We start from the raw sequence: 57,671 nt of genomic DNA on the forward strand, positions 1-57,671 counted from the left end.
CAGGCGACGCCAGAGAGGACTCACTGTTGGTGCTGACGCCGAACTGACCCAGTGGCCGATACCACGCTGACCCAACACCAATCGGCAAAGATCCAGCGCTGGTAATGATTCACAAGGTAGGAGCCTGGGTCAGTGAATATCGGTAACTGGGTCAATCCTGCGCTGGCGATAACAACGCTGTCCTCTTCCAAGGAGGAATTATAATGTCGAACTCAGACCTACTCCCTTCCCTACTCTTCAAGATCAATCAGAACCAGCTCGCCCTTGAAGCCGTGATCATGGAGCTAACGCTCTGGGTCGAGCAGCGCGGCTCAGCTGAGGTTGCCGGTAACGTACACGGTGCTTTGGACACAATCAGTAAAAACGAAGACTTCATCAATATGACGCTCGCGGTGCTGATGGCGCCGGAGTGATCAAACGATCTGGTAACAACGAACAACAGACTAGGGAGCTACGGCACCGACCTACATATCTACATCGGCAACCAACCCTTCCTCAAATATCGGCCTGGGAGCAGTCGTCGGAGGGTTGGTGATTCGTGAAGGTTTCGGATATAGCGGTGTCATTTGGGCCAGCGCTGCTGTATTCGCCATCCCGCTGGTGATTACCTTCTTGTCATCTGTGAGCCGCCGCCAACTTCTAAGCAGTCATTGAATCAGCGGGTACTTTTGCCGGCGCATATCGCGCCGGGTTTGATAACCCTTTTCGGGGTCGTTTCGACGAGTGTGGTTATTGAGAATAATTAAGTCACGCCGTTTGGAACCAGCGGCGTGACCATCATGTAACTTCACGAGTGAAGTCACTCTCAAGCTGCCAAGATTCGAACCTCGACGGCCGTCGGCCCAAAACCATTGATCGGGCCTGGATATGGGCAGCACGAAAGTGCCCAGATCACTGCCATCTCCGCCGTCATTTCCAGGTAGTCACCTGGCTCCGAGAGTGGCTCCAGAGGATGGAATTTACCGTCTGGACGGGTCAGTGGCGGCTGGAAGACATTCAAGGCTGCCATACGAGGAGCTCCCAGCTGAGGGAAACCGATCTTGGCGAAGCCCTCGCACATTGCTTCCGTGCAGCCTGGTTGATCAACGCCAGCAGCTTTGTTGATCTCGTGGGTGCACGCCCCACCGGTGTAGCCATGCACACCGACTTTATCATCAGTGATACGTAGCATCCGGTTGACGTAGTCGGAGTAGATGTAACCACCTTCCGAGATTTGCCAGCTGTCTTGCTCGAGGCAGGTAGTGACCATGTCACTGACTTCTTTGAGGTTGTCAGCGTTATAGGCGACAAAGTCGCATACCTGTTTTCCGTGCAGGTCGACGATCTGGATGCGTTGCCCAATTTCCAGTCGACCCGATGCGTGTCCGCCAGGCTGAACAATAACGCTAGAGATGAGTTTTTCGTGGGTTGTAGTCATAACGTTTCCTATCTTTGGCAGGGGTGGTTAAAAATCAATTACGGAGTGACTCGTGCCGAGCGTATTGAGGGGGGCAGCAGCGACTTTTTCCCGATACTCGGGCGTATTGAAACTGCGTGTAAAAATTAGATAGCTAATGCAGGAAACCGGAAGCCCCACTGCAAATGCGATATCTGCACCGCCGAGCATTTGCGCTATTGGGCCGGTGTATAGCGCAGTGCTGAAGAACGGAGTCATGGCCACGAAACCTAATGCGTAGCTGACGAGACCGTCCCACGCCCATCGACCATAAAAGCCGCCGTCCGGATGAAGGATGTCGGTAATTGAGTAAGCGCCTTTGCGTACGACGTAGAAGTCGACGAGATTTACGGCCGTCCAAGGGATGAGGAAATACCCAAGGATCGAAAGGAAGTTGCCGAATGCCCCCACAATGTTGTCGGGGAGCACTAGACCTGCTGCGATGATGATCAGGCCAAGCACCATGAGCACCACAGTGCGCAGTACCTTGGTTGTTTCGAAATGTCGGAATGCTTCCGCACCACTCAACAAACAGACGCCGCAGCTATAGATCCCGGTTGCTGCGGCTAATAGTGAAGCAGGTATCGCAACTATCATGGTGATGGTGCCTAGGCGGCCACCGAACTCGTTACCAATCTGACGAATGCTTTCGATTGCATCGACGCCAGGAAACGCATTAATGATCACCGCCCCGATAAAGGACAGCCACAGCGCAGAGATCATCGTTCCACCGAAGACCGCCTGAATGATCTTCAGGCCGCTGACATTGGTAGGTAGATAACGGGTGTAATCCGATACTAATGGCGCGATTCCAAGCTGTAGCATCGCGGACGCGCCTAGTTGTGCTAGCAACCCGGCAGAATTGAAAGACCATCCGTTAGCTCCCGCAGTTGACCACGGGACGATAACCACGACGGCGACAGTCAATATGAGGAAGTTCGCACACACGATGTAAGCGACGATCTTTTCCGATTTGATCAACAGCCGGTACCCATAAATCGCCACAAGAACTGCAGCGACACCAGCCACGATTACAGAGCCGCTCATACCGATTGGAGCAATCTGGTGAAGCGCGCTAGCCCCGGAAAGAATCCCGAACAGTGGAAAGCCACAGAGCACTAGCATCGCAGCAAGGAGAGGCACTAATGCCCCTCGCGCCCCGAACTGAACGCGTGACTGAATCATTTGAGGGATCCCCATCACGGGCCCTTGTGCCGCGTGGAGCGCCTGAAAAATGGTTCCCCCAAACGATCCCGCCGCGATAGCAATAAACGTCCAGAACAGCCCAAGGCCAAACTGATGTCCCACCGCACCTGAAAACAATGTCATCAATGATGCGTTCGCCATGAACCAAAATTTTTGCTGATCCTTGACTGTGCCATGTCGTTCATTGAGCGGAACAAATTCGAAGGAACGGGTTTCGACCTCCAGAGTCCTTTGCGTTGTACCTGGATGCACGTCAGCATGGATTACTGCGCTTGTTTTTGTGCTCATAGCCCCCCCGTTTACATGCTTAAGCGCCTAAAGACGCCAATCGGTTTCCAGCTTTTTTTGGGGTCAAGATCACCGTCCATTAGACGGTGCAGCCATCTTAATGACCCACAGCGAGCTAGGTATCACGCGGGCAATTTTTGATTAGCGTGTTAGTGATACGCGCCCCCCAGCAAAAGGGGTGAAAGATCAAAAACGCTTCCGCACAAGGGTATAAGCAAAAACAAAGCCATGTTTCACCATACCAAAACGACAATACCGCTTGCTAGGTGTGTTGCCGGTGAAAAAACCAAACCTTCGAGCTGCAAGTCAGTGTGGGCGTGTATCAGCGTCACGCCAGGCATGAGTTCCTTCATGCGAGGTTTCGTGACTTTTGCAGTCGATCAGTACGGCTTGGGAGTTTCAGCAGGAACTATTTAGGTGCAATCGAGGGGGGCATCGGGCAATTCTGGAGCGTTTTGATTCATGCTTCTCGGGAGGCTCGTGGTTGTCCTGGCTAACAGCATTCTGGTCAGGATGGCACCTATGCTTACGGGCAATCCGTTAAATTTGACTGTACGCGCCAACCGCTATGCTTCGCCTGCCAACGTCGCTCTGTATCCGTTTTCTGGAAAGCTGCTTGCTTATATAAATGTTCTCTGCCGCGAGTGAATCAAAAACAAAAGCACCGGAGCTCTCCTCAATGTTCACTGTTATTTATATCTTCAAACGCAAGCCAGAAATTACTAGAGATCACTTTTTAGAAGCCTACGAAGAACACCGACAGGTCATGATTGAATCTGCGCGTGGACTCATCAGCTATACGCAAAATCCAACGACCGCGCCGCAGTCAGTTGGTGGAATAGTAAGCAATACTGGGAATTCTGAATTTGATGCAGTTTCGATATACACATACAGAAACCAAGAGGACGCCGAATTTACAAGTGGTCTTGTGGCCGTCGAAATTGACAGCGCGAGGTTTATCGATTTTACAACAATCATCACATTGACCGTTACGCCCGTAATAGTCAGATGAGAAAGCAAGACACTGGAATGTGGTGAAATTCGCCTCACGTAACTGGACGCATCTCAGGAAGGAGGCGTGAATTTGGGAGCGCTTTGCCTGACGAAACCACCGCCTCACCAGAGGCGGCAACATCGAAACCTGCGGAGTAGAGAGAATCGATCAGTCAGCGCAATCCGAATCCCAAACGGGCCAACTGCGTTGCCAGATGCTCCCGCCCATGGAGACTATCAACTCTTAGTAATCTGTTGATCACCTGATCCGACCAACCTTTCGCCGTCAGCCCTTCACGCTTATAAAATTCACTCAGGCGTTCGTCGTACCGGTTTATCGACTCTTCTTCATGCTCAGTCGCGTAGGTTTCGTGGTGTAAAACTGCCGCTTGGGGCAAGCGTGGTTTTACCTGTGCTGGAGAGTCAGGATCAGGGTAACCAATGCATAAACCGAACACTGGAAATACCTGAGGTGGTAATTTCAATATTTGAGCTACGCCTTCAATGTCATTGCGTATAGCACCGATATAGACGCTGCCCAGCCCCAGTGACTCAAGTGCGATTACCGCATTTTGGGCAGCCAATGCGGCATCGATTGTCCCCAGCAGGAGGCTCTCGATGTATGGAACGGCTTCCAGCTCAACGCGCTCTCTTTGCGCGACACGCTCGACTCTGGAAAGGTCAGCCAACCAGACCAAAAATAATGGAGCCTGTCGAATATGCGATTGATTGCCAGAAAGCTCAGCAAGAAGCGCTTTACGCTCCGAGCTTTCAATCGCGACCACGCTCCACACCTGCAAATTGGACGAACTGGCAGCTGACTGTGCAGCCGCGATTAACGCTTCAAGAGTACCGCTGGGTAACGGTGTATCCGCAAACGAACGAACGCTTCGGTGCTCCAGCAGATGATCGATGACTGAACTCCAATTCCCCGGAGCCAGGATATCCGGCTGGCCATAACGTAAGGCCATCCGGCTCTGCGAATCGTTTGTCATGCAGGCTTTCCTCGAGTTCATTTGAGTCCCTTCTGATAGCTTGGAGCAGCCATTTCAAGGCTGTCTTGGGAGATAGCACCGCAGGTGGGAATATTCTTCATCAAACTGATCCTTCCATTGGATCAGAGGTGCCCTGCCCTCCTCCCATTTTCCGCTAAATCGAAGCTCCAGATAGCCCAGCGTGCAGCGCAACGCTACTTGTCCGATTGTTACCTTAGTGGACATTCGGGGCACTATGCTGCACAGCATATCCAACGAACGGGTCACTTTACCCCAGTATCGATCGAGTAGAGCTTCGCTGACATTCTCGGCTTCACGAGCGCGCCTTTCCATGACGTGTGCAAGCATGCAATCGCAAATGCCATCGGATAATGCCTCTAGCTTTTGTGAAGCAAAACGTTCGGTAAGCCCTTCGCCGTGGAGAGCTTTCTTACTCAGTGTGTCTAGGTAACCCGTGATGAGTCTGCTGTCAAAGATCGGCCCTTCGGCGCTCAGTAATACCGGGACTTTTCCGAGAGGGTTCATCTCCAAAAGTTCAGCTGGCTGACCGCTTGGGTCAACCATGATTTCCTCGAAGAAACACCCTCCAAATGCTGCTGTCATCCGTGCTTTAGCGGCATAGGGAGACGTGAGTGAGTAATAAATTTTTAACCGTTCCATCGATGAGATACCTATGTCATGCGTTGATTTACGATATCGGCAGTTGTATAGCGTTGAAGATGGCAATGGATCCGGTAGGAATCTATTACCAACTTCTCGTTAGTTACCCCATGCGTTCCTTGTTCGCCAAGGTGAGTCCCCCAGCGACAAGTGTCAGTACAACGACGACGCCGGCGATCACCACAATTGCCCCAGCCGTTCCCAGAACACGTACCAATGGCCAGGAGGCGGCAATGGAACCGCCGCTGACGGCATAGCCTACTGTGTTCAAAATTGCATAGGCCCCACGCAATTTCGATAGAGGAGTGATGCGACGTACAAGCGTCAAACCAACCAACTGACCTAATCCTTGGGAAGCTCCACTGAAGACCGCTGAAGCAAACAGAGCGCCCGATGAGTCCAGCTTGATGCCCAGCACAAGTATCACTGCCCCCAACCCGCCTGCGGCCAGAGCGATGACTGCTTGGGTAAGCGGAGTGAACCGAGCGGAGAGTAGCTGCGCCGTAAACGCTGAGCCAAAGACCAGAAATACCAGTAACCCTGCTAACACCGAGCTGTGAACCCCGAGCGAGTTCTGCAGATAGGAGGAGCCGATCGACATGTAGATGCCGCTCGCGATGTAGCAGGAGGTAAAGATAAACGTCACGACTAAGAAGAAGCCGCGACGGCCAATCCCTTCAGCTCCTGTGCTCACCGGTTCGCCACTCCCCCCGGTGCTGGCTCTACCAATTGTCTTTAGACTTCTATCGCGAAGCAGTGCGATGGCGCCTACTGCCAACAGCAAAGCCTCTACGATGAACACAAGCCGCGTGGGAGCCCGCGCGAAGTCCGCAAAGACCCCTGCTAACAGTGGGCCGCACGCAAGCCCACTTGAGATCGCCAGCGATGCAACCAGTGATGGACGAGCGTGACCCGACCGCTCGAACACCGCAGTAATGGCCGCTGGGCCGCAGGAAACGAACACGCCTGCAGCCATACCGCTAACCAGGCGCCCCACCATCAACTGCCATGCTGTATCGGCGCCTGCAAAGGCGACTGACGCAATGCAGCTCAAGATAGTCGCGCCAATAAGCGAGGTACGCCAACCGATTTTATCGACAAAGCGGCCGAGCCCAAGCAGCCCTATTAACACTCCCCCTTGATACAGAGAGAACAGTACTGTGATGGTTGCTGTTGGGAACCCGATCTCGTGCTGCCATAACGGATAAATCGGTGATGGCATGTTCGAAAGCAGGAACGCAGCGAACACAAGGGCTGCTGCAATCAATTGCTCAACTCCGACCCGTTGTTGCGTTGAGCATCGGTGTACCAGGTCGGGGCAACCCAAGCCTGTCGGCCAGTGTCATGACTTTGATCCGAGGGCTCTAGGGCTAGTAAATGACGTAGTGCTTCAGTCTCGACAACATCGATCGACAGAGTTTCCCAACGACTTCTATCGCCAATGATCACCACGCCATAGGTACGTCTAGCGCGTTCGACGCTAATGTATTCGTCAATTACATCCTCAAGCACAAGCTTTGGGTCACGTTTTAATGGCGAGCCGTAACCACCCGCGCCGCAACCCAGCGAGACAATCGTATCTCGGATATCTAAAGTTACTTCGGCGACAACATCGTTTACCTGGTGTGCCGAACCGTCCGCCTTGATGACCCACGCTTCTGGCCCAGAAGCCATACCACCACCATGAACACCCAGTGGACGGTTTTCGACGCCTTCCATGTAGTAGTACGAAGCTGCTGGAGCGGAAACTGGCCCGTATGAAGAGACGGTACCTGGAGCACCTCGGAAGTTACCCGCGCCTTCGGAGTCCATACGCACAGTTGCATGCTGCCAAATAACAAGTGGGTAACGCTGCTCGACAATTTCGGACGAGTCCAGGTGAGGGATACCTGCGCCCATGATGGTAGCGAACGAGAGCCATCCGTCACTGAATGCGGTAGCTGGGCCGCCGGAGGTACCAGCGAAGATTTGGAGAATGAACTCCTCTCCCCCTCGGCGCATATCACGACCGGATACAACGGCTTCATGTGGTGGGCAGCCATAAGGAGGTTCCGCCGCGCCAATGTCCGCGTCAGACATCGACGAGATTCCAGCCAGAATCATCCCCGTGACTCGGTCGGTGATGGTACGAGTTGCGGCAGAGCAGCAAGCAGGATGCCGAGGTATCCCTACGACACAGTTCTCGCGGACAAGAATCTCGATACGTCGGTGGCTGCCCGAAGTATTAGGTACGCTGAAGGCCCCGCCCTCAGGTGCGGTATTCAAAGCCATAAGGATGGCAGTGACCGCGTTGTTTTTAGAAGTGGCTTCAGTGAGGTTCAGGCCCGTCGGCGTGCAATCCGGGTTATCACGAAGATCAACAATGATTCGACCTTCAGCAGGTTTGATCTCGACAGTGGCACGAAGGTCAAGCCCATCTGGCAAACCCGGGAAAGCATCCATATGGGTCTTCAGTTCAACGCGGCCTTCAGGAAGTTTGGCGATGCCCGCTGTCGCCATGCGCTCGCCATAGTTCAGCCATTCACGAATGAACACTCTCAGATGTTCGATGCTTTCAAAACTGGCGCAGAAGGCCTTCAGACGCTTCTCGGCCAAACGCAGCGCCCCTAAGGATGCCAGATAGTCACCGTACCAAGTATCAAAGGCGCGGATCCGAACTCGCGCCATACCGATGATGTCGTTAACGTCTTGGTAATCGGACTGCACTTTCACGCATGGGAAAATCAGCGCACCTTCTTCGTATACGTCGCGAGCGCGAGGCATATAAGTGGTTGGCTGCGAGTTACCAATGTCGACCTGGTGTGCCTTAGCGATGGCGGTAAACACATGCTCACCTTCGAAAAACACAGGTACTACCAGCGTGTGGTCGGCCGCGTGAGTATTGCCATCGTAGGGATCGTTATGGAGAAAGGCATCGCCCTCCCGAAAATTCGGGTGCTTGCGCGCCATGGATTGCGCAATGAGGGTGGAACCGTAAACATGAACGGGGAAGCCGCCCGGCGCAGAGACGAGATCATGGTCACTGCTGGTAATTGAGCAGGAGAAATCGTGTGCTGCCATGGTCGTGGAGCGAGCTGTCCGAATCATGGTGTTGGTCATTTCACGCGTGATGCTATCCAACCGGTTAGCCATGATGCTGAGCGTGATTGGATCGATATGGTCGACTTTGGAGATAGTGGTGGTCATAGGTAATCCTTGGCTTTTGTCTCGAATGACAATTCGTAAGTGTTAGTCGAGCGAAATCAGGTAATGAGTCGGACGAGTCAATGCCGTGGAGCCTGGCGGCAGGACGATGGTGGTGGTCGGTTCTTCGATCACCGCCGGGCCTTTGATTGTCATGTCACTTGGCAACTTTTCGACGCGATAGACAGCCCCCTGTAGTTCGGCGCCGTCGAAGAACATGCTTCGGTAGGTCGGTTCGGGCATGGACTGATCAGCACCAAGCAGAGGCATCGCGAGGGATGGTTTTTCACGCTCCACCCGCCCGACTGCACGCCAACTGATGACCTCAACAGGCGCACCCGGCTGGTTAACCGAATAGAACTTCAGGTGAGCCTTGTCGAAAGCTGCCTGGAGCTTCTCAAGAGCATCGGGCGCCGTGAAATCTAGAAAGTCACCGAGTTCGACGTCGATTTCCCAAAGCTGCTGCTCATAACGAGCTTCTACGATAATGGTGCGTACCCGCTTGCCCGGATGCTTTACCTCAGAAAAGAATGCATCGAGCCTCATATTCAGTTCGGCGACCACTGAATTGGCTGCTTCGGGATTAAAGTCAGTGGTCGACATATAGCGACCGGCGGAGAAATTGGCGCTGATATCAGTGCACTGACCGCCAACAGCGCTCAAGCCAGAGGCCAAACGCGGAATGATCATGTGTGCAATGCCGAGATCTTTGGCGATGCGCACGATATTCATGCCAGCAGCACCACCACCGGCGACCATCACGCACTCACGTGGATCGATACCTTGGCTGATGGTCATGTCCGTAGTAAATCCGCGCATGTCCTCAGAGGTAATACGCAGCACCGCTTCAGCGCTTTCCTCAATGGTCATACCCAACGGCTCGGCCAGTCGATTACGAAACGCTTCGCGTGCTGCTTCCAGATCGAGCGTCATTCGCCCACCCAGAAAGTTATTTGGGTCGAGGTAGCCGAGGACGAGTGCCGAGTCCGTCACGGTGGGTTCTTTCCCGCCACGTCCATAACAAGCCGGCCCAGGGAATGCACCTGCACTGAGAGGCCCCACGCGCACGAGACCACCATTGTCGATATGCGCGATAGAACCACCGCCGGCACCTAGGGAGCGGGTATCGACAGCGGGTAAACCGGTCATGTGGCCGCTCCACTCCGGGCCAAGCCATTTTTCGCGACTGTAGGCGATCTGCCCTTCACGGGTGAGACTGACGTCGTAGGAAGTACCGCCAGTATCTACAACGATGATGTCTTTCCCGGCTGCGAGAGGCTCGTGTTTCCCGTACTGAGCGCCTGCGACAGGAGCAAGCGCCGGGCCGGAGTCGATAGTCTGAATCGGACGATCCGCCATTTGTTCCAGGCTCATGACCCCGCCACTGACATGGGTGACCATCAGAGGATCGCCAGAAAATCCGAGCTCGCGGAATCGACGCTCAAGATCCTGCAAATGCTCTCGCATCAGCGGCTTGATGGAGGCGTCGATTGCGGTCGAGGAAGCTCGACGGTATTCGCGAACAACGTTATTGACCTGGTGGCTCAGCGAATAGGCAACTCCTGGTAACTCAGTTTCAATTAACTCTCCAATGCGCACCTCGTGCGTCGGATTCACAACTGAAAATACGAGGCACACCGCAATCGCCTCGACTTCGAGCTCTCGAACGCGCGCCAGCACCTGCCGTACCGTCTCCTCGTTCAACTCGACTGCAATGGTGCCGTCAGCGAGTACACGTTCAGTGACTTCGAACGACAATCGACGAGGAATGTAGGGTTTAGGGAACGGTGTGGCCAGGTTCCAAGCGTCCTCCTTGCCGCCCTCACGGTACAGCAGAGTGTCTCGAAATCCACGGGTAGTAATGAACGCGGTTTTTGCCACTTTTCCCTGAAGTACGGCATTCGTCGAACGAGTAGTCGAGTACACGAATGTTCGAGTTTCAGCTAGCAACGCCTCAAGGGTCATACCATTTTCAGTGGCCGCGAGCTTGATTGCGTTAGAAATGCCGATGAACAGGTCATCAGGCGTGGAGGATGACTTGTAGAGCCCAACTACGCGCTTGCTGTCGGACAGAATGAGGTCGGTAAAGGTGCCGCCAGTATCCACAGAGATTGTGAACGGCGGGAGCAGTGTTACTTCGTTCATGGATCATGCTTCCTAGGGTTATTCGTAACTAGCCGCGTGCGACTAAGTCAGGGATAAGGAGTGGTTGCTGCTCGTGGCGTAGCGACCACGGGTTATCAGCGCCATCAACGGGGTGACGACGACGGTTACTGCGAAAGCGATTAAAGGGGCGATACTTGCGCCGAAGGGGCCAGCCATGCCGAACGACAGTGGAAGTGCGATGATCAGAGCGGCGGCAAGAGACGTAATGCCCACTGGGTTCCAGGCCCGAAGCTGCTCTTTGCTGTATAGGAAGGTCTTTGGGACGAGGCCGAGAAGGTAGCGATTGAGTACGATGTCAGAGAAAACAGTCCCAACCCATGACACCAGCACAATGCCCCAGATGCTCAGGACTACTGTAGCTTTGCTGTACAGATCCAAGGTAAGGATCACAACGCAAAGAATGCAGGTAATAATCACCCAGCTGACGCGAGACAAATTGATTCCGAACAAGCGTTTCGCCACTGTTGCAAGACTGACAGCTGTTCCGTAGACGTTGTTAACGTTGATTCGAGCCTGAGTAAGGATGACCAACAGAACTCCAAGAATGCCGTAGGCATGCGTGAAATAAACTGCAGGGTCGGACTCCTTGAACGTCGCTCCCAACCAGGCGCCAAACAGCAGGGGGAGCAAGAAGGTGACCAGGGTGAACACTGGCCCGAGGAGAACGCCCCCAATCACCGCATGGCGGGCTGGAATGAATCGGCCGAAATCACTTGCGGTAGCGCCTATCCCTGCAATACCGAACATGGCAACCATGACCTGCATGGCTGGCGAACCCGCCGCAAGATTGATCGCTGAATCTGCGCCTTGAGACCAGAAGCCTGGTGCTCCACCCATTTCGATAGCTCTCAGGGCGATCAGTACAAAAAAGATAAACAGGATGGGTAGCGTGACCCACATCAATCGACTTACCAGCTTGATGCCAAAGCAAGTCAGTGGAATGAAGATCAACCCGCACGCAATCTGAAGGAGCAGTGTGGGGATCGATGGAAAGTAGGCGTGTACTGCATTGATCATGATTCCACCCTCCATTGCGAAGTAGAGGATGTTGTTCGTGGAGTAAATCACCGCAGTGATCGTTGACCCCAGGAAACCAAAGCCACATGCCCGAGTGATAAGATCCGAGTTGAAACCGGATTTGGATGAAAACCAAACCCAGACGAAGGCGATTGCACCGACGATGATTGCCGTAGTGGTGGCGCCGACGACAAAGTTTTTAGTGCCAAAAGAGTGGACGAGATGTGCGCCGAGCATGAACCAGATGAGGGCGGTAGTGATGCCCAACATCACACCGAAGATCGAGACCGCCCCAACGTTTTTTGCAGACTCCGGTACAGGAGTGTTCGCATATTCATCTGCGCTGTCGTCGTTGACTGATGCCGATTTGCCTATGTGTTCCATCATTAATGCCCTATATGAGTTAAGCGTGTCAGTGGCTTTAAAAAAACGGCTCTTGACGGCCTTTTACGATAAAAACACGCGAACAAAGCTGGGCAGATGATAAAAACGCTTGTTTCGCAGATCATGAAGGAGCAAATCCCGTGCCACAGGTGAACGAAACCTGTCGATCACTATCAAGGTGCGGATTTCAGGGGTTTTAAGAAGTGAATTAGGTCGACCCATAGGATCGGTTGTGACTTGAAAGGTGGAGTTACTGCTGACTGTTTTTGGTGCGAAGGAGTCAGCGATGCTCATTTTCGGGGCTATGGTCGGTCACCCCTGCCCAACAGCATTTTTTTCAGCAGAGATAGCCAATTGAATCGGGTTACTCCTCAACGGCCGCATCTGGCTCGGGCTGGATGGTTGCATTACCCGACCAGGATCTATGTGTAGACGAAGCTTTTGCTCGGTGCTTTGCCTTTAGACCAGACAGCCGGAACGTATTCGCAACAAGCACATCTGTTGGTACATCGCTGATAGGCTTATGATCTAAGCCACATGCTTACAGCGCGTGGCCTTCAGCATCCACTCGCTGGATATCTGAGTCCGTGCCGTGCGAGATATTCTCGGCTTGTTTTTTGGAGGCGCCCCATGGCCATTGTTTATCCCACAGGCGCTCTCGAAGCGAAGGAGCGGTTTGACTACTGGCAGGACGTCGTTTGCTCCACGTACGCACCAACAGCTAACCGTAAGTTGACGGATGAACAGTTCGACGGTTCGCTAGATGTCACGCTGAAAGGCGGCGTATCCTTCAGTCGAATCAAGTCTCTGCCAATTGAATACGAACGCAGTCAGCGAGATGACGGCAGTGATCATTTTTTTGTCTCGCTATCATTGTGCCCAAGCGCCTATGTGAACCAATGCGGGAGGCTCTCCCAGCAACGGCCTGGTGACATCGTTTTGTTTGATAGTTCGCGCCCCTACACCTGCACGTTCCCTGCAGGCGACGATCAGATCGTTCTCGCAGTTCCACGCACCTTGCTCCAAGCCCACATACCCAATAACGAGCGATTTCTTAGCCGAACATTGGAGAGCCAGTCACCACTTGGTAGTCTCGCTAAATCGATGTTGATGGAGGTCTGGAGCGCGCAAGCACTTCCGGATGTTATTGGCGAACGTCTAAACGGTTCATTTCTTGATGTGCTGTCGAGTGCTTTCGAGGCGGCCTATGGCTCTAGCACTCCAGAAGAGGTATCGCACCGCAATAAACAGCTTGAAAGAGTAAAACAATTTGTTCTGGCCAACCTTGAGCAGACAGACCTCTCCGTAGAACACATTGCTTCAGCAATCCATGTATCGCCCCGAACCCTAAACCGTCTATTCGCAGCTGAACACACAACAGTCATTCGTTGGCTGTGGCAACAGCGGCTATCTGCAGTCCATGAGGCGCTAATCGATGGGCAGTACAGCCAGGTCAGCGTCGCTGCGATGAGCTTCGGCTTTACCAATCTTTCCCACTTCAGCCGAGCTTTCAAACAGGCTTATGGCATTTCCCCCCAGCAACTGCTGCGTCGAACCTGATCACGCTTGGCGTTTTGAGCACAGCATCTGGCAATCGAAGCAAAGCGCACCCTCCACACCCCAGCGCAATATCGACGCTGTGCAGGCAAACCCTGCACGCACAATAAAACAATAAAAACGTCGGTCACGCGCCAGACAATTGTTATTGCCCATTTCGTAGCTGCCCTTACTAAAACAATCGAGGTCTACAATGAGCCGAGGCTACGTCTACGTATTGCTATGTTACATCCTGGTCGGAATCAGTTATCCCGTGGCCAAGGACGCTATGGAACAAATCCCCATATGGCTATTCACCTGCCTCACCTTCGCGATTGGGTTCATATTGCTCTACCCAGTGGTGACTTTGGGTGACAAGGTTGCCCTGCACAAAATTGGTATTAAGGCTTGGTTGGCGATCAGCGTGCAGTCTTTACTGGGCGCGGTTCTATACACCGTCTTCCTGCTATACGGTTTTTCATCTGCGACAGCGATAGCCGCTTCAGTTTTCAGCAGTCTAGCTCCAGCAGCAGTACTGACGCTCTCGTCGATTTTCCTAAAAGAAAAACTGAGTGTCAGAAAGTTTGCTGCGATCATTCTTGCCATCGCAGGCGTATTGGTACTGACGTTGCCGACAGCAGACGGTGCCGGCGAAAACACCCTTGCGGGCATTGTTTTTCTATTGTTGTCGACACTTTCGACTGCGGGCTGTGTGGTTTCAGCTAAAAAGCTTGATGTCGACTTACCCCCTGCCACCATGGCTGCTGGCGTATGCCTTACAGGCACCCTTTTCACGTTTCCGATGGCCATCGTGCAGGGAGCATCTTTCGATTGGCAGCATCTGACCATCGCCAACGGCTGGGTCATGGCCTACTACGGCGCTTTGGTGTGGGCCGTACCCTATGTTCTGTTCTTCAAGGGCGTCACACGCATCCCTGCAAGCGCGACTGGCATGGCTGTGGCGGTGATCCCATTAGCAGCCTCCTTCTTTTCTATTCTTTTCTACGGGGAACACTTACGCATGACTGACTGCATCGCCTTAATGCTCGTGACCCTGTCTATCGTCGCCGCTGAAGCTCGCGAAGGTAGTAAACCGGCGTTAACCCCTGTTGCCTGAGTGGTAGCAAAGGATGATCGTTTCAAATCCAGCCAACTAGATGGTGATTTCAATGGCTAGTAACTCCGATACAACTCTCCGACTTCTGTTTCCTCAGTGGCAAGGCGGCAACAACGCCCCTTACTTTTTCGGAGCGCAGCTTCTGTCGTGGCTTGCACCTGAGGCCAGCGGCCCAGTTGAAGAAGTAAAAGTGGCGATACCTGACGGCCAGCCGCTGCAGATCGAAAATGGTATCGTCGGGCGTGGTGCCCTCCTTGAGCAGCTAAGTCATGCACAGCACTTGATCGAGAAACATCAGCCTGACCGGATGGTGATTCTTGGCGGCGATTGCTTGGTTGACCTCGCTCCTTTCGCTTACCTCAATGAACGGTACGACGGCGACTTGGCCGTCCTCTGGGTCGACGCTCATCCAGATATCATTACTCCCAAAGACTTTCAGCACGCTCATGCCATGGTACTAGGCAACCTCCTGGGTGAAGGCGACGAAGACTTTGCCAGTGCTGTAAAACAGCCCATCAAACCCGCTAACGTAATGTATGCGGGGCTGCAAGAAACAATGGGTGTCGAAACTGCGATGATTGAACGGCTCGGGCTGCGTAGTGCAAGTCCTGCTGACCTGGCAGACACCAGCGAGCCCGTGCTCAAATGGCTAAAAGAGACAGGTGCCAAGCACTTGGCGATTCATCTAGATCTTGATGTTCTTGATCCGAATCTCTTCCGTTCATTATTGTTCGCTAAACCGAACATTCCGGATGACACTTTCGACGGTATCGCCCAAGGAAAGATGACCATTGATCAGGTAGTACGCCTGCTTAGCGACGTAGCCAAGGTTGTGGATGTCGTGGGCCTTGGAGTGGCGGAACATCTGCCTTGGGATGCACTGGCATTGAAGAACATGCTGGCAGACTTACCGCTATTGGGACGCTCAGCCCAAAGCTGATCGTATTGGGCTCGGTGGTAAAACCGAGCCCAACCAATAAAAATCCGGGGTGCAGGATTTAGAACTTGAACGAAGCAGGCAGCTTGTCTACAGCAACCTGTATCAAGAGTTCAACATCAGCAACCCCTGAATCTGGATTACGAAGCTCTTGCTCAAGAGCTGCAAGTCCCGCCCTGGATTCAGCCCTCACCTCTCCTACAAACTGGCGCGACCCAGTCGAAGACGACATGATCGTTACGGCAGGTTGCGCTAGCAGAAGCGATTTAGCGCGCTGATCACCCTTCACAAGCAGGATTGCCAAATGCGAGTGATCTACGAGAAGCTCGTTGGTCACGATTGTCGACCGCACTACTCCTGCACTGAGCAAAGTCATCGCGCGTCGCCGTACTACACCATAAGGCCGATCAAGTCTTTCCGCCAACTCGCGAAACTGAATACGCGGTGACGCGCTCAACTCGCGCAGAAGCTCCCTATCGTCATCAGACCAAGATACCTGCTCAAGAACAGAACGATCCACTGATGGAGAGCGCGTATCTTCTCGCCACTTTTCAACCCGCAGCATAGGCCAGCATTCGGCTGAAACAACACCTGGGGCACTTTGAAGCTTCTCGCAAACGAATCGATGAGCTTCAAGGTCGTTAGCACTGACAAACTCACCGAAAAAAGTGAAGCTGCCGAGCGTTCTTACCAAGTGGATCACCTCCGCTTGCTCCTGAGCCCAACTTGCGAAAAGCTCAGGAGGGCCGGACGTTGTCACCCCAATCGACACTCGTGTCAATTTGCCCACCAAAGCAGGATCAACCAGCGTGACAAACCGGATATAGCCAGCACTGACGAGGCGATCGAGACGTATGCGCACGGCATCGGCGGACAGACCGACAGATAAGCCTAACTCAGCGTACGAGCGTCGAGCGTCTTCCCTTAGGAGATTTACCAGTGCTAGATCTTTACTATCAACGTTGTAATCGAAACCACCATTCCGGAGATGCCCCGCACCATCGACTTCGTCTTGCCGCCCCTTCCCCATCTATCCCATTCCTATTCAAGCTGGACGCTGCCACCAAGACCAGATTCGTACTTGGCGCCCTGGGCAAATGCAATCATCACGCCAGCGGTGCGAGCATATCAAAGAATGGGGAAAACTCCGGGATACTTAAATTGCAGGCTTCACGGAAAGCCTGATTTGGCCGTATCAGTCACCGTAGCTGTCGCTTGAGCGGGTTTATGGTCTCTTGGCTTGGATTCCAACTCCTGCTCGCGACGGCCCAAATACAGCCCGCACAAGCCCCATGCAGCAGCGAGTAACGCTCCCAGAAACATGGCAACACTAGGGTTATCAGCAATGAGATCGACTGCACGTTTTATCCATCCGCTGGCTGCATCACCTGCTCTATAGACAACCGTGTCGATGAAATTCTTGGCCTTGTACTTCTCTTCTGTGGGGACAACGGTGTAGAGCATCTCACGGCCCGGCCTTACCAGCGCATATTCACCCACTCGCCGAATCACCATGACTGCAACAAAAATCCCGAACGTAGGCGCCAATGCTAAAGCGAGAAACCCCGCGCTCATGATGACAGGAACCGCGACTAGCAGCGCACTGACTCCCAACCGTTTAGCTGTCCGTCCCGTAACAAAAATTTGGATAAACAATGAAAGACTTTGCACAACGGCATCTATGATTCCGAACACTTGTGTCTGTCTGGTTTTGTCAGGAAAAAGCTCTGCAACGAGGCGTGCCTGCTCGAAATACAAAAAGGTGTTGATGCTCGCTAGCATCAGGACAAATGCAGAGATGCCCAGAAGGTACGGGGAGCGTAAGGTTAGGGTCGCGCCGGCGAACGGATTGCCTTTCAACGGCGAGCGATTAGAGGAATCTTCAATCGCACCGACCAGTGGATTGCGGTCACGCCACCGATGCAACCACGTCGCTGCAGCGATGCTGAGCATCAGCAGAGTAGCCGCCACTATAAGAAGACCTACATGTCCCAGTGGCGCAACTAGCAACGCACCGAGCATTGGGCCCGTGATACCCCCAATGCTTGCGCCACTAGCAATTATCGCGAATGTACGCTTCGCTTGTGGCGCACGTAGGACGTCGGCAAGGACACTCCATGCCAATGAGACGGACAGCAAGTTGAATACTGATAGCCAGATGTAAAAACTACTGGCCGCTAATGCCGAATCAGGCGCTATTTGAAAGCTCACCGCGAACGCTAACAGGGTAATTGCCGAGCTGCCGAATAACCATCCCAACAACTGACGTCGTGGCAGTGCCGACGCACACCAACCAAAGAGCGGGAGCGCCACCAGGGTGGCAATAAAAGTTCCAGTGAACAACCACTGCAGATTTTCTATTCCGCCCGCAATCCCCATAGTTTCCCGGACTGGGCGAAGCAGAAAATAGCTTGTGAACAGGAAAAAAAACATGAGGACGCCAGCGACAACTGCGGGCATCTCCTCGGGTTCAATATTCAGTAGCTTGGTTATCCAGTGACGAGTGATGGCCCAATATCCTGCGGCGGGCTCTCGGTTCATATAACTCAGTAGCCGACAGTGAATCGTTGTCGAATGTGTTTGGGGTCTTCTACTTCATCGGCCATTGCGATGGCGTAGTCCTCCATCGAAATCCAGCTTTTTCCATTTGTATCCACCAGCAGCGTGTCCTGGCCTAGCCGGAATTTACCGGTACGCTGCCCCGGATTGAAATCTGCAGACGGCGAAAGGAAAGTCCAATTGAATGACTGTTCTTGTCTCAGACGATTTAGAAACTCACGTCCGGCAGTAGCTTCTGCACGGTTCGCATCAGGGAAGCCGGGTGTATCTAGCATGGGCACGCCTGGGGCGACTTCCAAAGTGGCCGCGCCGCCCACCACCAGCAGCCTAGCCACGTCAGCTTCCTTCACGGCAGTGATCAGGCTATTGATATCACTGGTCACAAAGCGTGTAGCGCTGATGACTACCTTGTGCCCTTTCAAAATGAACGCCAGCTTTTGCGTGTCCGTCACATCGGCCGCTACCAACGTCACACCTTCTCGCTGTGGCACCTTTTCAATATTGCGTGCCACACCTGTGACCTTGTGACCGCGGCGCAACAACTCATCACTTAGTCTAGAACCCGTGCGACCGGTGATGCCCAGAATTACCACATCCATCGAGCTTTTCTCCTTTGTCTGAGTTGGTTGATTGTTGGATTCCTGGGCGCTGAACGCCATGCCTGAGACCACCATGAGTAAAGCCATGATGATCAGCCTATACGCTCGATTCATTGCGATACTCCAGTTGCCTTCCCGTATTCAGTCGAAAGACTAACGCCATGCCATTGGTTCGATAAGGCGTCTAACGAGTGCCACAGCGTTGCACCATGCGCACATATTTCGAAATGTATCGGCCGTTAGCGGCTTTAGTAAAAATCAAATCACCTTTATAGATCTTCCTCACCCCCCAAAACCGCTGTCAGACGTCGTAGTCTTTTAGTCTTAGAGCTAGGAAGTCGATCAGCGCACGCATTGCCGTAGGCACCCGATGACGGGACAGGTAAACGGCGTAGACGCTCATGGGCTTGACCTTATAATCGGGCATGAGCCCGACAAGGCGCCCCGCTTTGATCTCAGCATTGGCGGCGAAATGCGGAAGCAACGCAATCCCTGATCCACGCATCGCTGCTCGAACGACGATTGCTGCTTCATTGGTGCTGAAATTGCCCGATACCGGTACCAGGAAACTCTCATCGTGAGTTGAAAACTGCCAAGTTGTTCGACCGTAATAGGCGTAAGTCAAACAATTGTGCGCCGCCAAATCTCGTACATGAGTCGGCTCACCGTGGGCTCGAAGATATGACGGGGCCGCACATACGACAGAGCGGACTTCTCCCATTTTCTTGGCGATAACGCTTGGATCTGGATCGTTTGTCACCCTGATTGCCAGGTCGATACCTTCTTCAGCTAGGTTGATTGCGCGATCCACAATCTGGAGGTCAATGGCCACAGCTGGATGTAGCTGTAAAAAATCCATCAAAATATCAGTCAGACAATACTCCGCAAAGATGGAGGACGCCGTCACTCGCAACAGTCCTTTAGGCGTGTTTTCTGCGTGAGCCCCCATCGAGCTAACATCCTGAGATAAGGCCACCAGGTCTTTGCATATGGGTAATACCTCCTCCCCGGCAGCAGTCAAACTCAGCTTTCGCGTAGTGCGATGCAGCAAACGGGCTTCCGCCCATTCCTCCATCAGCCCGATGTAGCGCGTAGCCATAGCTCGAGACATTCCCAGGTGAGATGCAGCAGCTGAAATGCTCCCCCGTGCCACTGTCTCTATGAGTACTTTTGCAGCTGTCAGGCGATCCATTCGATTAACTCATGCAACAAAGCGTCAACTATAGACCGATATATCCCCGCCCTGTAAGCAAATAAAGTGGCTGTTCGATTAGGCGAGAAGTCGCGACACCATGCCGGATACACTCCTCCAGTATATTTTTGACCCGCTGTGCAGCTGGTGCTATGCCTGCGCTCCGGCGCTCGCAGCAATCTCCAAGCGCTGGTCAGCGACATTCGAAATGCTTCCGTGTGGCCTGTTTTCAAAGCGCGGAGCTCGCGTAATGAACCCAGAGTGGGCTCAATATGCTTGGGGTAATGATCAACGTATTGGGGGGATGACGGGTCAGATTTTTAGTGAGCGATATCGCGAACAAGTACTGGCTAAGACCGAGGGGAAATTCGATTCATCTGCCATGAACCGAGCCCTCACTCAAGCCCATACGATCGATCAGACGCTAGAGCCAAAATTGCTGAGCGCACTCCAGGTCGCCAGGTACGTAGACGGCCAGGACACTTGTGACTATTCGGTGGTGGCGGGTATAGCAACTCAGTTATTGATCGGTACCGGGCTAGAGACAAATGCAGATACTTTGAGTGTGCGTCTTTTCGCCGATGAAGATCTCGCTAAGCGTACACACGCTCGCACTTCTACAGCCCAAGCCTTGATAGGACGCTTTGACCTGAGAGGCATTCCACAACTCCTAGTACGCACCGAAAACATCACCATCCCCCTCAATTCGTCGCACCTCTATCAAGGGGTCGAGAAGCTCGTTACAGAGATTCGAAAGACGGTTGTTAGCGCACAGATTTCTGCAGTGTCGCCCCGAAATCTAGCTCATGGACGCAGATGACTGCGGTCTGTTCGAGCACCATCAACTTAAATTAAGCATAGGAATCACCATGAAAGCTCTCGTTGTCACACAGTTTGGGCCACAGCCGCAGATGGCTATTGAAGAACGCCCCATCCCCGCAATCAAGCCTGGTTACACGCTGGTGAAGGTGCATGCCGCCACCGTGAATCCACTCTCAAGCCAAGTGAGTGCCGGTATCGTCGTTACGGCGAGTGCCCCTGTAGTTTTGAGTAATGATGGTTCGGGTGTTGTCGAGCAAAGCGACCAGTTTAAGCTCGGTGCTCGCGTGGCTATTTTTGGTGGTGGCCAACTGGGCATTTCTGAAGATGGGCTTCAGCAGCAGTGGGTACTTGTAGAGAACAAACGCATCATCGAACTACCAGACGAATATGACCTGGATGAGGGGGCCGCGCTTCCAATCAACTATGTAACTGCACATCAAGCGTTGACGCGAGTAGGTCGTGTAGAGCCAGGTCAGACTGTGTTGATTTCAGGAGCGTCCGGAGCGCTGGGGCATGCGCTTATTCAGACAGCCGTGGCAATGGGAGCGACTGTAATCGGAGTCGTTTCTAATGCAGAGAAAGCCAAGTGTGCTCGTCGTTCCGGAGCGGCAACGGTCATTGATCTGTCTTCGCAGAATCTAAAGGACGCCGTCTTGGAGGCGACTGATGGTGAAGGTGCTCACCTTGCATTTGACGTCGTCGGCGGCACTATTTTAGGTCAACTTCTTAGCGCGGTGCGTACGCGAGGTGCTGTAGTTTCGATTGGCTTTGTAGGTGGTATGACAGCCAACATTGATGTGGCTGACGTAGTCATCTATGAGAAGCGAGTTTTGGGTTATGACGCATGGTTGGAAACTGATGCTGACGTAGCCTCGGCTCTCGAATCGATCCAAAAGCACATTGCTAAAGGTGCACTTCGTCCCTCGATCGACAGCATATTTCCGATGGATCAATACGCCGTAGCTTATCAACGGTTGGGTTCTCGTGAAGCGACGGGAACCATTTTGATGCGCGTCTGATACCCACCCGGCCCCCAGGGTCGCGTAGCAATCGAATCCGATCTAGGCGAGCACCCACAATGTCTGCATTGTTCACTCCTTTCCAACTCAAAGACATCACGTTACGCAACCGCATCGCGGTTGCCCCAATGTGTCAGTACGCCGCAACGGATGGTTTCACCAATGAATGGCACCACGGCCACTATCCAAGCCTGGCCCGTGGGGGTGCCGGTCTAGTTGTAGTTGAAGCAACTGCCGTGTCGCCTGAAGGTCGTATTACACCTGACTGCTTGGGGATCTGGAACGATGCTCAGGTCGAGGGGCTGGCAAAGATTGCGAAATCGATAAAGGCGAGCGGCGCCGTAGCAGGATTACAAATTGGTCATGCTGGCCGAAAAGGCAACACCAATCGCCCCTGGGAGGGTGATGACCATTTCCCCGTAAGCGATCCCCGTAGCTGGACGACGATCTCCCCCTCGGCTATCGCTTTTGGAGGCATCCTGCCACGCGTTCCGCAAGCAATGACTGTGAAGGACATTGAACGTGTAAAGCAAGATTTCTCGCGCGCCGCCCATCGAGCATATACAGCAGGATACCAGTGGCTAGAACTGCATTTTGCCCATGGTTTCTTGGGGCAAAGCTTCTTCTCACCTTACGCGAACCAACGCACCGACAATTACGGCGGCAGTCTCGAAAACCGCAGTCGCTTTCTTCTCGAAGCCTTGGAAGAGGTACGTCGCGTGTGGCCCGAAAATCTGCCATTAACCGCGCGATTCGGTGCCATCGAGTTTGATGGTAGAGATGAAGAAGCGCTGGCTGAGTCCATCGAGTTGACTCATGCATTACGCAAAGGTGGACTGGATCTACTCGATGTCAGCGTTGGTTTCAGCTCTATAAACACCAAGATTCCTTCTGGCGACGCCTTACTGCTTCCGATCACAGAGCGCATTCGTCGTGAAACAGGGCTGCCTGTCGCTGCAGCATGGCGCATGGATAACCCTCAAACAGCTGATCGAGCGATCAGACAAGAGCAATTGGATGTAGTGATGTTGGCTCACGCCTTCCTGGCTAACCCCCACTACCCCTTTGAGGCAGCCAGAGCCCTCGGAGTTGATCACAGTTCAATGATGCCGGCCATTTATGCCCATTGGCTAAAGCGCTACAGAGGCGTTTCCGATCGCCAAATGTCCTAGCAAATTACTCGAACATCCTTAACGTCCGGTCAATACAGATTGGGCGTACGCAATGGAAACCGCGACAAATATGAACCTGCCTCTGATTGCTCTTGCTGTTGGCGCTTTTGCTATCGGCGTGACGGAATTTGCGCCCATGGGAATGCTGCCTGTAATTGCCACAGGCATAGGCGTATCCATTCCAACTGCTGGCCTGCTTATCAGTGCGTATGCAATTGGAGTCACCATCGGAGCGCCGCTGGTTACCCTTTCTACAACGCGAGTACCTCGGCGCACTTTGCTCATCCTGTTAGCTGGAATATTTGTTGCGGGCAACGCACTGTCCGCGCTGTCCAGTTTCTATGAAATGCTTCTCGTAGCGAGAGTTATTACATCGCTTGCCCAAGGGACTTTTTTCGGCGTCGGCGCTATCGTCGCAGGGAACCTGGTACCTGCGGGTAAACAAGCGACCGCAGTGGCCATGATGTTCATGGGGTTGACCATTGCGAACGTCGTTGGGGTACCGGCAATTACTTGGATTGCCGAACAGGTCGATTGGAGAACTGCATTCTGGTGCATCACCGGCCTTGGTATCGTTACCATGCTAGCGCTTAGATTGACACTACCCGTCGTGCCCTCCGCTGACGTGGCCAACGCGATGCAAGAACTCAAGGTGCTCACGCGGTCGGATGTACTAGGGGCGCTTGGCTTAACTGCATTGGTATCGAGCTCGCAGTTTACGGTCTTCACCTACATCTCTACGATCTTGCGAGCGGAGTCTGGTGGGTCAGTGGGGTTCATCACTGCCATGCTAACCACCTACGGCGTTGGCATGTGCGTGGGTAACTGGCTAGGTGGAAAGTTCTCGGATCTTAGCGTTGAGCGCACCCTCATGGTCGCACTCGCGGCCCTGGCGGTGAATCTCACCGCAATGGCCATTCTACTGCCCTATAAAATTCCAACAGCGCTGCTGATGTTCCTGTGGGGTGTCACAAGTTTCGCTCTCATCCCTGCACTCCAGATCAGAGTGATGGGGGCGGCAAAAGACGCCCCTAGTCTCGCGTCGTCAGTAAATATTGGAGCCTTTAATCTTGGTAATGCTTCGGGTGCAGCGCTTGGAGGTGCCGTCATAGCCACTGGTTTTGGATACTCAGCTGTCGTCATGACTGGGGCGTTGATCGCAGCTTTAGCACTTATAATCGTCCTACTCCTAGCACAGCACGCGAGGTCATTGAGTGAGGCGAATTAATATCTCAGCGGGGAAAGGCTGTCTTCAATCGGCCGTAAATAAGTAACGCAGCGGCCAACAACTGCAAGGCTCCACCGATAAAAGCAGCTGTTATCGATAGTTGATCCAACAGTAAACCTCCGACCCCTGCTCCGAGCATCACAGAGATCTGGATCGTGGCGATCATCAGGCCGGCGCCGCTTTCCGGATTGTCAGGCACTGCTCGGGTGAGCCAGGTCGACCAGACGACAAATATCGCAGCATTGAAGGTGCCGAGGAGCATCATGCTGGAAGCTAGCAACCAGTTATTTGATCCTGACGATAGTAAGCACAGAGCAGTACCACCAACAGCCAAAGGTAGCCCGACTAAAAGCGCATGTAAGCGGAGCGCGACAAGAACGGTGGCTGCATAGGTGCCTGCGAAGCCCGCTATCCCCATCACCAGCAGCAAGCTGGAAATAGTAGATATGTCACCGTGAGAGCGGATTTCCAAGAACGGTCGCAGATAGGTGAAGACACAAAACACCCCTGAAAAGGTCAGTGTTAATCCCACCATGGCATATGCGATGTCTCTTCGCTTGAGCAGGCGAACTAGCGTACCAACGGAATTGGGCTTCTCGGATGGCATAGTTGGCAAGCTATGCCACTGCCAAGCAAGGTTAACTACGACTAGCGGAACCATTCCCCAAAACACAGCGCGCCAACCCAAAGCGCCACCTACGTAGCTTCCAATAGGGCTCGCAAACGCCGACGCGAGAGCATCACCGCCATAGAGAACACCTAATGCTTTGGCAACGCTGCTTGCTGGGACAAGCCTCATGATGGTCGCTGTCGACAGCGCCCAAAACCCACCTACTGCAGTTCCGAGAAATGCCCTGGCCATGATCAAAGCACGGTAGCTACTTGCCTCTGCGATCAGCACCAGCGAGGTTAACAACAAAACTGTCAGCCCAATGAGGAAATATCGACGATCGAGCCGTCCTGCCAATGGCGAGATGAACAGGCTCGCCGCTACTGCGAACAAGCCGGACACAGAGATGGCCTGACCAGCCATTCCTTGAGTTGTTTCTAAATCAGCAGCAATAGGTGTCAGCAAGCTGACCGGCATGAACTCGGAAGCGATAAGCATCGCCACGCACATCCCTAGTGACCCGACTGCACTCCATACACGCGGAGAGGGCTTTTCGCAGCCAACCTCGATAGCCGACATCTGTGAGTCCTGTGAGCGAAAACGAACGCAAAATAGTATTTGATCCGGTAGGCATGAGATATCGACACGGAGTTGACACTATGTTGCACGGTGCGGACGAATCGCTCTTCGTGAAAGTCTTAGCTTTCAACACGTGGCCTTACGGTTTGATCTGCTTCAGCTCATTCAAAAGCTCCAATAGTTGCTGAAGCTTTTCACTGCCAAATTGGGCAAGGATCTTCTGATAGTTGTCTTCCATATCTTCACTCATGGCGACGTAGCACTGTTGCCCCTTTGTTGTCAGTTCAACATGTACGCGTCGTTGATCCTGTTCCGATTTGCGGCGGCTCACTACGCCATCTCGCTCCATTCGCGAAAGAACCCCAGTCATGCTCGGTTTCAGGATGCACGCTTGCTGAGCGAGCTGAAAAATCTCCATCTCACCGTTCTGGCGAAGAATTCGGATTATTCGCCATTGCTGCTCAGTCAATCCTCGCTCATTGAGCGACGGCCGAAAAAATCCCATCGCTGCTTCGCGCGCCTGCAACAAGGTCAAGGTGAGTGATGGTCGTGGCGCGGTCATGCGGTCTGCTCGCTAAAAAATAAAAAGGTTTCGAATTTAACCAATAATCGTGGGAACAACGCAACGGGTGCCGATGGCAAACATCTCCATAGAGCGACATTCCGTCCATAACCATCGTCAAAATACCTGTTGGACTGGCGTCGCAGTAGATCAGAAAAAATTCGCCAACGGTTATTGTTAATATCTTAACGATAAGGTTAGCATGTTAACCAGTTCAGGTGGTCACCGCCCGCTGGCATGGCCGTCTGCCTTTGACACCTGGGATATCCCAGCCAGATTCAGGAGTGAAGCATGCGCCGCGCTGCTAGCGAAATCGCCACGGGTACCTTGTTCGGCATAGCCTTGAATTACCAAGGTTTGCTGGAAAGCCGACTGCAAGAGTTCAATGAGCCGCCTTACCAAAAGCCGCCGCAAAAACCGGTTCTGTTCATCAAAACGCCAAACACCCGCTCAACGGACGGTCAAGCTGTATCTGCCCCTGCTGGCGAGCGCTTGCAACCTGGGCCAGCTCTGGGTGTAGTGATCGGAAAAACTGCGAGCCGTGTTGACGAAAAGAACGCCTTCGCACATGTCGCGGGCTACGTGGTCGTCAACGAATTCAGCCTGCCGGAAGACAGCTACTACCGCCCTGCCGTCAAAGCCAAATGCCGCGATGGGTTCTGCGCGTTTGGTAATGACGTTATCCCCACCGGCGAAATAGCTGATGTCCATGCGCTGGTAATCAAGCTGCTGGTCAACGGTGAGGTTCGCCAGGAAAACACCACTGCCAATTTCGTCCGCAGCATTCCACGGTTGATTTCTGAGCTCAGCGAGTTCATGACGCTCCATGAGGGGGATGTGCTGATCACAGGTACGCCAGAAGGTCGCGTCGACGTATTACCCGGCGATGAAGTCGTCGTGGAAATCAGCGGCCTTGGTCGTCTGACCAACCACATTGTGGCGGAGTGAGGAAATACTGATGAAGCACGCACGTATCCAATACCAGAACAAAATCCATGCGGTCACAGTAGAAGCGGATAACGCCGTTCGCCTCGCGGATGGACGACTCCTTGCTGAACAAGACGTTGAATGGCTCCCGCCCGCGCAAGGGAGCATGTTTGCCCTGGGGCTGAACTACGCAGATCATGCAGCGGAACTGGCTTTTAACGCGCCTACAGAGCCACTGGCATTCATCAAGTCCCCAGGCACCTATACCGGCCATAACCAGGTCACGTGGCGCCCTGACAACGTCAAGTACATGCACTACGAGTGTGAGTTGGTCGCAGTGATCGGTAAGCCAGCGCGCAACGTAAAGCGAGAAGACGCGCTGAGCTATCTGGCCGGTTATACGGTGTGCAACGACTACGCAATTCGCGACTACCTGGAAAACTACTACCGGCCAAATCTGCGCGTGAAAAATCGCGACTGCACAACACCTGTCGGCCCATGGATCGTCGATGCCGCTGATGTACCAGACCCGTCGAAGCTCAAGTTACGCACTTGGATCAATGGCGAGTTGAAACAGGAAGGCACGACTGCCGACATGATCTTCGACATCCCTTACCTGATCGAATACTTCTCAAGCTTCATGACCCTGCAACCGGGCGACATGATCGCCACCGGCACGCCAGAAGGCTTGGCCGACGTCGTGCCCGGGGATGAGGTGGTGGTGGAAGTAGAAGGCGTTGGCCGTTTGGTTAATCGCATCGTCAGCGAATCCGAATTCTTCGCCGCTCGCGGCTGAAACGACAAGAGAGAACCATCATGATCAAGCACTGGATCAACGGCCGGGAAGTCGAAAGCAACGACACGTTCACCAACTACAACCCCGCAACTGGCGAAGCCCTCGGTGAAGTCGCGAGTGGCGGTGCCGATGAAATCAACTTGGCCGTTGCAGCAGCGAAAGAGGCGTTTCCAAAATGGGCTAACACCCCTGCCAAGGAACGCGCCAAGCTAATGCGCAAGCTAGGCGAACTGATCGACTTAAACGTTCCAAACCTGGCCGAACTTGAAACCCTGGATACGGGCCTGCCGATCCATCAAACCAAGAACGTTCTGATTCCTCGCGCGTCGCACAACTTCGATTTTTTCGCCGAAGTCTGCACCCGTATGGACGGCCACAGCTACCCAGTCGACGACCAGATGCTCAACTACACCCTGCGTCAGCCGGTCGGCGTGTGTGCCCTGGTTTCGCCGTGGAACGTGCCGTTCATGACGGCCACCTGGAAGACCGCACCAGCCTTGGCACTCGGTAATACTGCGGTACTGAAAATGAGTGAGCTGTCGCCGCTGACCGCCAATGAGCTGGGGCGCCTTGCGCTTGAAGCCGGTATCCCACCAGGGGTGCTTAACGTGGTTCAAGGCTACGGCGCCACGGCCGGTGATGCATTGGTGCGTCACCCGGATGTACGTGCCATCTCCTTCACCGGTGGTACTGCTACCGGTCGCAAAATTATGCAGACGGCTGGTCTGAAAAAGTACTCCATGGAGCTCGGCGGCAAGAGCCCAGTGTTGATCTTCGATGATGCGGATCTGGATCGTGCTCTTGATGCAGCGCTATTCACCATCTTCTCTCTGAACGGTGAGCGTTGCACCGCCGGCAGCCGGATCTTCATCCAGGAAACTGTTTACGACCAGTTTGTCGCCGAGTTTGCGGCACGTGCCAAACGCTTGATCGTAGGCGACCCGCAAGATCCAAAAACGCAAGTTGGCTCCATGATCACCAAGGCCCATTACGACAAGGTCACGGGTTACATCAAGATCGGGATTGAGGAAGGTGCAGAGCTGCTTGCAGGTGGCCTTGCGCGACCTACAAATCTGCCTGCACACCTGTCCAAAGGCCAGTTCATTCAACCGACCGTATTCGCGAATGTGGACAACCGCATGCGTATTGCGCAAGAAGAAATCTTTGGCCCAGTGGTTTGCCTGATCAAGTTCAAGGACGAGGCCGAAGCGTTGCGTTTGGCTAACGAAACTGAATACGGGCTGGCGTCTTACATCTGGACTCAAGACATCGGTAAAGCGCATCGTCTGGCTTATGGGATCGAAGCTGGGATGGTGTTCATCAATAGTCAGAACGTCCGTGACCTTCGTCAGCCCTTCGGCGGTGTGAAAGGCTCCGGCACAGGCCGCGAAGGTGGTGAATACAGCTTCGAAGTGTTCACCGAAGCGAAGAACATCTGCATTTCCATGGGCAGCCACCACATTCCACGCTGGGGCGTGTGACGATCAATTCACAAGCGTGACCCTGTCGGGTTTATATACCTGTAAGGGTCACCGGCTTCCTACGCGCAGACCAATCACAAGAATTCGGGCTCTTCGGAGTCCCGCCAGGAGAACCGCCATGGGCAAGCTCGCTCTAGCCGCCAAGATTACTCACGTTCCGTCGATGTACCTGTCAGAACTGCCTGGCCCCAAGCAAGGATTCCGCAAGGCAGCGATCGACGGTCATCACGAGATCAGCCGTCGCTGCCGAGAGTTGGGTGTCGACACGCTCGTCGTTTTTGACACTCATTGGCTGGTCAACGCCAATTATCACATCAATTGCGGGCCGCATTTCAAAGGCCTATATACCAGCAACGAACTCCCCCACTTCATCAGCAATATGGAATACGAGTTCCCGGGCAACCCGGAGCTGGGAAAGATCCTGGCAGATGAATGCAATCGATTCGGAGTGGAAACCATGGCGCATCACGCCACCACTCTCGCACCGGAATACGGCACCCTCGTTCCGATGCGCTACATGAACGCCGATCAGCACTTCAAGGTGATTTCAGTCTCCTCACTTTGCACTTCTCACTACCTCAACGACAGTGCTCGCCTCGGGTGGGCAATGCGCAAGGCGGTAGAAGATCACTACGACGGTACTGTGGCGTTCCTGGCGAGTGGCTCACTCTCTCACCGATTTGCCCAGAACGGCCAAGCGCCTGAATTTGCCACCAAAATCTGGAGCCCGTTCCTCGAGACCCTCGACGAGCGAGTCGTCCAGATGTGGGAAAACGGCGAATGGGAAGAGTTCTGCGGAATGCTTCCTGAGTACGCAGCAAAGGGACATGGGGAAGGCTTCATGCACGACACCGCGATGCTACTGGGTGCCATGGGCTGGTCGAAGTACGACGGCAAGGTTGAGGTTCTGACGCCTTACTTCGCTGCTTCCGGAACGGGTCAGATTAATGCGGTCTTCCCCGTTACAGAGCAAGACGGCTCGACCATCCCGTCAGCCAGCGCTTCAAATCCGACCGGTGTGGCTTTCACCAGCCGTCTGTAATCGCGCTGCCGTCCCGACCGAAGGGACGGCCGATACTCCGCCAAAGGATGATCGATATGCCTCATTTAGTGCTGCTATACACCCCAGACCTCGAACAGTCGACTGATATTCCCAGCCTGTGCCGAGCGCTCGCAGACACCATGCTCGAACAGCGTGACGAAACCGGAAAGGCTGTATTCCCCACAGGTGGTACCCGTGTGCTGGCCTATCCAGCAGCGCACAGTGCTGTCGCTGACGGTAAGGGCGAATATGGCTTTCTTTACGCCAACTTGCGCATGGGGGCGGGCCGAACTTCAGCCGTACATAAAAAAGTCGGCGACAGCCTGCTGGAAGTATTACGTGCCCATCTTGGCGAAATTCTTCTTGAACGGCCGGTTGGTATCACCCTTCAGATCGATGAGAGCCCCGGCCAGGTCTATGACGGGAAGCAAAGCAGCCTCCATCCGCTCTTCAACAAGCCGTCCTCATAAGGGGCTGAGGAAACACCTCACTGCTGGCGACCTCGACCGCCGCCCCCTTTGATGTCCGTCGCCTCGCCAAATCTTCTTTCAAGAGAGACCCGTCATGCTCGACTCAAATTTGATCCAACAGGCTGCTGCTCGCCTTGATACCGCCGAACGCACGCGCCAACAGGTACCCCAGTTCTCCCTGAGCTACCCCGACATTACCATCGAAGACGCTTACGCCATCCAGCGGGCGTGGGTGGCGCAGAAAATCAAAGACGGTCGCAAGCTGGTCGGTCATAAAATCGGCCTGACCTCCCGTGCCATGCAGGTATCGTCGAACATCACCGAACCCGACTACGGCGCCCTGCTCGACGATATGCTCTTCGACGAAGGCACTGACATTCCGTTCGAGCGCTTCATCGTGCCCCGGGTTGAAGTCGAGCTGGCCTTTATCCTTGGCAAACCCCTCAAGGGCCCGAACGTCTCGGTGTTCGACGTGCTTGACGCCACCGAGTGGGTTATCCCGGCGCTGGAGATTATCGATGCGCGTATCCAGCAGGTTGATCCCCAGACAGGGGTTACCCGCAAGGTATTCGATACTATTTCTGATAACGCGGCGAACGCCGGTGTGGTCATGGGTGGCCGCGCTGTGCGCCCTACCGAGATTGACCTGCGCCGAATTCCTGCCGTTCTTTATCGCAATGGGGTGATTGAGGAATCGGGAGTGAGTGCCGCCGTACTCAACCATCCAGCTAAAGGGGTCGCCTGGCTTGCGAACAAGCTCGCTGCCTACGACGTAACTCTTGAGCCTGGCCAAATTATCCTGGGTGGTTCCTTCACACGGCCTGTAGCAGCCAACCCGGGTGACACGTTCCATGTCGACTATGACCAACTGGGCAGCATTGCTTGCCGATTCGTCTAGGGGGATGACCGATGCTGAAAAACTCATTCAAAGCTCGCCTTAAAGCGGGCGAACCACAAATCGGTTTGTGGCTGGGCTTAGCCGATGCGTATTGCGCGGAGCTTGCCGCTAACGCCGGGTTCGACTGGTTGCTGATCGATGGCGAACACGCGCCCAATGATCTGCGCAGCTTGCTTGGCCAGTTGCAGGCTATTGCGCCCTACCCTTCGCAACCAGTGATCCGACCCGTAGTAGGCGACACCGCTCTGATCAAACAAGTGCTGGATATTGGAGCGCAAACCCTCCTAGTCCCGATGGTCGAAACCGCAGAGCAAGCTCGCCAGCTCGTGCGCGCAATCACCTACCCGCCGAACGGCATTCGTGGTGTTGGTAGTGCCCTGGCTCGGGCGTCGCGCTGGAACAGCGTTCCCGAATACCTGGATAAGGCCGACGAGGAAATGTGCCTGTTGGTTCAGATCGAAAACAACGACGGCCTGGCCAACCTCGATGCCATTGCAGCAGTCGACGGTGTGGATGGTGTATTTATCGGCCCTGCAGATCTCTCTGCCGCCATGGGCCATCGCGGCAACCCCGGGCACCCTGACGTACAAGCGGCGATCGAAGATGCAATAGCGCGTGTGCGTAACGCCGGCAAGGCTGTCGGGATTCTCAGTGCCGACCAGAAGCTGGCACGACGCTATCTCGAGTTGGGTGCCACCTTCGTTGCAGTGGGGGTCGACACCACCGTGCTGATGCGCGGCCTTCAAACCCTAGCCGGACACTTCAAGAACATCGAACCCACCGCTCCTGCTGGAGGCGGTGTGTACTGACAAAGCGAGAACCATATGCAACTCAATGATTTGACTCTTCTACGTGAACAAGCATTTGTAAATGGTGAGTGGATTGAAGCGGACGATAAAACCCGCTTTCCAGTAACCAACCCAGCTAATGGCGAGCTAATCGCTGAAGTAAGCTCTTTGGGCGCGGCTGAAACCAGTCGAGCTATCAAAGCTGCCGCAGCAGCGTTGCCAGCCTGGCGCAGCAAAACCGCCAAGGAACGCAGCAAGCTGTTGCGTACTTGGTACGACTTGATCATGGCCAACCAAGAAGACTTGGCCCGATTGCTCAGCTGGGAACAAGGCAAGCCTCTAGCCGAGGGCCGTGGTGAAATTGCTTACGGCGCGAGCTTCATCGAATGGTTTGCCGAAGAAGCTAAACGGATATACGGGGACGTCATCCCTCACGACAAGTCTGGGCGCAGGCTGGTAGTTATCAAGCAACCGATCGGTGTAGTCGCAGCTATTACTCCGTGGAACTTCCCCAATGCAATGATCACCCGCAAGGTCGGCCCAGCGCTGGCTGCTGGCTGTACTGTGGTACTCAAACCCGCCTCGGAGACGCCCCTTTCAGCGCTCGCTCTGGCGGTGCTAGCAGAACGTGCCGGCATTCCTGCCGGTGTGCTAAACATCGTCACCGGTCGCCGTTCCCGTGAAATAGGCGCAGAGCTTACTGGCAATCCCATTGTGCAAAAGTTGTCATTCACCGGTTCTACCGGAATCGGCAAGGTGCTAATGGCCCAATGCGCTGAAACCATCAAGAAAGTCAGTCTTGAGCTTGGGGGAAATGCACCTTTCATCGTGTTTGACGACGCTGACTTGGATGCTGCAGTAGAAGGCGCAATCGGATCTAAATTTCGCAACACCGGGCAGACCTGCGTATGCACCAATCGTTTGCTAGTGCAGAACGGTGTTTACGATGAATTCGCTCAGCGCTTGGTCGCGGCCGTTGACGCCCTCAAGGTCGGCCCCGCCGACCAAGACGGGGTACAACAAGGCCCACTCATCAATGCCAGTGCGGTGAGTAAAGTCGAAGAGCATATTGTCGACGCGGTAAGCAAAGGCGCAAAGATATTAGCCGGCGGACAGTCTCATTCTCTAGGAGGGAATTTCTTCCAGCCAACCGTACTGGGCGACGTCACTGCGCAGATGCTTGTGGCTCGTGATGAGACCTTTGGCCCATTGGCTCCATTGTTCCGTTTTGACACTGAAGACCAAGCCATTGCAATGGCTAACGATACCGAGTTCGGGCTCGCTTCTTATGTGTATACGCGCGACCTCGGACGTGCGTGGCGCGTAAGTGAAGCGCTGGAATACGGCATGGTCGGGGTGAACGAGGGGTTGATTTCTACAGAGATCGCGCCATTCGGAGGCATCAAGCAATCCGGATTAGGGCGCGAAGGCTCGAAATACGGTATTGATGACTATATCGAGCTTAAGTACATGTGCCTCGGTATTGCTTAACGCTACCTGGAAATTATCAGTGCGCGCTTAAATACCGGTACAGATAACTTCTAAAAAATGGGCATCATTGATGCCCATTAATTTTGATCACCTACATAAATTTTACAAAGGCCGCTATTCCAACCATCAGAAGGCGTGAACGAAGCGCATTCTTACTCCTTTCGTCTCGAAAGCGTTATCGACCTTCACATCCTGGATATACTCAACTTGAAGATTGTCTTTCGAAGTTAGCTGCTTGGCAATACCCAATGCGACCGTTTGCACCTTTGTTTTGTCATCCTGATTAAGATTATCCAGCTTTGTTTCGCCACCTGTGGCGTACGTGTATTTTGCAGAGGCCCAAACCGTAGGGGTTAAATTGTACGCGTAGATTGTTTGAAGGCTGTATACCTTGTCCTTTTTTTGCTCCTGACCTTGATAGTCATCATTGCCCCCAAAAAAGTCGACTGCGGCAATCACGTCGAGTGTTGTTTTCTCGCCAAACCACTTAGTCATACCGACCTCTGCAGTATAGCTCCAGCGGTGAGAGCCCAAGCTGGAACCAGGACTGTTGTCGTTGTATGTACCGGTAGGCACGGTGACGTATGGCGTAAATGCAACATATGTTTTGCTTGCCGGATCATTTACAAACCAGAAGGAACTAAGAAGTACGATATCGCCAAAACCAGTACGACGGCGATCGACTGCCCCTGGAATATCAACATTTAAGTTCCCCATTGGCAGAATGATCTGAGGATCAATGATCATTCCGCCAACTTCCATAAAGTGCACGTAGCGCGCAACAATCATATCGGTCGAAAAGTCCGAACCAATATCCTTCCCGTCTGAAACGTAGGTATTGGCTTGCTTATGAAAGTAGTACATAACTGCGAGATCAACTCCCGCTGGAGCAGCCATATAATCCCGGGCCATAGCATCTCCCGCGGCCTGAACTTGGCCTGCCATTGAAATAAAAAAAGGGGTAGCAAAAGCAAGCGAGCATAGCTTTCTATTCATTGGGTAGTTATTCTTTTTATTGGTTTTAGATTTTGTGTAGTCGACAGCAAAGCGCCGCTTACAGATCGGAACTACTAAATGTTGCGCGAATAAAGGCTTAGCGGGATTGCTCGCCGCAAAGCCTCGAAAACTCCGGTGTCACGCTTTTCCGTGCTCGGTGACGAACTGTGAGCTAATCACGCTTTGTTTGACTTTGCGCCGATGGTCATACAGCCATGCTGCCGCAAAAAACACGACAACAACCAACGGAAGCAATGCGGAGGTTTGAAAGATTGAGCCCGCAGCAGCAACCATGACCTGATCGTGCGCAACAGTGCCTTCTTTGAGCGTCGCAAACGCGACCTCGCCGCCGGCGCTCGAAATTTTTGCCTGGTCAAACAATTTGCCGAACAAGGGCATAAATACATATGTCGAAAGCATGCCGGCAGATGCAGTCAGCCCGATAGCCAAAGACCCGCCTTTGGGAAAGCGTTCGGACGTTCCAGCTAACATCGTCGGCCATAGGACACTGGTTCCCATTCCAAACAGCAGCGCGGCAAAAAGACCTGTTCCTGGACTCGCTGCCTGGCTTAGCAGTGCGAGTCCGGCGAAAGAGAAAAGGCACCCCAGAAACAGGATACCGCTGGAGCCGAGGTGGTGATTCAAGAACCCCGTGAAAAGTCGCACGATGATCTGCACCGTGTAGATGAAGGCAACTAACCAGAAGCCCTGGATACCCACAATCTTGGTGAGCGTCAGGTCGATCCAGCTGCTAGGCACCAGCTCCGTTGCGGCCGTCAAAAACATCGCGCAAACAAACAAATAGAATGCTGGCCTAGTCAGTGTGTGCTTGAACATATCGGCAAACGATACGCCGTGAGCCACACGCTCACTCGGTGGATACTTAACACGAGAAATCAACACCAACGCGACGCAGGCCGGAATAAACACCAGACCTAGCTGAAGCTTCCATCCCAACGCGAACGTTTCGACCATCACACAGGCCGGAGCCGCGATCAGCATGCCGAGCGCGAATGCCGCGTGAAACAAATTGAGTTTAGGAACCTTTTTCGTGGGGTAAATAGTCACGACCAAAGGATTAAGCGCTGCCTCAATCGACCCCCATGCAAGCCCTTGAAGAAGCGAGCCCCCCCAAAGCAATTGATAGGCGTAATCGGAACCCGGTGCCGCTGACACCAACGTCAAAGTGCCAAGCAGGTATAAAACCACGCTTAGCACGTGTGTACGGCGCAGTCCAATCGAGTCTACAAGCGCCGACATCACAAAATTTGCTATCGCAAACCCGAGGAACAACACGCCTAGCACTTCACCGATCATCGCACCTGATGTAAGTGGATTGGTTGCATCGAAGAAATCATGCTTGATCGTGCTCGCGGCATTGAGTCGCAACAGCACCTCGAACCCCATACAAAACTGCGTGATAAACGCGGCGATGAAGATCCGAGTAACGGGGACACCCTCCAGGTACTTGGGAAGGGCTGGCTGAGTACTTTGCATACTTAAGACTCCTTTCACCGATGGATGCTCGGTGAACGTAGGTTGTTGTTATTGTTGTTTTCGTATGTCCAATTGAGTTCGCCGCAATGGATATCTATTTGGATGGTTATCCTCAAGCTGCTAAATGGGGCAGCAGCATTCGTGGCAGCCCTTGAAGGACTGCCAGATGTGATGGCTACTGATCGGCTTATTGGGTCGCTAGGCTTTTACAAGATCTGGTCGAGTAGGCGCCGTTGCTTCACTTATGCGTTTCATACTTGGAATACCTCGCTGACTGATGAACTCAGCAGCTCGTTCTGCAATCATGATGACCGGAGCAGTAGTGTTCCCTCGAATCAGAACGGGCATCACCGAGGCGTCAGCCACTCTGAGCCCCTCAATCCCTTTTACTTTGAGTTCAAGGTCTACAACGGCTTCTGGCCCTGTGCCCATGGCACAGGTGCCCGCAGGATGAAATGCGTTCTGAGCATGATCACGAACATACTTTTCTAGGGAAGCTTGATCGTCACCCACTGCAGTTCCGGGCATCATCTCGCTGTCAATGAAGCGAGCCAGTGAAGGCGCCTTGAGGAACCTGCGCGCGAGCCGGAGACCGTTGACCAAGTTTTGAAGATCTCGTGGATCGCTCAGATAATTGGCATTGATGACAGGACTATCAGCGGCGTTGCTGCTGCGCAGCCGAATTTGTCCGCGTGAATAGCTCGTTAGGCAGCATGGAGCAACCGAGTAGCCGTGAACCGGTGCTTCATCGGCAAGCTTTCCCCAAGCAGTAGAGGCCATAGCCAAGGTATGAATCTGGATCTCGGGACGGCCGTCCCCGTCCAGATCGAAGAACCCACCACTTTCAACTAGGCCAGAACTAAGAATGCCACTGCGGAACATGCTCCATTCAACACCGTGTTTGAGCGCCTTCAGCCCCTTATCCTGGCCCAGCAGGCTAATCGGATCTTTGAGCTTCCCATCAACGGGGGCCACCAGGTGATCCTGAAAGTTTTCACCAACACCTGGCAGATCCATCACCAGTGGAATTCCATGCTCCTTCAGATGCTCAGCCTCCCCGATCCCCGATAGCATCAGCAACTTGGGTGTGATGACGGTACCGGCGCAAAGAATGACCTCTTGGCGCGCGGTAATAATGCTTTCCTGTCCAGCACGATCACTGAGTACAACACCCTTGGCACATTTATCTTCGATGAGCACACGTGAAACCCGAGCGTTCGTTCGGATAGTGAGATTTGACCTGGATTTAGCAGCACGAAGATAGGTTCTGGCAGTGCTGCCGCGCTCCCCTTTCTGGCTGGTAATCTGGTAATAGCCCACACCAGACTGATCCTCACCATTGAAGTCATCGTTGTAGTTGAATGGATCACCATTATCATCAGAGGTCTCTTGGGCCGCTCTGATGAAAGCCTCACTAAGGACGTGCCGGTGCTTGCTGTCGGAAACAACGAGGGGGCCTTCATTACCGTGAAGCGGGCCACTTAAGCGCTGGTTGTTTTCAGCTTTTTTGAAGTACGGAAGCACATCATCGAACGCCCACCCCTTGCATCCCATGCGCGCCCAACCATCGTAATCTTCCCGCTGACCACGAATGTAAATCATCGAGTTGATCGAGTGCCCGCCCCCAAGCGTGCGGGCTTGCATCACTTGAATTGGGCGGTTGCTCACATGCTTAGAGGGTTCTGTGTGGTACGTGCTGGTTCGTTGGGTACCCATCATTCGAAAGTACCCTCCATTCATGCGGATGAAGAGGTTGTTGTCACCGGGGCCCTCTTCGAGCAGCAGGACGGTCTTGCTCGGATCTTCGCTAAGGCGGGAAGCGACAACGCAGCCACCTGCGCCGCCACCGACGACAATAAAGTCGTAAGCGTTGGTACTCATATCATCACCGTTTCGCTGTTGTATTTATTCGGAGCGCATGGGATGACATGGTAGGGGGATGAAGCCGGCATCGGCTTGGGCAGTTGCGCCAAGCTCTTGGTTGGCTGCGCCAGCTCCTATGACGATTAGTGATGGGTTCCGCGCAATACCTCGTTAGGCGTTATTCCGTAGGTTTTTTTGAAGACCTTGCTGAAGTGTGAGAGATCGTTGAAGCCGCAAATCAAAGCTGCTTCACTGACTTGGCGAACTCTTCCCTCGCTCAGGGCTTTGTAGCTCGCCTCCAACCGTTGAGACCACAGCCAGCGATTAGCACTGCTGCCTTCGGCGGCAAACAGTCGATTCAGTGTTCGCATCGATATGTTGTGCTTGGTGGCCACCTCTGTAAGCAACAGTTCTGGATCACCCAGATTGTTTAGCATGTATCGCCTGATCTGCTCGATAGGGCTTTTATGCGCTGACTCACATGTAGGATTCACTTTTGAGTCGAAAGCGAACGCGATGATGTCGAGCATCCCACTGACAAGTCGAGAGTCATCAGAAGATCCATATACAGAGCCCCAGGCAAAGCCTTCCCTGACCATTCCTCCGATCATTGAGCCCAGAGCAGTATTGGCCTTGATAGCCAGGGACATTGCTGACTCTTCTCCATGGATTCGTTCCAGCACACTGAATCGAGGAATCTTGACTGCAATTGTCCGGGAGCCTTTGGGGTAGACAATGCTGGACGGGGCCGTGGCGCTGTAGAGAGCAATGTCACCAGGCATCAGGATAGCCTCTCTATTGTGCTGCTGGAGTATCCCGGTACCCGAGACCTGCAGTATCAACTGGAAATGCTCTTCCTCATGGCCTTTCAGTTGCAAGGGGCCGCGAAAGTACTCCATAGGCGGTGACACTACGTCAATAAGCCCGAGGTGCCCCATTTGGCAGCCTTTCATCTCTCCATGAAACAGGCCCTCTCCCTGCTTACGGCAGTCGACGTTCAGGAAGGTTTCGCAGATCGCATCAGCCCAATAAGCGAAGCGTTTGCGGTGATCAACTTGGCAGGTATTGAAGGCATTGAGCATGGTGCACAGGCCTCGGATAAGTGAACGTTTATTATTTGTTAATACATTAACAACATTGCGTTCTGCCGGTCAACGCTCCTGCCCCACCGGCCATCGTCTTATTGGCGCATCCAGCCTAACGGTTGGCGCGCAGAACCAAGCACCCTCTTAGGGTGGGTCGTAGCCTTCTATCCATCGTTTCCTACAAAAATAAGAAGGCTTTAGAACATGCAAACTGCTAATGGCCCTTCCGGCCAAAAAACGTTTGATTATATTGTAGTTGGCGGCGGCGCAGCTGGCTGTGTTGTAGCGGCTAGGCTCATTGAAGATCCAGCTAATCGGGTTCTGCTTCTTGAGGCTGGGCCACACGCTCGCCACCCCCTGATAAAAATGGCGGGTGGGTACTTCAAGATTCACGGCACCTCACGCACCTTTCTGTTCAAAAGTGAACCTATCCCAGGCGCAAACGGCAGACAGCTATCACTGCTTCAAGGCAAGACCTTGGGCGGTGGCACCGCTATCAACGCCATGTGCTACAACCGTGGGCAAAAAGAAGACTATGACGGCTGGGCGGCGGACGGCTGTGAAGGCTGGAGCTACGACGAAGTGCTGCCTTTCTTCAAGCGCGCTGAAAATAACAGCCGCCTCGCGGGCCGTTACCATGGGACAGAGGGCCCTCTTCGGGTCTCCGACGGTTTACACCGCCATGAGCTGAGCAGCGCGTTTATCGTTGCGGCACAGCAGGCTTCTGGAGCCCCAGGACTGCCTGCTGCGTTCAACCACGACTTCAATGGCGAGAAGCAAGCCGGCGTGGGTTTCTATCAGACAATGACCCATCGTGGTGAGCGCAGCAGCAGCTACGTCGCCTATATACAGAATGCAGAAAAGCGCCCCAACTTAACTGTTTGGACGGATGCCGCAGTACACAAAATCCTTTTCAATGGAACGCGCGCTATCGGCGTGAAAGTGAGTCACGGCAGCACGGTTAAAGACGTCCTGGTAAATAAAGAAGTTGTGCTTTCCGCTGGCGCATTTATGTCGCCAAAACTGCTAATGCTTTCTGGTATCGGGCCTGCCGAGCACCTAAAGGAGCATGGTATAGAGGTCATCGCTGATATTCCCGGGGTGGGTCAAAACTACCAAGACCACGTCTTGGTTCCGGTCGATGCCGACCTAAAGAATCCAATCAGTCTGATGGGCCAGGATCGGGGTTGGCGCGCAGTTTCGAACGGCCTGCAGTGGATGCTCTTCAGAACTGGCGTACTGACCTCCAATATCGTGGAATGCGGCGCCTACTTCGATACCGATGGCGATGGGCGATCCGAGATTCAGCTGAATGCCCTCGCAGCCTCATCCTGTGGATGGGGTGACCCTATTCCGCAGGTACACAGGTTCTCTCTCGCGCCGCTCAGTAACGCTTGTAAATCTCGCGGCCAAGTGCAGCTGCGTAGCGCCAACCCTGACGACATGCCAAAAGTTTATGGCAACTACCTGAGCGCCCAAGAGGACGTCGACAATCTCGTCAAGGGTATCCGCCTAGCCCGGAAAATTATGGCTGCCCCCGCCTTGGCCAAGTACCTCAAAGAGGAGTCTTTGCCAGGTAGCAGCGTCAGCAACAGTGATGAGGATCTGGAAGCGTATGTGCGCGCCCGTGTCAGCACAGCGCTCCATCCAACAGGCACTTGTGCCATGGGTGTGGGCTCCAATGCGGTAGTAGATCCTCAGTTACGCGTGCATGGCATACAGGGTTTACGTGTGGCGGACGCTTCAATCATGCCCAACATTATCCGAGGTAACACCGCAGCTCCAACAATCATGATTGCTGAGCGCGCGGCTGATTTCATACATCAAGAATCGGCGTTTATACGTCAAAGAGCGACGGCATAGAGGTGCGCCATGAGTAAAATTTTTAAACCGCTGACGCTTCGCAGCGTGACACTGAAAAACCGCATAGTGATGGCGCCCATGCTCATGTATACGGGCCAGGAAGATGGCACGGTCAATGACTTGCATCTGGCGCATTATGGCGCTCGGGCACTGGGTGGGGTGGGATTGATCACCTCCGAGGTAGTGGCCGTTGCTCCTCAAGGACGCATAAGCCACACAGACCTGGGTCTTTGGGAAGATGCCCAAATAGAGGGGCTCGCACGCCTCTCAAAAATGATCCGCACCTGTGGCGCTAAAAGCAGCCTCCAGCTTGCTCACGCAGGGCGCAAATCCTCCGTCGAAGGCGAGATTGTGGCGGCTTCCGCTATTGCTTATAGCGACATACATCGCACTCCCGCCCAGCTGACAACGGATGAAATCAAAGAGATCGTGCGAGCGTATGCGCGGGCAACAGAGCGTGCGCGAAAGACGGGTTTTGACTGCCTTGAGATCCACGCGGCGCATGGTTATCTCATCCACGGTTTTCTTTCTCCACTCACCAATCAGCGAAGCGATGAATACGGCGGCAATGAAGAAAACCGCAATCGTTTGCTGATCGAAATAGTCACCGCCGTCAGGGAAATCTGGCCGCAAGATAAACCACTGATCGTTCGACTATCAGCAGAAGACAAAGCCGGCACTGGAGGCAACACAGTAGACGTCACCACCCGTCTTTGTGCTTCGCTGAAGGCACTTGGCGTGGATCTGCTGGGTATCTCAGCAGGTGGGCTTACGCCCACATTCGATGGCGAAATTTTCCCAGGGTATCTGGTGCCTTACGCCTCGCATGTTCGCAAAGAGCTGAACATGCCCGTTGGCTGCAACGGCTCCATTACCTCCAGCGAGTTGATCGAATCGATTCTGCATTCCGGATCCTCCGATGTTGTGTACGTGGGACGAGAACTGCTGCGCAATCCCTTCTGGCTGCTGGATGTTGCCAAGGCCGCTGGCGTTGAGCTGCCGCTCGCAATCCCGACTTATGCGCGAGCAACGGGCCCCTACGTACGCGGGCATTGACGGCTTCTACACCGCAACGGCCAGACTGGAGCAAACAAATGAATACTGAATGGCAAAAGCAATTGGCAAGGCAGGAGATCCTGCACCGCCTCAATGAGTACTGCTGGGGATATGACTCCAACAATATGGAGTTGCTCGGCAGCGTGCTCACCGATGACGCAAAGAGCGGGGGCGTTGTTTCGAACTCCAGCCTCTCGTGGGGCCCTTGGGTTGGAAAGTCCACTGTGGTCAGCGCTCTCAGTGACATCCGGAACTCTCAACCGGATCGCCGTCGCCACGTCGTCGATACCTACATCTTCGACGAGCTCTCCGACCACACCGCAACGGCGCGCGTGTATGTGACGATTTTCTCTTACGGTAATGGAAAGGCGCCCCACCTGGTCGCTACCGGGGAGTACAGCCTCGACGCCGTGAAAACACCTGACGGTTGGCTATTCGAACGCTTGGAAGAGGTTCTGGACTGTCCTTTCTAGGCCCTTTCCGAGCCGGCGACCTGCAAAAAACATAGGAATCAGCGAAATGACCACGACCAACAAAAATGTAGATTGGGCTCACGCGCAAGCAGTGCTGGACGTCTTTCACCGCTACGCATGGGGTTACGACTCCAATGATATGGAGTCGATGGGCGCGGCCTTTGCCGAGGACGGCGTTACGAGTGGCGTGATCACGAACTCCAATAATGGCTGGGGCCCCTGGAAAGGTCGCGGCGAAATCATCGCAGGCTTGCAGGCCATTCATGACAGCCAGAATGATCAACGTCGCCACCAGATCACAACGCCAATGTTCGTCAGCCTATCCAGTGATGAGGCGGTGCTGAAAGCATATCTTTCTTGCTTCGCTACCCCGCCCGGTGGGCAGCCCTCGCTGGTTACCACTGGGGAATATCTCGCATACCTTTCTTGCAAAAACTCGGTTTGGCAGATCGATCGCTTAGACGTCGTACTTGATGGCGATTTCTGACGCTTGTGCCAAACACCCTTCACACAGAAAAAATTGGATTACCAACAGATGACAACACTACTCGACTCTTTTCGCCTTGGAGATCTGGAGCTTCCCAACCGGCTCATCATGGCTCCCCTCACCCGCGCGCGCGCTACTGTGGAGGGCGTACCTACAGCCCCTATGGCGGAATACTATGCACAGCGAGCAACAGCTGGACTGTTGATCTCAGAGGCGACCAATGTCAGCGCCATGTCGTGCCCCTTTGAACGGGCACCTGGTTTGTTTACTGACCAGCAGGTAGAAGGTTGGAAACCAGTCACTTCTGCCGTGCATGAAGCTGGCGGACGGATATTTGCCCAGTTGTGGCATGGCGGGCGAGCCGGCGCAATGGGCACCCTGAATTGGGCAGAACCATTGTCCCCTTCGGGTTTCAATGATGACGTCGATACTCTCCACGTCTGGGCTCTGCTGAAAAATGACAACTACGTGCGCATCAGTGCTACGCCTTCCAGAGCAATGACTTTGGAGGAAGTTCGCAGCACTATTGCTGAATACAAAAAGGCCGCACAAAACGCGATTGCCGCTGGTTTTGACGGTGTCGAGATTCACGCTGCCAACGGCTACCTTCCTCACCAATTCCTTTCGGCTCATGTTAACCGTAGGGATGATGAATACGGAGGTACGATCGAAAATCGCGCTCGTTTCCTTCAGGAGATTGTCGAAGCAGTCTCCGAAGTAGTACCCGTTTCCCGTATTGGTGTGCGGATATCGCCTTTCACAAATTACAACAGTGCCCTTGATGACTTTGCGGCGGACACTTATGCGTATGTCGGCCGCCTGCTTCAGGAGAAAGGCGTCAGTTACATCCATATTGCCGATGTGAACGGCTGGTTCGGTGCGCCCGACCTCGAGAAAATTCTTGGCATTCTGAGCGGCAATTTTGAAGGAGCCCTGATCGCGAATGGTGGCCTGGATATCGAAAAAGCAGCGGCACTTGTGAAAGAAGAGCGAGTACCACTGATTGGATTCGGGCGCTACTTCATCGCCAATCCTGACCTAGTAGAACGTGTAAAAACTGGTGCGCCGTTGAATGAATTGAACAACCTTCGACTGTATGCTGGTGGCGAAGACGGATATACCGATTACCCTCGAAGCGCTTGACCGTTTAGACAAAAAAAGCCCACATTGAGTGGGCTTTTTTTGCATTCGTGTAAAACATCTATGTTTCTACCGTTATCACGTGCGGCACAATCCGCATGACCGGCACATGAAATGCTTAGCTAGTAGCTGGCACGAATCTGTCCTCGACCTTTCCAGGGATGATCGTCAGCAACAAAGCCGCCAAAGCGAACAAACCACCAGCGGGCGCAATAGCTTCGTAGCCGAAGCCCATACTCAAAACGAGACCACCAGCTGCTGCACCGACAGCGTTCCCAAAATTGAACGCGCCCACGTTCACTGCTGATGCCAGTGCGGGGGCGCCCGCTGCGAGTGTCATGACGCGCATTTGCAACGGTGCCACAAACCCAAAACTGGCCACGCCCCAAATCAATAGCGCAGTGGTTGCACCAGGAACAGTGGATGCCACCATCGGAAAGATGAAGCTAACGCAAGACAGCAAAATCAGGAAACCTACCAGCGTCGCTTTGAGAGACCGGTCTGCGAGGCGCCCGCTGATAGCGTTGCCAAGAGTGAATCCGAGCCCAATGACAACCAGCATTGCGGTGATCACCGTCGCGGAAGCTTTGGTGACCGAATCGAGCACAGCTGCGATATAGGTATACAACGTGAACATTGAACCAGCAGCTAGCACTGTCGTCATTAGTGCCGCCAAGACCGATGGTTGGATCAGAACTCGCAATTCTGTGGAGACGTTCGGGCGTTTTTGCGCGACGTCCCACGGCAGGGCGAAATAAAGTGTGATCAAGGTAAACAAACCTACTCCACCCGTAGCCAGAAACGCCACACGCCATCCTGCCTCATGACCGAGCCAGGTAGCCGCAGGTACGCCGGCGATATTGGCAACGGTAAGCCCCATGAACATACTCGCGATCGCTGACGCCCTTCGATTAAGCGGAACAAGGCTGGCGGCAACCAATGAACCGATACCGAAAAATGCACCATGCGCAACGCTGGTTACAATTCGCGAACCAACCAGGAGCTCGTAAGAAGGAGCGAACACTGACAGTAGGTTACCCAACGTGAATATCGCCATAAGCACCAGGAGTGCGGCTTTGCGTCGGTAGGCGCTCAGGTACAAAGTAGTAATCGGCGCGCCGATCATCACACCTATGGCATAAGCACTGATCAGCAACCCGGCAGATGGAATTGAAACCTGCATGTCCTTGGCAATATCAGGCAAGAGGCCCATCGGCGAAAACTCGGTCACCCCAATGGCGAACGCTCCGAGTGACAAAGCAAATAAACGAAAATTCATAAAAGCTATCCGTGAGTAATTTCCGCAAAGGTTACTCACGGATAGCTTTTTGTTCAACCCATTTTTTCTTGCGACCGAAGATCACTAACCCCGAATACCCTCGCAGATAAGCAACGCACATTCATGCGCCGCGAGGTTACGCTCTTCAACCGTGGTGCTCTCTCGCGCAATCTGATCAAGCATCCCGACGTAGCATCTTCCAATTTGGGCAGCTCGTATGTCCGATCGAAAGATGCCCATGACCTGTTCTTTTTCCACGTTGGAGGCAATCCAGGAAGCAAGCCCTGCTTTCGTTTCCTTGCACCCGGGAGGCTGGAAGAAACCAATCTCCGTGAGGTCGGGATCTGAGGCGAGGAACTCGAGAACGCTGAGCATTGCAGCTTTGACATTTCCCAGAAGCTCCTCCTGACCGCTGATAAGCAACGTGTTGGTAAGGGTTTCAAGTCGGTGCCGAAACTCCTCAACTAGCGAATCATAGGCAGCTTCCTTGCTTTCAAAATACTTGTAGAAGGCAGGCTGTGTCAGGCCGCTCGCCTTCACGATGTCGCTAACCTTGGTATTGTGAAATCCTCGATCAGCGAACTCAGCTGCGGCAATCGTACGTAGGCGGGCACGAGTTTTTTCGCCCTTCGTGAGGGTTACACCGCTACTCATTTTTTGGGGGAACATGGCTTGGCCTTGGAGACGTTGCATTGAGTTCATGTTATTGGCATGAAGGCAACGGTGCAAACGCGGTTCTAGATCAAACCTCAAAGGAAAAGGAGGTGCTCGGCTTGGCGCTAGTGGGTACGAGTGTATCTCCAAGCCGGGTTGTCATTAGCCCAACCAGCTACGCCGCCTCCGCGCGGCACTTATTCGGGCCATCACGCCAAGCCTTGAGTGCCTCCAGATCCTGACGCAACTGCGGCTCATCCGGAATGAAGAGGCCGACGGCAAGAACTATAAATCAAGGCGTCGGAGCTTGGTCTATAAGGTATCCACGGTCTTTCATAGACTGCCAGAACTCTGCTGGGACGATTGTTTTGACGGCTCGCACATCCTCATCGATGCGTGAGGGTTTGCTCGACCCCGGTATGACTGCTGCAACAAGGGGATGAGCCAGGACAAATTGAAGCGCAGCAGACTTGATCCCTACATCAAACGACTGAACAAGCTTTTGGATTTCTTGCACTTTGGCGATTACCTCCGGAGGTGCTTCCCGGTAGTTGAAATGCTTGCCTCCAACCAGAACGCCGGAGCTGTAAGCTCCCCCTATCACGAACTCCGCACCATGTTTTTCCGCTTTAGCAAACAAGCGTTCGAACGGTTGGTTGTGGTCGAGGATGGAGTACCGACCGGCTAGCAGAAACCCATCCGGCTCCGACTCCTCCAAATCAAGCGTCAGCTCGCAAGGTTCGACCCTGTTCACGCCCAAGCCCCATGCCTTGATGACGCCCTCCTCCTTAAGCCTGGCCAGCACCTTGAATGCACCAGTGCGTGCAATGTTGTAGTGCTCTATCCAATGATCCCCGTGGGCATCTTGTGCAGGGTCATGGACATAAACCACATCCAATCGATCCATTTTTAGCCTTTCAAGACTGCTCTCGATCGATCGTAATGTAGCGTCAGCAGAGTAGTCAGTGATGATCTTGTTGGGTCTCCCAAACTCGAAATCTCCTTTGTACGAATTGCCCCGCCCTTCATCGCTGATCAACCTGCCAACTTTACTGCTGAGTGTGAATTCATCGCGGCCGTATTTTGATAGGGCCAACCCGAGACGCTCTTCGGCCAGACCGGCGCCATAAAGCGGCGCAGTATCAAAGTAACGAATGCCTGCATCCCAAGCGGCCTCAACCGTTGTGGCCGCTTCCTCCTCAGGAATAGCCCGGAACGCATTTCCGAGCGGGGCAGATCCAAACCCAATCGGCCGATTATTTTGTCTTTTAGGCTCATGACCTCTCCTACTAGATGAACGAAATGAGCGTGCCCTCGAAAGGCTCAACTCACCTGATTGGTAGCAAAGGGTTGAGCACTGATGGCAGCTGAGGTTCGCCGAAAATAGGCGCAGTAGCGTTTACGCTTCGTTGCATAAACGGGACATATCGGCACCGAACTGCTGCATTCCAGTCGCTGTTCTATTCAATGTTGCCGATATGATCGAACTGCGCAACAAAGCGTCATTGATCCAGCCCTATATCATCAGCAGGCAATCAAATAGAGTCGAGGCACTGCTTTAGCCATGAGGCTGCTTGCCATGTCAGCTCCCCAATTAATTTATGTTTTCGACCCGCTTTGCGGATGGTGCTACGCCTGCGCACCGGCACTGGCCGCCCTAGCCCACTCGTGGCCCGACCGGCTAGAAATGCTACCTAGCGGCCTGTTCTCCGAAACCGGAGCACGTGAATTGAGTCCAGACTGGGCTCGTTATGCTTGGGGTAATGATCAGCGGATTGAGGATATGACCGGGCAGATATTCAGCGAGGATTATCATCGCGATGTCCTGTTAGGAAAGAACGTGCGGTTCGACTCAGCCCTGATCAATCGTGCGCTAACTGCCATTCGAGCCATCGATCCAACGCTTGAGCCCAAACTGCTGCATGAGTTGCAGGTCGCACGCTACATCAAAGGACGCAACACCGCTGAGGGTAGTGTTGTGGCGCAGGTCGCGAGCACTGTCGCGTCGCTCGCAGGCCAAGTACTCGACGCATCTGCTTTTGAGAGCCGCCTACATACCGATGAACTGCTTGCGGACGAAACCTATACCCGCATCCAAGCCACTCAACGTTTTATGAACCAACTGAATATCCGTGGCGTACCTCAGTTGCTGTTGCACGCTGATGGAAAGTTCGAGGCCATCGATTCCTCCGAGCTGTATCAAAACCCTGCACCACTGGTGGACAGACTGCGTAGGCGGTTGAGTTAACAGCTGCGGCGATGCCATTAGCGTCTTAATTCTTAAAATGTTCCATCTCTATCGTTCTCCACTCAAAGAGCACCGCAATGACCAAGATCGCCATTATCTATTTCAGTGGTTACGGCCATACCGTCAAGCAAGCCGAAGCCGTACAGCGAGGCGCCAGCTCGGTGGCCCATACCCAAGTCGACCTGCTACGCATCGACGCACAGGGCGACTTGCCTGATGGTATTCTCGACTCGCTCGTTGAGTACGACGCCATCATTTATGGCTCGCCGACTTACATGGGGGGCCCAGCCTGGCAGTTCAAAAAATTCGCCGATGCAACGTCCAAACACTGGTACAACCAGGGGCTGAAAGACAAGGTGGCGGCGGGTTTCACTAATTCGGCATCATCCAACGGCGATAAATATTCCACTATCCAGTACCTCTTCACTCTTTCCCAACAGCAGGGCCAAATCTGGGTCGGGCTCGGCCAACTGCCGGCCAACAAGAAGAGCAGCACGACAAGCGATGTAAACCATGCTGGCGGCTATGCTGGCGCATTGGCAACGTCGCCGTCAGACGCTTCGCCTGACGAAGCGCCCAGCGCTGGTGATCTGCGCACATCCGAATTTCTCGGCGAACGCGTTGCGACCCTCTCCGCACGCCTAGCTCATTAATTCACTCTTCATTCGGACGGTCGCTCCCAGAGCAGCGCGAACAGTCGCTGGAGGGAAAACCTCCTCGCATATCTGGCCACATTCTTTAAGGCGGCCGTACCGAATTACGTACAAGGCCCAAGGAGTCCACATGCCCAATCTCATCATCCCGGCGATATTTGCCACCCTTTTTGTGACAGCCTCGGGCAGCACATTTGCTCAGGGTGAAAGAGAAACAACTGCACTACCTCATTGGTCTCGCGCAGCAGATGCAGGTCTCGCGCGACAGGAGATCTATCCGGTCGAATTCGACGGCAAAATCTATGTAGCTGGAGGCTTGCAGACCCCAGCCCCGGGTTTCACCGCCTACTTTGAAGCCTTTGATGCGAAGCTGAATCGGTGGAGCAAACTAGCACCCCTCCCCGAAGCTCGGCATCACATAGCCCTCGCTGAAACCGGCGGACTGATCTATGGCATCGGTGGATTCTCGGGCGCTTATCCTGACTGGCAGATGCACTCCTCGGTCTTTATCTATAACCCTAAAAACAACCGGTGGTCTGACGGCCCTGGCATGCCACACCCACATGCGGAAGGCGTGGTCGAGGCGGTTCAAGGGAAGGTCTACTCTCTCGGTGGTCGGAGCGCTATGAAGCCGGATGCAAAGCACTTCCGCGATTATGAGGACACTGTCCAGAGTGATGTTCTAGATCCTTCAACGCAACAGTGGCATCGCATTGCGGACGCCCCAAGCGCCCGCAATAGTGCTGGCGGCGCGGTGATTGACGGCAAAATCTATGTAGTAGGCGGTCGAACAGTCGTCAGGCAAGCGGATGGAAACTTGAGCCAGGTGAACGTTGCTACGTTGGAAGTCTATGATCCAGCAACTAACACTTGGACAATCAGGACGCCAATGCCTCAAGCCCAAGGAGCGCCTGCAGCAGCTACCTATGCAGGAAAGCTGTACGTTTTTGGCGGAGAGCAGTGGGTTCCCGAAAAGAAAGCTTTTGCTGAGGGCTGGATCTACGACCCTGCCAAGGACACTTGGTCGGCTTTGCCAGCCCTACCGACACCTCGGCATGGCCTCGGCGCCGGAGTGGTTGCAAACCGTATCTACTTTATTGATGGCGCAACGCAACCAGGTGCGAATGAGCCGAGTAAATTGAATGAGGTGCTCGAACTCCAGCCTAGCCGGTGACGCCGACCCGAATATAGATTTGGCCCGCCCTCCAAGGGTCGGAGTACAACGCTGAGATCTACTACGGCGTGCATGTAGAGAACTGGTTAACCCTAAGACCGAACCTTCAGTACATCCATAATCCCGGCGCGGTCAAAGAAGTAAACGACGCTTTCGTTTTAGGCCTGAAGACAGTCATTGATTTCTGAGCTGATGGTGCCGCTGCTATCCGATCCTAGGCACCATAGGTTCCTAGGTCTGCTCCTTATTGCCCGGTTGAAACCGGGCTTTTAACCTGTAATGCCCCGAAAATATTTTTGTATTCGGTTAGGTCAATCTATTTTTCGGTACCTAGCTCCTCGAGGGCTGCCGGCCTCTGGCCATCCGTACGCTTCAAAAAATTATCCCTGGAGTTCAGCGCAACGCTCTCTGGTGGCCTGAATCCTAACTATCCATGCACAGGCGAAACATCCAATCCCGGCCAAACCCATTACCAAGCACATTGGTCGCGCCGTCCCATCGCTGAGCGCTCCCACCAAGGCGCTAAAGCCCGCACCTAGCGCAAATTGACAAGCGACAGCCAATGCGGCGACAGCTCCAGCTTGGGAGCCACGGAGAGAGAGTAAAGCGGCGACGCAGTTTGCGCCCAGCAACCCGGTGACGCTAATAAACGCCATCGCACAAATGACAATCAATGGCAGACTGCTCAAGTCTAAGTAAGCAGTGAGTATCAGCGTCAGGGCCGAAATAAATGAGACACAAGCTCCTGCGAAAATCATACGTAGGTGACCCCATCTGGAAACATAGTGAGCGTTGATCAGAGTCATGAGAATGATGGCAACGATGTTCGATGCAAATAGCGCCGCATAAGCTGCCGGGGCGACACCGAAATAATTCATATACACAAAGGGTGAGCCCGTGATGAACGCAAACATCCCTCCAAAGCAAAGTCCCATACAGCCAATGTAAGCCATTACCGTCCGGCTCTTGATGAGGTGCAGGTAGCTAGCAAACCCTTTCAAAAGGGTGGAAACCCTTGCTTCGGGAGGATGTGATTCGGGCAAATATTTTGCGGCCAGTAATCCAGAAACCAGAGCTAACGCAAACAACGCTGCAAAAATCGACCGCCAGCCACCCCACTGCAACAAACCGCTACCTAATAAGGGGGCGATCAACGTTGCGAGCATCGTAGCCAAGTGCATCCAAGAGAGTATTTTCGCAGCTTGGCTGACGGGAAAGACATCTCTCACAATTGCCCTGGCCAATACGGATGCAGCCGCGCCGCCTAGGCCCTGGAAGAACCTGAAAAGGATTAGTCGATCGACGTCGGGCGAGAGCGCACACCCCACTGTCGAAGCAAGGTACAGAGCAATGCCGCACTGAAGGACTCGCCGCCTACCAAAGCGATCTGAAAGTGGCCCATGCACAAGCATACCTAGGCACATCGCCAGTAGGAAAACCCCAATACTCGATTGCACTGCTGACTCATTCGTCATCAGCTCTCGACCAATCTGTGGAAGCGAAGGCAAGTAGGTATCAATCGACAGTGGTGGAAATGCAGTGAGTGATGCTAGCAACGCTATGGTGCCACGCCTTGCGCGTAGATCAGACATGCTTCACCTTTGTAATTCGCTCTGCTGCCAAATCCAGAAGCGCGATCGGGAATCGTAATAGGCCCCCGTCCGAGCAAAAAACTGCGATCGTGATGGCTGGAGTTAGGAGCAGAAAATATGGTTGCCGGACAATGAGGGACATGCCGTTTAAGCTCATGCCCCATGTGCTCAAATACTCGTGATCAGTTCGATGTTAGCGAGTGATTACAGCGACCAATACACGTTTGAAATTTTCGATATCCTCAGGCTCAAAGCCTTCGAAAACTTGGTTCTGCTGCTCGCGTGCAATCTGCCAAAGCTGCTCAGTTTGCTCGACGCCAGAAGGGGTCAGACCTACCCTGCCATCGCTTTCTGTCACCAGGCCTCTGCGAACGAGATTAGCGACGGCCTCATCAACTTCGCGCTGGGGCATCGCGACCTCACGAAGCAATTCACCCTGGCTAAGCTGCGCGTCATTCTCCAGCACCATCAACATACGAGCTTCGCTGGTACGTAAACCAGTAGCCAATTGTCGTGGCTGATAACCGCATTGATAGCTTCGTACAGCCTGGGTCATAAGGTAGTAAAGATTTCCCGCCAAGCGTCCCTCAAAGCTGCTTGCTGGATGGGTCACGGACTCTTTTGATGCAAGTTGAGGGTGAGGAAGTACCATTGAATACGCACCCTGATGATACAGAAGCGGAGATCGTCCATAGTCATCGAAGCGGACGACCTTGCCGATCATGATCCAATGATCCCCACCGTCTACTTGCTGGTATTTTTCGCAATGCAGCCGCGCTGAGCACCCGTCAAACACTGGAGCTCCGCCCTCCCCATCCTCAAAACTGATGCCTGCAAATCGATCGTCCTTGGTACGGGCAAAATTGTTTGAGATATCGATTTGATTCGCTGCGAGCACGTTAACCGCGAAGTGGCTCGCTGCCTCAAAAACCTCATGACTGCTCGAGCGTTTGTCGATGCTCCAGAGGATGAGAGGAGGATCGAGTGAAACGGAGTTGAAACTGTTGGCCGTCACGCCTACGCGCTTGCCATCCTCTGTTGCTGCAGTGACTACCGTCACACCTGTAGCAAAGTTGCCGAGAGCACGACGAAATGCGCGAGCATCAAATTCAATAGACATGCAAGACTCCTGGCGCCGCGATAAGCAGCACGCTTGATTATTATTTTTGAAAGGGAGATCAAACCATCGTTGGGTCGGGTTCAAGCCCCATCAGCTCACGCCCTAAAATTTGTGCACATACGTCGTAATCCGTGTAGGCATGAGCCCCTGTCATGTGGGAGTCGCGCCACAATCGCTGAAGCTCATTACTCTCCATCCATGCCCCGCCACCGGCGGCTTCAAAGAGCCGATCAACTGCCTGGATGCACATCTTCACCGCATACGCCTGGTTGGTACGCCAGAACGCGAGGGTATCTTTAGACGGGTACTCATGACGTTCACCATGCGCAGCATGGTCTTGCCACGTCTTCTCCAAGAATGCGCGTGCAGCCGCAATCTGGTGGGTCGACTCGGCTAGGCGCATGAGAGCAGGAGTCGCAGCGCCCACTTGAGCCCCGGTGTACGCCCGCACCCGATTGCGCGTCTTCTCTCTGTAGACTTCGAGCATCCGCTCCGCCACGCCGAGGCTGACAGTCGAAAAGCCGCTTGCGAAATATGGACGATATGGCGTGTAGTAGATTTTGCTGTCGGGGTACAGGCCAAACCCTGCGGATTTGCCTTCCATCATGTCCTTGGCTTTCTGAATGCGGTGGTTCGGGACAAAGACGTTATCAACGCTCAGCGTCTTGGTTCCGCTCCCCCTCATGCCAAGGGCAAACCAGTCATCGAGGATTTGATAGTCGCTTCGAGGCAGAACTGCAAAGCAGTAGTCCTGGCCACCCTCGGCGTTCTGCCGGCGACATCCCATGATCGCCCATTCAGCGTGATCGCTACCGCTACTCCATCCCATCTGACCACTGAACATTACCCCACCTTCAACCTCTTGGACTTTACCGAAAGGGGCAATACTGCTACTGGCGGTCGCGTCCGGATTTTCGAGCCACAGCTCGTCCTGAAACTGCTTGGGAAACATAGCGAGTTGGTGGCTATGAGTACAGAGCAAGCTCATCGCCCAAGCTGTGCTGGCGCAAGACCCTGCCAAAAGCGCGATGCAGTCGCAAAACTCGGGAAGTGACATTTCAAGGCCTCCGTATACCCGGGGCTGAAACGCACGATGCAAGCCAATGCTTTTGAGAAGCGCGATGTTTTGCTCTGGTACTTTTCGATCTTTTTCTGCCTCTGCAGCATTAGCTGCAATCGTCGGCAGAACTGACTTCAGATCTTCAAGCAAGGAGTTTGGCTGCTTCATTGGGACACCTGTTGTTATTGGATTTGGTGTCCAGTATTACGGGCATTCACCATGTTCGAAATGGACGTTCCACGGAGACTATTGCACTTTTCATAGACCAAAAACGTAGCACCCACTCCATCACAATGTCGATTGAATGACTCGTATTCCCTCACTCACACCAAGATGAAAAACGTGGGCAAGCACCGGCGCATCGTGGGTACCGAGTCGGTTGATGTGACTGGGGAGCTGTCGCTGAGCGTGTAGTGAAACCGACCTGACGCACAGAACCTGGAAGGCGAGAAAATGCCGTAGTAATTACTTGAATCCGCCTTGGGTCAGTCGATATTCGCCGGGAGCCATATGCGCATACCGTTGGAAAAATCGACTGAAGTACGCAGGATCTTTGAAACCCAATCGGTAGCATATTTCGTTAGAGGAGTGCCCAGTGAAAAGCAGCAGTCGCTTTGCCTCCTGCATCAATCGCTCGAGCACAATCCGTTTGGAAGGTAACGCCGCGACTCGCCTGCAGATATCATTAAGCCGCGCCTCGCTAACCCCTAAAGTCTGTGCATAGACCGCAAGAGACAAGTGCTCCAAGTAACGTTCTTCAATCAGGGCGTTAAAGCGATAGAAAACCTGTAGATCCTCATGGCGAGCGGGACGTGCTGATAATGACTGCCCCGCCAAGCGGAACAAGCTAATCATTATCAGACGAGTCAGCGCCTCAAGCGCCGGCCCCCTGCCCACCCCGCGAGCATCAAACTCCCACCGCAACTCATCCAGCATGAAACTCAGGCGGTCAGCCTCTGGCTTGAACTCATCGTCGAGCTTGTCCAGTGCGACGCACACAGGGGACATCGTTGGGGAAGGCGCAAGTCCAGAATCTTGATCGAGCAGACTCCAAACCAGCTGCTGCTTTACGGTCAGTACATGACCTTCACTGTCGGGTTCTGTGGCGAAAGAATGAGGAATAGTCGGAGGGGTGAGGAAAAACATCGGCCCCCGTTCGACGTATTGCTGATCATCCAGATACACACGAACAGCACCGCTTTTGACGTAATGCATCTGAAAAAAACGATCATGTCGATGCACCGGCATGTTACGGCCGAAAAAACCAGCTAGGTTGCTCAACCGGTCGTAATGGATTTCAGCATCGCTGTAACGTTGATCATAGACTTGGCCGATATTGATATTGGGGATCGGCGAACGCACAGTATTCATGGCAGTCGGCTCGTCTTATTTTTAGGCTGGAACAGGCACTCCGACTCACCTGCGCACATGATTTTGAGGTGAGTCGCTTAGTGTGCGAGCGCGATGATGCCGCTGAGTCCAATGGACAGGCTAGTCGCTACAGGAAGTTTGCTCGCTCACCTAACAGCGATGCCACCGTCTCGGCAGCTAAGGATCAGTCAGCTCGGAGATGTTGTACCTCATCGATCGCTTTCTGAAGGCAGTCCATCGCGGGGAAAAGGATCTCAGCCATCCTGTGCGATTTGGACGTGGGTTGGCAGTTTGGCATTGTGAACAAAACATCATCGAATCTGCAGCGCAGATTGGAAAGTGTGTTACTTACGGCTGGCTGACCAACACCCAGACGCTTGGAAGCCTTCACCACCCCCCTCTCTTGGTAGATCACAAGAAAGGTTAGGAGCTCGCGTAGGTCATTTCCTTCAAAAGTTTTTATTCTCGAACCGGGCATTGCTTAGGACGCCGTTCTGTACTCATTCCTCACGATGCTATTACTCCCCCATCCCTAACGCTTTGCTCCCTACGCCAAGCATTGTGCCCTCCGCGCCAAGGAAGCTAGAGGATTCCAAAATTTACAGGCCACTACAAAGCATGCCTCACGGTTACGAATTGGGCAGGCTGCTCAGTATTGGCGTTTTGAACACTTTGAAGAATTTGAACGATTTATCGAGTGGTATGCCTGATGTAGTCCCGCCTGGTAGGGGGCGGTAAAACCCTCCCTCTCGTATGCTGGAAAAACCAGCTTATGCGGCTCTTGGTAATGTTGGGAGCCGTTTTTTTTCGTTCGAGTTAATCGTTGGCTGGCTACCGAATCGATCATGACTAAGAGAGTCGATCGTGACGCTGAGAGGTATGGTGCACTGTCATAAATTGTCTCAGCTTAAGCCCGTCCCGTTCTTGAAATCGTCTTGTTTTGCCGGTACTTCTAGATCACCAATGTCATGCACGGAAGCAACCATGCACGAAAGATTCAGAGTGATTGAGACCACCACACTAGACGATGGCAGCAAGCGATATCGAGATCGTTGATCTCGTCGAGGGCGGTTCGGCCAGCAAGAATGGTGTGTTCAAAGTTAGGACAGAGGCAGACGCTGTGTGCTCAGCGTTGAACGCTGAAGGCCGTATATCACAGGATGAACACCACGCTTCATCTGCAGCCTCGCTCTGACATGGCTGTTAGTTTTAAGCCTGGAGATCACGGCGCTTTCTGTATGGGATAGCTACAAGGTCGGCATGGACTCACGCTCTGAAATGCTCACAGCAATAGTTTTGAAAAATCACAGCATTCGACTGCTAGCTGCGCCACATTTTGATTCAATCCAAATTGGCGATCATTGCGGTGAAGCGCGGTGTAGCGAATTCTTGGCAGTCCAGGTGTTGTGACCAATGCTCGCAACGCACCTTGGTCGATCAAGTGGGATAGACAGGCCTTAGGGAGGTAACTGACCCCAACCCCCGACAAAGTGAGACCGACCTGCACCAACAAATTGTGGCTGGTGATGGTCTTGAGCATCTGCACGTTGTGCGAGGCCAGCCATCGCTCGTAGATCAAGCCCGTGCCCGACTGTGAACCTTGGGTCAATACCGTGCACCCGGCCAAGACTTCGATCCTCACAGGATCCGGATCCGAGATCAGACTCGGAGCACACATCCAGGCATTCTCAACGCTTTTCAGTGGAGTGCTTACGAATCGAGCATCGTTGTAAACATCCGGCACGATGACTAGATCGAGCTGATTATTCTCCAGTTTGCGGAACAACTCACTGCTCAGTTCCACCGACGGTTCGATCTGCACTTTGGGATAAGCCTGTCGCAACGCCTCTACTAAGGCAGGCAACCAGGTAAGGGCAGTGAGCTCGGTGACCCCAAGGCGAAACCTTC

At 53.6% G+C, this 57,671-nt stretch carries 51 protein-coding genes and 2 pseudogenes (1 of these 53 running past the window's edge); 26 read left to right on the forward strand and 27 right to left on the reverse strand.

From position 1 onward, the window contains the following. Positions 1-203: 203 nt before the first annotated feature. Complete coding sequence (locus tag ACNYC6_RS00005) at positions 204-413, forward strand: hypothetical protein (RefSeq protein WP_419710498.1); 210 nt, start codon at positions 204-206, stop codon at positions 411-413. A 392-nt stretch (positions 414-805) separates the two neighbouring features. Here the strand turns inward: ACNYC6_RS00005 and ACNYC6_RS00010 are convergent, their stop codons facing one another. Together ACNYC6_RS00010 and ACNYC6_RS00015 are read right to left on the reverse strand one after the other, a co-directional pair. Further along, positions 806-1,417 (reverse strand): DUF1989 domain-containing protein, encoded by a 612-nt coding sequence (locus tag ACNYC6_RS00010; RefSeq protein WP_419710499.1) that lies wholly within the window; start codon positions 1,415-1,417, stop codon positions 806-808. Between the two features lie 27 nt (positions 1,418-1,444). Beyond that, on the reverse strand, positions 1,445-2,929 hold the full coding sequence (locus ACNYC6_RS00015) for a purine-cytosine permease family protein (protein WP_419710500.1): 1,485 nt from the start codon (positions 2,927-2,929) through the stop codon (positions 1,445-1,447). A 679-nt stretch (positions 2,930-3,608) separates the two neighbouring features. On the opposite strand from ACNYC6_RS00015, the gene ACNYC6_RS00020 reads away from it, so the two are divergent. Next, complete coding sequence (locus tag ACNYC6_RS00020; RefSeq protein ID WP_419710501.1) at positions 3,609-3,941, forward strand: EthD domain-containing protein; 333 nt, start codon at positions 3,609-3,611, stop codon at positions 3,939-3,941. Between the two features lie 154 nt (positions 3,942-4,095). Here the strand turns inward: ACNYC6_RS00020 and ACNYC6_RS00025 are convergent, their stop codons facing one another. The 6 genes from ACNYC6_RS00025 to ACNYC6_RS00050 all read right to left on the reverse strand — a co-directional run bounded on the left by ACNYC6_RS00025 (position 4,096) and on the right by ACNYC6_RS00050 (position 12,330). Continuing rightward, positions 4,096-4,917, reverse strand: coding sequence for an NADPH-dependent oxidoreductase (locus ACNYC6_RS00025; RefSeq protein WP_419710502.1), 822 nt, complete (start codon positions 4,915-4,917; stop codon positions 4,096-4,098). A 54-nt stretch (positions 4,918-4,971) separates the two neighbouring features. Then, the gene (locus tag ACNYC6_RS00030; RefSeq protein WP_419710503.1) at positions 4,972-5,577 is read right to left on the reverse strand and encodes a glutathione S-transferase family protein; all 606 of its coding nucleotides are present in this window, start codon (positions 5,575-5,577) and stop codon (positions 4,972-4,974) included. Between the two features lie 103 nt (positions 5,578-5,680). Then, the gene (locus ACNYC6_RS00035) at positions 5,681-6,844 is read right to left on the reverse strand and encodes an MFS transporter (protein ID WP_419710504.1); all 1,164 of its coding nucleotides are present in this window, start codon (positions 6,842-6,844) and stop codon (positions 5,681-5,683) included. Continuing rightward, the gene (locus ACNYC6_RS00040) at positions 6,841-8,763 is read right to left on the reverse strand and encodes a hydantoinase B/oxoprolinase family protein (RefSeq protein ID WP_419710505.1); all 1,923 of its coding nucleotides are present in this window, start codon (positions 8,761-8,763) and stop codon (positions 6,841-6,843) included. Before ACNYC6_RS00040 ends, ACNYC6_RS00035 begins: the two co-directional genes overlap by 4 nt. A 42-nt stretch (positions 8,764-8,805) precedes the next feature. Next, the gene (locus ACNYC6_RS00045; RefSeq protein ID WP_419710506.1) at positions 8,806-10,905 is read right to left on the reverse strand and encodes a hydantoinase/oxoprolinase family protein; all 2,100 of its coding nucleotides are present in this window, start codon (positions 10,903-10,905) and stop codon (positions 8,806-8,808) included. 42 nt (positions 10,906-10,947) lie between these two features. Then, on the reverse strand, positions 10,948-12,330 hold the full coding sequence (locus ACNYC6_RS00050; RefSeq protein ID WP_419710507.1) for a purine-cytosine permease family protein: 1,383 nt from the start codon (positions 12,328-12,330) through the stop codon (positions 10,948-10,950). Between the two features lie 627 nt (positions 12,331-12,957). Here ACNYC6_RS00050 and ACNYC6_RS00055 point away from each other — a divergent pair. From ACNYC6_RS00055 to ACNYC6_RS00065, 3 genes are all read left to right on the forward strand, one after another. Further along, positions 12,958-13,887 (forward strand): helix-turn-helix domain-containing protein, encoded by a 930-nt coding sequence (locus ACNYC6_RS00055; RefSeq protein ID WP_419710508.1) that lies wholly within the window; start codon positions 12,958-12,960, stop codon positions 13,885-13,887. Positions 13,888-14,077: 190 nt separating this feature from the next. Next, positions 14,078-14,980 carry a DMT family transporter gene (locus ACNYC6_RS00060; RefSeq protein WP_419710509.1) on the forward strand — a complete coding sequence of 301 codons (903 nt, stop codon included), beginning with the start codon at positions 14,078-14,080 and terminating at the stop codon, positions 14,978-14,980. A 52-nt stretch (positions 14,981-15,032) separates the two neighbouring features. Then, entirely contained in the window at positions 15,033-15,920 is an 888-nt protein-coding gene (locus ACNYC6_RS00065) for an arginase family protein (RefSeq protein ID WP_419710510.1), read from the forward strand. A 58-nt stretch (positions 15,921-15,978) separates the two neighbouring features. Here the strand turns inward: ACNYC6_RS00065 and ACNYC6_RS00070 are convergent, their stop codons facing one another. The 4 genes from ACNYC6_RS00070 to ACNYC6_RS00085 all read right to left on the reverse strand — a co-directional run bounded on the left by ACNYC6_RS00070 (position 15,979) and on the right by ACNYC6_RS00085 (position 20,267). Beyond that, a complete protein-coding gene (locus ACNYC6_RS00070; RefSeq protein ID WP_419710511.1) occupies positions 15,979-16,947 on the reverse strand; it encodes an Lrp/AsnC family transcriptional regulator in 969 nt (322 codons plus the stop codon). A 140-nt stretch (positions 16,948-17,087) separates the two neighbouring features. Then, complete coding sequence (locus ACNYC6_RS00075) at positions 17,088-18,458, reverse strand: NTP/NDP exchange transporter (RefSeq protein WP_419710512.1); 1,371 nt, start codon at positions 18,456-18,458, stop codon at positions 17,088-17,090. Between the two features lie 5 nt (positions 18,459-18,463). Beyond that, the gene (locus ACNYC6_RS00080; protein ID WP_419713043.1) at positions 18,464-19,075 is read right to left on the reverse strand and encodes an NAD(P)-dependent oxidoreductase; all 612 of its coding nucleotides are present in this window, start codon (positions 19,073-19,075) and stop codon (positions 18,464-18,466) included. A gap of 301 nt (positions 19,076-19,376) precedes the next feature. Next, positions 19,377-20,267, reverse strand: a complete 891-nt coding sequence (locus ACNYC6_RS00085; protein ID WP_419710513.1) for a LysR family transcriptional regulator — start codon at positions 20,265-20,267, stop codon at positions 19,377-19,379. Between the two features lie 250 nt (positions 20,268-20,517). Here ACNYC6_RS00085 and ACNYC6_RS00090 point away from each other — a divergent pair, with 250 nt between their 5' ends. The 4 genes from ACNYC6_RS00090 (at position 20,518) to ACNYC6_RS00105 (ending at position 24,508) form a co-directional block, all read left to right on the forward strand. Then, on the forward strand, positions 20,518-21,087 hold the full coding sequence (locus tag ACNYC6_RS00090; RefSeq protein ID WP_419710514.1) for a protein-disulfide isomerase: 570 nt from the start codon (positions 20,518-20,520) through the stop codon (positions 21,085-21,087). Then, positions 21,074-22,108 (forward strand): quinone oxidoreductase family protein, encoded by a 1,035-nt coding sequence (locus ACNYC6_RS00095; protein ID WP_419710515.1) that lies wholly within the window; start codon positions 21,074-21,076, stop codon positions 22,106-22,108. The genes ACNYC6_RS00090 and ACNYC6_RS00095 overlap by 14 nt, the downstream gene beginning before the upstream one ends. Before the next feature lie 59 nt (positions 22,109-22,167). Beyond that, positions 22,168-23,280 carry an NADH:flavin oxidoreductase/NADH oxidase gene (locus ACNYC6_RS00100; RefSeq protein ID WP_419710516.1) on the forward strand — a complete coding sequence of 371 codons (1,113 nt, stop codon included), beginning with the start codon at positions 22,168-22,170 and terminating at the stop codon, positions 23,278-23,280. A gap of 70 nt (positions 23,281-23,350) precedes the next feature. Beyond that, complete coding sequence (locus tag ACNYC6_RS00105; RefSeq protein WP_419710517.1) at positions 23,351-24,508, forward strand: MFS transporter; 1,158 nt, start codon at positions 23,351-23,353, stop codon at positions 24,506-24,508. Between the two features lie 4 nt (positions 24,509-24,512). On the opposite strand, the gene ACNYC6_RS00110 is transcribed toward ACNYC6_RS00105, so the two are convergent. Continuing rightward, positions 24,513-25,697, reverse strand: coding sequence for an MFS transporter (locus ACNYC6_RS00110; protein ID WP_419710518.1), 1,185 nt, complete (start codon positions 25,695-25,697; stop codon positions 24,513-24,515). Between the two features lie 139 nt (positions 25,698-25,836). Further along, positions 25,837-26,259 carry a homoprotocatechuate degradation operon regulator HpaR gene (gene hpaR / locus ACNYC6_RS00115; protein WP_419710519.1) on the reverse strand — a complete coding sequence of 141 codons (423 nt, stop codon included), beginning with the start codon at positions 26,257-26,259 and terminating at the stop codon, positions 25,837-25,839. Positions 26,260-26,550: 291 nt separating this feature from the next. Between hpaR and ACNYC6_RS00120 the strand changes: the two genes are divergently transcribed. The 8 genes from ACNYC6_RS00120 to ACNYC6_RS00155 all read left to right on the forward strand — a co-directional run bounded on the left by ACNYC6_RS00120 (position 26,551) and on the right by ACNYC6_RS00155 (position 34,152). After that, positions 26,551-27,207, forward strand: a complete 657-nt coding sequence (locus ACNYC6_RS00120; protein ID WP_419710520.1) for a fumarylacetoacetate hydrolase family protein — start codon at positions 26,551-26,553, stop codon at positions 27,205-27,207. A gap of 10 nt (positions 27,208-27,217) precedes the next feature. Further along, positions 27,218-27,982, forward strand: a complete 765-nt coding sequence (locus ACNYC6_RS00125; RefSeq protein WP_419710521.1) for a fumarylacetoacetate hydrolase family protein — start codon at positions 27,218-27,220, stop codon at positions 27,980-27,982. A gap of 20 nt (positions 27,983-28,002) precedes the next feature. Then, entirely contained in the window at positions 28,003-29,463 is a 1,461-nt protein-coding gene (hpaE, locus tag ACNYC6_RS00130; protein WP_419710522.1) for a 5-carboxymethyl-2-hydroxymuconate semialdehyde dehydrogenase, read from the forward strand. Between the two features lie 118 nt (positions 29,464-29,581). Beyond that, entirely contained in the window at positions 29,582-30,505 is a 924-nt protein-coding gene (gene hpaD, locus ACNYC6_RS00135; protein ID WP_419710523.1) for a 3,4-dihydroxyphenylacetate 2,3-dioxygenase, read from the forward strand. A gap of 56 nt (positions 30,506-30,561) precedes the next feature. Further along, the gene (locus tag ACNYC6_RS00140) at positions 30,562-30,975 is read left to right on the forward strand and encodes a 5-carboxymethyl-2-hydroxymuconate isomerase (RefSeq protein ID WP_419710524.1); all 414 of its coding nucleotides are present in this window, start codon (positions 30,562-30,564) and stop codon (positions 30,973-30,975) included. A 94-nt stretch (positions 30,976-31,069) separates the two neighbouring features. Beyond that, complete coding sequence (hpaH, locus tag ACNYC6_RS00145; RefSeq protein ID WP_419710525.1) at positions 31,070-31,873, forward strand: 2-oxo-hept-4-ene-1,7-dioate hydratase; 804 nt, start codon at positions 31,070-31,072, stop codon at positions 31,871-31,873. 11 nt (positions 31,874-31,884) lie between these two features. After that, positions 31,885-32,682, forward strand: coding sequence for a 4-hydroxy-2-oxoheptanedioate aldolase (gene hpaI, locus ACNYC6_RS00150; RefSeq protein WP_419710526.1), 798 nt, complete (start codon positions 31,885-31,887; stop codon positions 32,680-32,682). 15 nt (positions 32,683-32,697) lie between these two features. Then, a complete protein-coding gene (locus ACNYC6_RS00155) occupies positions 32,698-34,152 on the forward strand; it encodes an NAD-dependent succinate-semialdehyde dehydrogenase (RefSeq protein WP_419710527.1) in 1,455 nt (484 codons plus the stop codon). Between the two features lie 126 nt (positions 34,153-34,278). Here ACNYC6_RS00155 and ACNYC6_RS00160 read toward each other — a convergent pair whose 3' ends face one another. The 4 genes from ACNYC6_RS00160 to ACNYC6_RS00175 form a co-directional block, all read right to left on the reverse strand. Continuing rightward, positions 34,279-35,148 carry a transporter gene (locus ACNYC6_RS00160; RefSeq protein WP_419710528.1) on the reverse strand — a complete coding sequence of 290 codons (870 nt, stop codon included), beginning with the start codon at positions 35,146-35,148 and terminating at the stop codon, positions 34,279-34,281. Between the two features lie 138 nt (positions 35,149-35,286). Next, the gene (locus ACNYC6_RS00165; protein ID WP_419710529.1) at positions 35,287-36,645 is read right to left on the reverse strand and encodes an MFS transporter; all 1,359 of its coding nucleotides are present in this window, start codon (positions 36,643-36,645) and stop codon (positions 35,287-35,289) included. A 198-nt stretch (positions 36,646-36,843) separates the two neighbouring features. Continuing rightward, positions 36,844-38,526: a GMC family oxidoreductase gene (locus tag ACNYC6_RS00170; RefSeq protein ID WP_419710530.1), complete on the reverse strand. Its 1,683-nt coding sequence runs from the start codon at positions 38,524-38,526 to the stop codon at positions 36,844-36,846. A gap of 125 nt (positions 38,527-38,651) precedes the next feature. Next, positions 38,652-39,590, reverse strand: coding sequence for a helix-turn-helix domain-containing protein (locus tag ACNYC6_RS00175; protein ID WP_419710531.1), 939 nt, complete (start codon positions 39,588-39,590; stop codon positions 38,652-38,654). Positions 39,591-39,797: 207 nt separating this feature from the next. Between ACNYC6_RS00175 and ACNYC6_RS00180 the strand changes: the two genes are divergently transcribed. From ACNYC6_RS00180 to ACNYC6_RS00200, 5 genes are read left to right on the forward strand one after another with little or no spacing between them, the layout of a single operon-like run. Next, the gene (locus ACNYC6_RS00180; protein WP_419710532.1) at positions 39,798-41,456 is read left to right on the forward strand and encodes a GMC family oxidoreductase; all 1,659 of its coding nucleotides are present in this window, start codon (positions 39,798-39,800) and stop codon (positions 41,454-41,456) included. Positions 41,457-41,465: 9 nt separating this feature from the next. Next, complete coding sequence (locus ACNYC6_RS00185; RefSeq protein WP_419710533.1) at positions 41,466-42,512, forward strand: NADH:flavin oxidoreductase/NADH oxidase; 1,047 nt, start codon at positions 41,466-41,468, stop codon at positions 42,510-42,512. A gap of 38 nt (positions 42,513-42,550) precedes the next feature. Next, positions 42,551-42,985, forward strand: coding sequence for a nuclear transport factor 2 family protein (locus tag ACNYC6_RS00190; RefSeq protein WP_419710534.1), 435 nt, complete (start codon positions 42,551-42,553; stop codon positions 42,983-42,985). A 46-nt stretch (positions 42,986-43,031) separates the two neighbouring features. Beyond that, positions 43,032-43,472, forward strand: coding sequence for a nuclear transport factor 2 family protein (locus ACNYC6_RS00195; RefSeq protein ID WP_419710535.1), 441 nt, complete (start codon positions 43,032-43,034; stop codon positions 43,470-43,472). Between the two features lie 48 nt (positions 43,473-43,520). Further along, a complete protein-coding gene (locus tag ACNYC6_RS00200) occupies positions 43,521-44,615 on the forward strand; it encodes an alkene reductase (protein WP_419710536.1) in 1,095 nt (364 codons plus the stop codon). A 115-nt stretch (positions 44,616-44,730) separates the two neighbouring features. Here the strand turns inward: ACNYC6_RS00200 and ACNYC6_RS00205 are convergent, their stop codons facing one another. The 3 genes and pseudogenes from ACNYC6_RS00205 to ACNYC6_RS00215 form a co-directional block, all read right to left on the reverse strand. Next, positions 44,731-45,891, reverse strand: a complete 1,161-nt coding sequence (locus ACNYC6_RS00205; protein ID WP_419710537.1) for an MFS transporter — start codon at positions 45,889-45,891, stop codon at positions 44,731-44,733. A gap of 84 nt (positions 45,892-45,975) precedes the next feature. Beyond that, positions 45,976-46,584, reverse strand: a complete 609-nt coding sequence (locus tag ACNYC6_RS00210; RefSeq protein ID WP_419710538.1) for a TetR/AcrR family transcriptional regulator — start codon at positions 46,582-46,584, stop codon at positions 45,976-45,978. Positions 46,585-46,837: 253 nt separating this feature from the next. Then, positions 46,838-47,823, reverse strand: a pseudogene (locus ACNYC6_RS00215) (aldo/keto reductase). A gap of 301 nt (positions 47,824-48,124) precedes the next feature. Between ACNYC6_RS00215 and ACNYC6_RS00220 the strand changes: the two are divergent. From ACNYC6_RS00220 to ACNYC6_RS00235, 4 genes and pseudogenes are all read left to right on the forward strand, one after another. Then, complete coding sequence (locus ACNYC6_RS00220; protein ID WP_419710539.1) at positions 48,125-48,793, forward strand: DsbA family protein; 669 nt, start codon at positions 48,125-48,127, stop codon at positions 48,791-48,793. Between the two features lie 77 nt (positions 48,794-48,870). Beyond that, positions 48,871-49,446: a flavodoxin family protein gene (locus ACNYC6_RS00225; RefSeq protein ID WP_419710540.1), complete on the forward strand. Its 576-nt coding sequence runs from the start codon at positions 48,871-48,873 to the stop codon at positions 49,444-49,446. A 130-nt stretch (positions 49,447-49,576) separates the two neighbouring features. Further along, positions 49,577-50,620: a Kelch repeat-containing protein gene (locus ACNYC6_RS00230; RefSeq protein ID WP_419710541.1), complete on the forward strand. Its 1,044-nt coding sequence runs from the start codon at positions 49,577-49,579 to the stop codon at positions 50,618-50,620. 29 nt (positions 50,621-50,649) lie between these two features. After that, positions 50,650-50,808, forward strand: a pseudogene (locus ACNYC6_RS00235) (carbohydrate porin); the annotation flags it as partial. Between the two features lie 192 nt (positions 50,809-51,000). On the opposite strand, the gene ACNYC6_RS00240 reads toward ACNYC6_RS00235, so the two are convergent. The 6 genes from ACNYC6_RS00240 to ACNYC6_RS00265 form a co-directional block, all read right to left on the reverse strand. After that, positions 51,001-52,212, reverse strand: a complete 1,212-nt coding sequence (locus ACNYC6_RS00240) for a multidrug effflux MFS transporter (RefSeq protein WP_419710542.1) — start codon at positions 52,210-52,212, stop codon at positions 51,001-51,003. Between the two features lie 193 nt (positions 52,213-52,405). Further along, complete coding sequence (locus ACNYC6_RS00245; RefSeq protein WP_419710543.1) at positions 52,406-53,332, reverse strand: p-hydroxyphenylacetate 3-hydroxylase reductase component; 927 nt, start codon at positions 53,330-53,332, stop codon at positions 52,406-52,408. A 58-nt stretch (positions 53,333-53,390) separates the two neighbouring features. Then, complete coding sequence (locus tag ACNYC6_RS00250; RefSeq protein WP_419710544.1) at positions 53,391-54,560, reverse strand: p-hydroxyphenylacetate 3-hydroxylase oxygenase component; 1,170 nt, start codon at positions 54,558-54,560, stop codon at positions 53,391-53,393. 297 nt (positions 54,561-54,857) lie between these two features. Further along, positions 54,858-55,763, reverse strand: coding sequence for a 4-hydroxyphenylacetate catabolism regulatory protein HpaA (gene hpaA, locus ACNYC6_RS00255; protein ID WP_419710545.1), 906 nt, complete (start codon positions 55,761-55,763; stop codon positions 54,858-54,860). A gap of 184 nt (positions 55,764-55,947) precedes the next feature. After that, positions 55,948-56,241: a LysR family transcriptional regulator gene (locus tag ACNYC6_RS00260; protein ID WP_419710546.1), complete on the reverse strand. Its 294-nt coding sequence runs from the start codon at positions 56,239-56,241 to the stop codon at positions 55,948-55,950. Between the two features lie 804 nt (positions 56,242-57,045). Next, positions 57,046-57,671 carry the 3' portion of a LysR family transcriptional regulator gene (locus ACNYC6_RS00265; RefSeq protein WP_419710547.1) on the reverse strand. 271 nt of this gene lie beyond the right edge of the window, so only the last 626 of its 897 coding nucleotides appear in the window; its start codon lies beyond the right edge, outside the window; it ends in the stop codon at positions 57,046-57,048.

The sequence above is a fragment of the Pseudomonas sp. NFX224 genome (assembly GCF_048565165.1).
GTDB lineage: Bacteria > Pseudomonadota > Gammaproteobacteria > Pseudomonadales > Pseudomonadaceae > Aquipseudomonas.

Bases quoted from the DNA above. Each gene is read 5' to 3' on its own strand.
- ACNYC6_RS00005 (WP_419710498.1), top strand. From the start codon at position 204: ATGTCGAACTCAGACCTACTCCCTTCCCTACTCTTCAAGATCAATCAG.
- ACNYC6_RS00010 (WP_419710499.1), bottom strand. From the start codon at position 1,417: ATGACTACAACCCACGAAAAACTCATCTCTAGCGTTATTGTTCAGCCT.
- ACNYC6_RS00015 (WP_419710500.1), bottom strand. From the start codon at position 2,929: ATGAGCACAAAAACAAGCGCAGTAATCCATGCTGACGTGCATCCAGGT.
- ACNYC6_RS00020 (WP_419710501.1), top strand. From the start codon at position 3,609: ATGTTCACTGTTATTTATATCTTCAAACGCAAGCCAGAAATTACTAGA.
- ACNYC6_RS00025 (WP_419710502.1), bottom strand. From the start codon at position 4,917: ATGACAAACGATTCGCAGAGCCGGATGGCCTTACGTTATGGCCAGCCG.
- ACNYC6_RS00030 (WP_419710503.1), bottom strand. From the start codon at position 5,577: ATGGAACGGTTAAAAATTTATTACTCACTCACGTCTCCCTATGCCGCT.
- ACNYC6_RS00040 (WP_419710505.1), bottom strand. From the start codon at position 8,763: ATGACCACCACTATCTCCAAAGTCGACCATATCGATCCAATCACGCTC.
- ACNYC6_RS00045 (WP_419710506.1), bottom strand. From the start codon at position 10,905: ATGAACGAAGTAACACTGCTCCCGCCGTTCACAATCTCTGTGGATACT.
- ACNYC6_RS00050 (WP_419710507.1), bottom strand. From the start codon at position 12,330: ATGATGGAACACATAGGCAAATCGGCATCAGTCAACGACGACAGCGCA.
- ACNYC6_RS00055 (WP_419710508.1), top strand. From the start codon at position 12,958: ATGGCCATTGTTTATCCCACAGGCGCTCTCGAAGCGAAGGAGCGGTTT.
- ACNYC6_RS00060 (WP_419710509.1), top strand. From the start codon at position 14,078: ATGAGCCGAGGCTACGTCTACGTATTGCTATGTTACATCCTGGTCGGA.
- ACNYC6_RS00065 (WP_419710510.1), top strand. From the start codon at position 15,033: ATGGCTAGTAACTCCGATACAACTCTCCGACTTCTGTTTCCTCAGTGG.
- ACNYC6_RS00070 (WP_419710511.1), bottom strand. From the start codon at position 16,947: ATGGGGAAGGGGCGGCAAGACGAAGTCGATGGTGCGGGGCATCTCCGG.
- ACNYC6_RS00075 (WP_419710512.1), bottom strand. From the start codon at position 18,458: ATGAACCGAGAGCCCGCCGCAGGATATTGGGCCATCACTCGTCACTGG.
- ACNYC6_RS00080 (WP_419713043.1), bottom strand. From the start codon at position 19,075: ATGGATGTGGTAATTCTGGGCATCACCGGTCGCACGGGTTCTAGACTA.
- ACNYC6_RS00085 (WP_419710513.1), bottom strand. From the start codon at position 20,267: ATGGATCGCCTGACAGCTGCAAAAGTACTCATAGAGACAGTGGCACGG.
- ACNYC6_RS00090 (WP_419710514.1), top strand. From the start codon at position 20,518: ATGAACCCAGAGTGGGCTCAATATGCTTGGGGTAATGATCAACGTATT.
- ACNYC6_RS00095 (WP_419710515.1), top strand. From the start codon at position 21,074: ATGGACGCAGATGACTGCGGTCTGTTCGAGCACCATCAACTTAAATTA.
- ACNYC6_RS00100 (WP_419710516.1), top strand. From the start codon at position 22,168: ATGTCTGCATTGTTCACTCCTTTCCAACTCAAAGACATCACGTTACGC.
- ACNYC6_RS00105 (WP_419710517.1), top strand. From the start codon at position 23,351: ATGAACCTGCCTCTGATTGCTCTTGCTGTTGGCGCTTTTGCTATCGGC.
- ACNYC6_RS00110 (WP_419710518.1), bottom strand. From the start codon at position 25,697: ATGTCGGCTATCGAGGTTGGCTGCGAAAAGCCCTCTCCGCGTGTATGG.
- hpaR (WP_419710519.1), bottom strand. From the start codon at position 26,259: ATGACCGCGCCACGACCATCACTCACCTTGACCTTGTTGCAGGCGCGC.
- ACNYC6_RS00120 (WP_419710520.1), top strand. From the start codon at position 26,551: ATGCGCCGCGCTGCTAGCGAAATCGCCACGGGTACCTTGTTCGGCATA.
- ACNYC6_RS00125 (WP_419710521.1), top strand. From the start codon at position 27,218: ATGAAGCACGCACGTATCCAATACCAGAACAAAATCCATGCGGTCACA.
- hpaE (WP_419710522.1), top strand. From the start codon at position 28,003: ATGATCAAGCACTGGATCAACGGCCGGGAAGTCGAAAGCAACGACACG.
- hpaD (WP_419710523.1), top strand. From the start codon at position 29,582: ATGGGCAAGCTCGCTCTAGCCGCCAAGATTACTCACGTTCCGTCGATG.
- ACNYC6_RS00140 (WP_419710524.1), top strand. From the start codon at position 30,562: ATGCCTCATTTAGTGCTGCTATACACCCCAGACCTCGAACAGTCGACT.
- hpaH (WP_419710525.1), top strand. From the start codon at position 31,070: ATGCTCGACTCAAATTTGATCCAACAGGCTGCTGCTCGCCTTGATACC.
- hpaI (WP_419710526.1), top strand. From the start codon at position 31,885: ATGCTGAAAAACTCATTCAAAGCTCGCCTTAAAGCGGGCGAACCACAA.
- ACNYC6_RS00155 (WP_419710527.1), top strand. From the start codon at position 32,698: ATGCAACTCAATGATTTGACTCTTCTACGTGAACAAGCATTTGTAAAT.
- ACNYC6_RS00160 (WP_419710528.1), bottom strand. From the start codon at position 35,148: ATGAATAGAAAGCTATGCTCGCTTGCTTTTGCTACCCCTTTTTTTATT.
- ACNYC6_RS00165 (WP_419710529.1), bottom strand. From the start codon at position 36,645: ATGCAAAGTACTCAGCCAGCCCTTCCCAAGTACCTGGAGGGTGTCCCC.
- ACNYC6_RS00170 (WP_419710530.1), bottom strand. From the start codon at position 38,526: ATGAGTACCAACGCTTACGACTTTATTGTCGTCGGTGGCGGCGCAGGT.
- ACNYC6_RS00175 (WP_419710531.1), bottom strand. From the start codon at position 39,590: ATGCTCAATGCCTTCAATACCTGCCAAGTTGATCACCGCAAACGCTTC.
- ACNYC6_RS00180 (WP_419710532.1), top strand. From the start codon at position 39,798: ATGCAAACTGCTAATGGCCCTTCCGGCCAAAAAACGTTTGATTATATT.
- ACNYC6_RS00185 (WP_419710533.1), top strand. From the start codon at position 41,466: ATGAGTAAAATTTTTAAACCGCTGACGCTTCGCAGCGTGACACTGAAA.
- ACNYC6_RS00190 (WP_419710534.1), top strand. From the start codon at position 42,551: ATGAATACTGAATGGCAAAAGCAATTGGCAAGGCAGGAGATCCTGCAC.
- ACNYC6_RS00195 (WP_419710535.1), top strand. From the start codon at position 43,032: ATGACCACGACCAACAAAAATGTAGATTGGGCTCACGCGCAAGCAGTG.
- ACNYC6_RS00200 (WP_419710536.1), top strand. From the start codon at position 43,521: ATGACAACACTACTCGACTCTTTTCGCCTTGGAGATCTGGAGCTTCCC.
- ACNYC6_RS00205 (WP_419710537.1), bottom strand. From the start codon at position 45,891: ATGAATTTTCGTTTATTTGCTTTGTCACTCGGAGCGTTCGCCATTGGG.
- ACNYC6_RS00210 (WP_419710538.1), bottom strand. From the start codon at position 46,584: ATGCAACGTCTCCAAGGCCAAGCCATGTTCCCCCAAAAAATGAGTAGC.
- ACNYC6_RS00220 (WP_419710539.1), top strand. From the start codon at position 48,125: ATGTCAGCTCCCCAATTAATTTATGTTTTCGACCCGCTTTGCGGATGG.
- ACNYC6_RS00225 (WP_419710540.1), top strand. From the start codon at position 48,871: ATGACCAAGATCGCCATTATCTATTTCAGTGGTTACGGCCATACCGTC.
- ACNYC6_RS00230 (WP_419710541.1), top strand. From the start codon at position 49,577: ATGCCCAATCTCATCATCCCGGCGATATTTGCCACCCTTTTTGTGACA.
- ACNYC6_RS00240 (WP_419710542.1), bottom strand. From the start codon at position 52,212: ATGTCTGATCTACGCGCAAGGCGTGGCACCATAGCGTTGCTAGCATCA.
- ACNYC6_RS00245 (WP_419710543.1), bottom strand. From the start codon at position 53,332: ATGTCTATTGAATTTGATGCTCGCGCATTTCGTCGTGCTCTCGGCAAC.
- ACNYC6_RS00250 (WP_419710544.1), bottom strand. From the start codon at position 54,560: ATGAAGCAGCCAAACTCCTTGCTTGAAGATCTGAAGTCAGTTCTGCCG.
- hpaA (WP_419710545.1), bottom strand. From the start codon at position 55,763: ATGAATACTGTGCGTTCGCCGATCCCCAATATCAATATCGGCCAAGTC.
- ACNYC6_RS00260 (WP_419710546.1), bottom strand. From the start codon at position 56,241: ATGCCCGGTTCGAGAATAAAAACTTTTGAAGGAAATGACCTACGCGAG.